This window comes from Desertibacillus haloalkaliphilus (assembly GCF_019039105.1).
GTDB classification, from domain to species: Bacteria; Bacillota; Bacilli; order Bacillales; family KJ1-10-99; genus Desertibacillus; species Desertibacillus haloalkaliphilus.
The window spans coordinates 1-48,367 of record NZ_JAHPIV010000010.1 but is presented as its reverse complement, the minus strand read 5'-3'; the positions used below and the strand labels follow the sequence as shown (position 1 = coordinate 48,367).

Below are 48,367 nucleotides of genomic sequence, written 5' to 3'. Positions count from 1 at the left end.
TCATACTTCAATCTAAAGGCGGTGCGAGTAAGCCTACTCCACTTACTTGCATCTCTGTTGGCGCACTCCGTCCCCTTTTCCAACAAAAAAGAACTAGTCAATGACTAGTCCATCCTAACTACGACATCACACCATAACCGATGTCTTCACTTTCTTCCTTTAGCTTAGGATTTGGAAAACTGGTGAATCACTTTCATTAATTCCTCAATCGCTTCGTCACCATCTCCCGATTTAATCGCACTGGCTACACAGCCATGGGTATGTTGTTCTAGTAGTGAGAAACCTACCTTTTTCAGAGCTGCATTTGCTGCTGACAATTGGACCAGAACATCGACACAATAACGATCATTTTCTATCATTTTTTGTATTCCTCGAACCTGTCCTTCCACTCGCTTTAATCGTTTTATAAGCTGTTCCTTTTCTTCCATATCCTTTTTGGTTATAGGTGTACGCTCTGGTTGAAGCTCAATGGGGAGTTGTTTATCATTAGTCACTGCTACCTTCACCTCACAACTACCATACCCCTGGATCGTATTGATTGTCAACTACGTCGTCTCCTTTTCGGACAAAATCCGTAAACCAATCACCTATAAAAAAACACCCCAACATCGGAGGTGCTTGTCCATTCGTATTATTTTGTTTGTTGTTTCTGCATTGCTTTCATCATTTGATTGATCTTCTTTTGTGATGGGTTTTGTCCCATTTGCATCATCATTACACGTAACATTTGTTCATTAATTGGTGGGTTTTTCTTTAAATATGACATCATCGTTTTGCGCGCAACAAAAAAACCGATTAAAAGTCCCGCAATGAGTGATAGTAACCCCACTAGGATATACATCCACATAAAAGCTTTTCCTCCTCCATGTTGTTTACCGTAAAAAATTACGACTTCAATTGTAAGATATTCGTTGTAAAAGAATCCAATTTATTATACCGTATTCAAAGGCGGTTTAAAAGGCAAAATCATAAATCCTTTAAATCAACTTCACTTGCTTAATCGGATTTAACCATCCATATCGAAAATTTTTAACATCGATAGCCATAAAATAAGGATCAAACTTCCTTAATACTTCAAAAAAAATCGTTTCCGCATCAAAATTCCCTTCGGCCTCTAACGTAATCTTTGTTTCAAAAAGATTGACTTCTGCAATACTCAACGAAGGCTGCAACGATAGACAATGAGTATCTTTATATGAGTAATAATCTATTCGGTGCTTTAACGACTGTTTTAGCAATTGTTGGAGTTGTAATGCCGGAATTGGCCGAGTAATATAGTTCACCTGTTTTTCTATAATCGAACGAGTGGTATCGCTCGCTCTTTCTTTCTCAAGAAATAAGTGAAACAATTTTGACTCTTGTCCAAAATAGTGACGAGCAACTTCCTCTTCCATTAAATAAATCTCATACCGCCTCATCACAAGCTCCCCTCCAGACGCTCATTTTGTACTCAGTATAATATACGAGCTCAAAAATCATTGTCTTTTACTGGAGCAATCAAGCACTACTTTTGTCGAAACAATGCCAATTCCAAATGAATACCTATTCTAGGGGATACATAGAAAAGGAGACTGTCCACCTAAGTGAGGTAGCGTCACCTCAGGTACAACAAACGAGGTAAGCAGTCACTTATAGGACAGTCCCGCGACAGACAAAATGTAATTAAAACATTGCTTTTACTTTTGATACAACATTTTCTACAGTAAATCCATACTCTGCAATAATTTTATCCCCAGGTGCAGATGCGCCGAACTGATCAATAGCCAATACATCCCCTTGGTCACCAACATACTTGCTCCAACCTAATGAAGCACCCATCTCGATTCCCAAACGTGCTTTAACGTTGCTAGGAATAACACTCTCTTTATATTCAGTTGATTGTTTTTCAAAACGATCCCAGCTAGGCATACTTACAACATTCACATGGATTCCTTCTTTTTCAAGTGCTTGTTGTGCCTCAACTGCCAAATTCACTTCTGAACCAGATGCTAACAATAGTGCGGTAGGTTTTTGAGCTGCCTCTGACACGACATAAGCACCTTTTTTAACGCCTTCATACGCCTTTTCAGCCGTACCATCCATCGTCATTAAGTTTTGACGTGTAAATACAAGTGCGTGTGGGACATCTTGACTTTCTAGTGCGATCTTCCACGCTGCTACTGTTTCATTACCATCAGCAGGACGGATGATCGATAACCCAGGCATCGCACGTAAAGATGCTAATTGTTCAACTGGCTCATGTGTCGGTCCGTCTTCACCAACAGCAATACTGTCATGGGTGAACACAAACGTTGAAGGAATTTGCATTAAAGCAGCTAAACGAATCGCTGGACGTAAATAATCAGAAAAGACAAAGAATGTTGCCCCATATGGTTTTACACCACCATGAAGAGCCATTCCATTTACAGCTGCTCCCATTGCGAATTCACGAACACCAAACCAGACGTTACGTCCACTATAGTCTTCATGAGTAAAATTACTTTCATCTTTTAGTAATGTTTTATTTGAAGAAGCTAAATCTGCTGAACCACCAAACACTTGTGGAACATTTTTAGCAAAGGCATTAAGCGCTTCTCCAGAAGATGCACGAGTCGCAACGTTATCTTTGCCCGCTTCATAAACAGGGGCATCAGCATCCCATCCTTCTGGTAATTCACCCTTCATCGCTAAAGATAATTGTTCGGCTAATTCTGGATGATCTTCTTTATATTTTGCAAACATTTGATTCCAAGCTTCTTCTTTTTCTTGTCCCTGAGCTTTTAGGTTTGCAAAAAATTCAGCAACCTCGTCTGGGACGTGGAATTCGCTTTCAAAATCCCATTTGTAAGCTTCTTTTGTTAATTTTCTTTCATCATCACCTAATGGTGCACCGTGTGATGCTGATTTCCCACCTTTGTTTGGAGATCCAAAGCCGATTGTCGTTTTTACTTCAATCATCGTTGGGCGTTCATCTGCTTTTGCAGCCGCAATCGCTTCATTAATCTCTTGAAGATCAGTCCCGTCTTCTACGCGAATGACTTGCCAACCGTAAGACTTATAACGGTCTTCGATGCTCTCAGAAAATGACATCTGTAAGTCACCATCAAGTGAAATATCGTTTGAATCATAAAGCACAATTAAACGACCAAGCTTTAAGTGACCTGCTAATGAAGCCGCTTCAGCTGAAACGCCCTCCATTAAATCACCATCTCCACAAATCGTGTACGTATAATGGTCGATCATTGGATAATTTTCGCGATTATATGTATCTGCTAAATGTCTTTCTGCCATTGCCATACCTACAGCCATCGCCACACCTTGACCTAATGGTCCAGTTGTAGCTTCAACCCCTGGTGTATGTCCAAATTCAGGGTGACCTGGAGTTCTGCTCCCCCATTGGCGGAAGTTTTTCAAATCATCGAGAGTCACATCATATCCTGATAAATGCAATAAACTATATAAAAGCATTGAACCATGACCTGCTGATAACACAAAACGATCTCGGTTAAACCAATCTGGATTGCTAGGGTTGTGATTCATAAATTTAGTCCATAAACTAAATGCCATTGGCGCAGCCCCCATTGGCATCCCCGGATGTCCTGAATTGGCTTTTTCAATGCTATCAATTGATAACGTTCGAATGGTATTTACTGCTAACTGTTCGACACTTGACGTCATCTATCGTCATCCTTTCCTTGTTCACATGATAAGTATACGCTTCTCATCATATACTTTCTCTCCTATTTGCACAAGCATCCATGCAAAATTTATCGATATTTCTATTTTCTGCATTTTTCGCAATTCTACTCATCAATTGTTTATTTTATTCAATCACTTATTCACTCGTAAACGCCGTGTCTACCGGACAAATAGCATCCAACTTATATAAGTTCGTCCACCTAAAAAAACTGTCCCGAAATCAAGTAATAGCGACCTTCGCACAATATGCAGCACTTCATTTGAAATGGTACCGTATTGTTTAACGAGGTATACAATCACTTGTAGGACAGCCATTGAGTCAGTTAATTAATGTTGAAATCCATTTTGATGACGATTCTTTTTACTTGCTTTTAATTTTGAAGGCGTAACATCGTTGCCTTTTTCATCAACCACTTTAACAGAATGAAGTTGGTTTTCAAATGAGCCACGAAATGCTTTTATATATTCTTGGCGAAGCTTTTGTTGTTCTTTTGTTTCTTCTTTTGTTAATCCAGTTGTTTTCGAACGCTTCGCTAATTCATTAATTCGTGCAAGTTTTTCTTTCGATAACATCCTATTAAACCTCCTATGGGGTACTCTACTCTCTTTCCAAATAACCTTTTATCACTTTACATGATCACTTCTACTCTTTCAACTATTATCACTCTTATTTTCGATATATTCTAGGTACCTACGATGAACCGTAGCCTTTGACACTGGATACCCAAACCCACGTAGCGTTGCCGCAATGTCATGAAATGTTAGCTGACGTTCACGAAGACGAACGATCTCTTCAATCGGAACTTGTTTACGTTCCCTCCCACCAAGATTGATATTTTTTAAATTTTTCTCAGGCTTATACCCTTTTTCTACTGCCTTTCTCATTCCTCGTCTAATCTTTAAATTATGCAACTTACGTTGATAGTCCTCAACAACTGCTAGAATATCTAACACCATCGAATCAGTTTCAGATAATTGTAATTGGCCATGATCATTGATCGTATACACTTTTATCCCTAATTTTTGCAATTGATGGAGTAGGGCAATTTTTGTATTCCCTCTGCCTAACCTTGTATCATCTTGAATTAATAACACATCTGCTCTACGTTCATGACAATCAGCAAGAACTTCGAGTATACCCTCACGCTCAATATCATATCCACTCTGTTTTTCTTCAATCACGTTAACAACATGAAAGTTATACTGTTTAGCTAGCTCCTGCAACTCTTGTTTTTGTCTTTCCAAGGAAGTTTGTTGAACCTCCTTATCGGTACTAACACGGCAATAAATGATCGCATTCATACGCTCAGTCCTTTTTCGTTTGATCAATTCTTTACACGGATTGGTATTTCAATGATTTGTCCCGGAATCAGGTAGGTTCCTTCCTTCCCTATGTTATTCACTCTTTCAGTTACATGAATAAATTGTTCACGAGATAAGTTATGTTTGCTTTTGTACTGGTCCGCAATCGTCCAAAGCGTATCACCTTCTTGGACAACATAATCTAATGTACCAATAATCTCAGGCTCACTTGCAGATACAACTACAGAAGAAATCATTAATAAAACCGTTAATACAAATAAAATGATGATAAATACCTCTTGCCCACTCCATCTTCTCTTTGTTTTCATATTATCCTCACCTCAAAACCAGAATACTTGTTCTTATACTCAGTATATGAGGATCATACGTTCTCGTCAATAGGAGATTTAGAACTTATGTTTGCATTAGTAATTAACGCATGGTATAATTTTTATAACAAAATTCGGTAAAGTGAGGTGTCGTAGATGACAAAACTCTCAAAGCGTCAACAGGAAATCTTAGATTATATCAAACATGAAGTCCGATCAAAAGGATACCCACCATCTGTACGCGAAATTGGTGAAGCCGTTGGTTTAGCTTCAAGTTCAACCGTACATGGGCATTTATCACGTCTAGAAAAGAAAGGTCTTATTCGTCGCGATCCAACTAAACCTCGAGCAATCGAAGTACTCGATCCAGATTCCATGAATGAAGCAACAGAAATCTCAGAAGCGAACACCGCATATGTCCCTGTTGTCGGTAAGGTAACCGCTGGACAACCCATCACTGCAATTGAAAACGTAGAAGAATATTTACCTCTACCTGAACGACTCGTCTCTGATGACAACGTATTTATCCTAATCATTCAAGGAGATAGTATGATAGAGGCAGGCATCTATGATGGTGACATGGTTATCGTCCGCCAACAACAAACAGCTTCAAATGGCGACATCATTGTCGCAATGACTGAAGAGGATGAAGCAACTGTAAAACGTTTTTTTAAAGAAAAAGATTACATCCGCCTACAACCTGAAAACACTACAATGGAACCGATTATTTTGAAAGACTGTAAAGTATTAGGAAAAGTCATCGGGGTATTTCGTACCATCCACTAACATTATAGAAAAGATACTAGATTCAGGAACTCTAGTATCTTTTTGTCCTTCCTCAACTAAACCTATCAATACTCACCCGCTTATTCTTTGAACGACAGTAACACCAAGTGCCTAATCCATTCCTGTTTAAGCACAAAACAACTCTACAAATGAATACTGTGCTAATGGGGGTGATGATATTGTTAAAAGGATTAATTGCTTATTTTGGAGTAGCCCTACTCGCCTATATTTCATCTCGTTTTCGACAACCGTTAGGGGAATACCGACCACCTAAAGAGGACAAAAATTTAAAAGAGAAGCCCGTCGACCAGCAAGAAGATCACGATGAATCCGAACATTAATAAGAAAATGTTATGAATTGTTTTAGAGCACCCTTTTTCTTCTAATCAATACAAGAGCTCTACTACAATGAAGAGTAGAAAAAACCCTCAACACATTGTGCCGAGGGCTTAATATCCATATTAATACGTTTGCATATACTGTTCGCGCTCCCAAGGGTGAACTTGCGTACGGAACATATCCCATTCAATTTCTTTCGCCTCTGCAAAGTGCTCGATTGCATGTTCGCCAAGAGCCTTAATAAGAACCTCGTCTTTTAAAAGAGTATCTAGAGCTTCTTTCAATGTTGCTGGAAGGTCTTTAATTCCTTCTTCCTCACGCTCTTCTCTACTCATCACATAAATATTGCGATCAGTCGCACTTGGAGGTGTTGCTTTTTTCTTAATCCCATCAAGACCAGCTGCTAGCATTGCTGCCATCGCTAAGTAAGGGTTAGCCGCTGGATCCGGGCTTCGCACCTCAACACGTGTACTTAAACCACGAGAGTTCGGGATACGTACAAGTGGACTACGGTTACGTAATGACCACGCTACATATACTGGTGCCTCATATCCAGGAACAAGGCGCTTATAAGAGTTAACAATTGGATTTGTGATCGCCGTAAACGCTTGGGCATGCTCTAGAATACCTGATAAAAACTGCATCGCAGTTTCACTTAATTGCGTTTCTGTTGACTCATCATAGAAAACATTTTCTTTACCTTTAAATAATGACATATTACAGTGCATCCCTGAACCATTAACACCGAATAATGGCTTAGGCATGAATGTTGCGTGAAGACCATGCTTACGTGCAATTGTCTTTACAACCAGCTTAAACGTTTGGATATCATCACAGCTTGAAATCGCATCCGCATATTTGAAATCAATTTCATGTTGGCCCGGAGCAACCTCATGGTGAGAAGCTTCGATTTCAAAACCCATATCTTCAAGCTCAAGAACGATATCACGTCGGCAGTTTTCACCCAAATCAGTTGGCGCTAAGTCAAAGTAGCCACCTTTATCGTTAAGTTCAAGCGTCGGCTCACCTTTTTCATCATTTTTAAATAAGAAAAACTCAGGCTCTGGTCCAATATTAAAATCAGTAAATCCTAATTCTTCTGCCTCTTTTAAAACACGTTTTAAAATACCACGAGGATCACCTTCAAATGGGGTAGGTTCCTCACCTGGACTACCTGGCTGATAGATATCACAAATGAGTCGCGCTACTTTCCCTTTTTCAGGCGTCCAAGGGAAGATCACCCAAGTATTTAAATCAGGATATAAATACATATCTGATTCTTCAATTCGAACGAAACCTTCAATTGAAGAACCATCAAACATCATTTGATTATCGAGTGCTTTTTGTAATTGATCAACCGGGATTTCTACGTTTTTGATTGTCCCTAACAAATCAGTAAATTGCAGACGAATAAAGCGTACATTTTCCTCTTCCGCCATCCGGGTAATGTCTTCTCGTGTATACTTACTCATATTATGTATTCCCCTTTCAAAACTTTGAATTTAATATTTAAAAAGAATTGATAACTTAGTGAAAGAATCGTGAGAGCTGGCCTTGAATAATAGATGCCTTCCCATGTCTCCCTGCCATCACCAATTCGTTTTTCAAATGTTTTCTCAGCTCTTTGTTTGACATGTCTCGATGCTGGACTTTTGCAGCTATAGCTTCAGAACTCGGTTCATTTTTCATTTCAAAGATTTGCTTTATCCCTGATATGTTAATGCCTTGCTCAAGCAATGACTTAATTTCCAGGAGCTTATCGACATCATTAAAAGAAAAAAGCCGTTGGTTTCCTTCTGTTCGAGCTGGGCATATTAAGTTATGCTCTTCATAATAACGAATTTGTCGTGCTGATAATTCAGTTAATTTCTTAACGATTCCAATTGAAAAAAGTGGCATGTTACGTCTCATTTCGTCCCTCATAACAATACCTCCTTCTCTTAAACTAGTTTTAGTATATCTAGTGTGACCTTAATTGTCAACTATATGTAAGGTTTTCTAACACCATAATTTTTTAACTTTCTGTCTACTTCGACAAAAAGCAAGGCGGACATACCGCCGGTTTTTAAGTCACCTCTAAACGAATGTCTTTTGTTTGTAAAAGATGATCAATCGCAGAAATGACCGCAAGTTTGACATGCGCGTATGTTAGTCCACCTTGAACATAGGCCACATACGGAGAACGTAGCGGTCCATCCGCTGTCAACTCAATACTCGCTCCTTGAATAAACGTTCCAGCAGCCATAATGACATGATCTTCATATCCAGGCATCGGACTTGGCTGTGGTGTTACATGAGAGTTAATTGGTGAGGCGGCTTGAATCGCCTGACAGAACGCGACCATGCGATCCTTTTCGCCAAATTGAACCGCTTGGATTAGATCGGTCCGTTTCTCCTTCCAACTCGGCGTTGTGTCCATACCTAACTTTTCTAGAAATGCTGCCGTAAAAACCGCCCCTTTTAATGCTTGTCCGACTACATGTGGAGCAAGAAAAAGCCCTTGGTACATTTCTAGCAAACTATATAAAGATGCTCCCCCTTCACTACCAATGCCCGGTGCGGCTAATCGATATGACGACATCTCAACTAACTCTTGCTTTCCAACTAAATAGCCACCTGTCTTGACAATGCCACCTCCTGGATTTTTGATTAGTGACCCAGCAATAATGTCTGCACCGACATGACACGGCTCTTTCGTCTCGACAAACTCTCCGTAACAGTTATCGACAAACACAATAACATCCGGCTTAATCGCTTTCACATACTGAATCATCTCTTTTATTTCTTCAATTGTGAATGATGGGCGATTTGCATAACCTTTCGAACGCTGGATTCCAATCATCTTTGTACGATCATGAATGGCTGCTTTAACTTGTGGATAATCGATCGTTCCATCCTCTTTTAAAGGGATCGCCCGATAGGAAATATCGTAATCATTCAACGAACCATTGCCATTCCCGCGCACACCGACTACTTCTTCTAATGTGTCGTACGGTGCGCCTGTCATATATAACAACTCATCTTGCGGACGAAGAATACCAAAAAGAGCTGTTGCGATCGCATGTGTTCCGGAAATGATTTGCGGACGTACCAAAGCTGCCTCAGCTCCAAATACTTCCGCATAGATCGCTTCAAGCGTGTCTCGCCCCGCGTCATCATATCCATACCCTGTTGAAGGTGTAAAATGAAAGTCAGATACTTGATGGTGACGAAAGGCTTGCATCAGTCGATATTGATTATTTTCAACATTCTGATCTACTCGTCGATGAACATCAGCGATCTGAGCTTCAACGTCTTCTATAATATTCGTTAATTGGTTTCCAAATTGAAATTGTTCGTACATCTATTTCTCCTTCTTAATGGCACTCATCGGTTTATTTGTTAATTCATTTGCAATCGCCAGCGAGGGATGAACATAACCACTGTACTCGTAAGCATCCAACTCCTCATGCCAGACTTGCTGCTGTAACAGCGTTTCTGACTTACAGCGCGAAAGTAATTGCCCTTCACTTATAGGAATAAACGCGCGATAAAACATCATTTGTTGCTTTAAAACCTGTTCAATACGTTCACTTAAACGCTGTAAGTCCTGTTGATCATATGCAGATAGTAAGATCGAATCGTCACCGACTGTCGGTATAAAATCTTGACTGATTTGGTCCCTCTTATTATAAACCGTTACAATCGGCACACTTGAGACCTCTAGTTCTTCTAATAAATCAAGGACCGTCCTTTCATGTTCAAAATGATTTTCGTTAGAAGCATCAACGACATGTAAAATCAAATCCGCCTCGCGAACTTCCTCAAGCGTCGAACTGAACGCCGCAATGAGTGTTGTTGGTAAGTCTTGAATAAATCCAACGGTATCGGTTAGTAGCGTTGTTAGTCCATTCGGGAGCTTTAATTTCCTAGTCGTTGGGTCAAGCGTTGCAAATAATTGGTTCTCTTCGAGGGTTTCAGCTCTTGTTAGTCGATTCAATATCGTTGATTTTCCCGCATTCGTATACCCGACAAGGGCGATTTGAAGCATGTTGTTTCGCTTCCTTCGATCTCGGTATCGTTTCCGGTGCTTAACGACTGACTGTAATTGTGCTCGGATTTCATCCATACGTTTACGAATATGACGTCGATCGGTCTCAAGTTTAGTTTCCCCAGGACCTCTCGTACCAATTCCCCCACCTAAACGAGAAAGCGCGGTCCCTTTTCCCATTAAACGGGGTAAGAGGTAGTTCAATTGCGCTAACTCCACTTGGAGCTTCCCTTCTTTTGAGAAGGCACGTTTTGAAAAGATATCTAATATGAGTTGGGTACGATCAATAATTCTTACCTCTAAGAAACTCGATAAGTTACGTACTTGACTCGCTGTTAACTCATCATTGAAAATGACCACATCTATTTCCTTCTCAGAAACGATTGTAGCTATTTCTTCAACTTTTCCCTTCCCGATATACGTGGCAGGATCAATTTTTTTCCGTTTTTGGACAACCTCGCTTACAGGGATTCCTTCAGCTGTTATTGTTAGTGACTTTAACTCTTCCATCGAATAGCTAAAGTGCTCCTCAGTATGCTCGTCGGTATGGCAACCAACTAAAAGCACACGCTCTTCATTTGTTCGGACTTGTTCATGCAATGGAAATCATCACTACCTTTTCTACAAATTTCATCACGTTTATTGTATACGTCATCCTTCCCTCATACAACACCTATCATTCCCTTACATTCACAATTCATAAGTATATCGACAGATGGGGTTGCCTTCAAAGGTTCTTTCTTCCCTTCAGGACAACCCCCTCAAATCATGGTTCAACATGGCCATTTTCAAAATCAAAATCGTCAGCACAAAGTGTTGTCAACATATCACGATTATATTGATCTTCAGCTAAAAGGCGAACCGCTTGCGCTCGAATCGCTTGCTCGATTAAATTTCGAATAAACCGGCCATTACTAAATGCACGCTTATGTTCCGCTTTCACTCTTTTTAAATAATCACGGACCTTCCACTCTCCATCTTTTGTCAAGCGGTACTCTCTCTCGTCTAACAATCGCCTGCCAATTTCCATTAATTCATCGGTTGTATAGTCAGGAAAATCAATATTTACAGGGAATCTTGATGGCAAACCAGGGTTTAGGGAAAGAAAATAGTCCATCTCTGCAGAATAGCCAGCCAGGATCAACACAAAATCATGCTGTTGATCCTCCATCGATTTCACTAGCGTATCAATCGCTTCTTTTCCAAAATCCTTTTCGCCTCCACGTGCAAGTGAATACGCTTCATCAATAAACAAAACGCCACCTTGAGCCTTTTTAATCATATCACGCGTTTTTTGCGCTGTATGACCGATATATTCGCCTACTAGATCGGCTCTCTCAACTTCAATTAAATGACCTTTTGACAGCACATTCATCTCATAAAAAAACTTAGCAATAAGGCGGGCGACAGTTGTTTTCCCCGTACCCGGATTCCCCTTAAAGATCATATGAAGAGATTGTTTCGTCACTTTTAACCCTTGCTCTTTTCGACATTTATTAATATAAAGCCATGCGTATACTTCTTTAAGAAATCGTCGTACATCCGTTAGTCCGACAAGCGATTCTAATTCTTTTTCAACGCGCTCTAGCACGTAATGCTTTTCACGTTCTTCTGAAGATAAAAATTGTTGTTGTTGACGAGATCTCCTTGATTTCTCTTGATGATTTAACACAACATTTATTTGTCCTCTCGAACTAATTATCGGGTTTTGCATCAATCATCACCCCTTAATTTCACTATCCCTTACTCTACTATACGCAATTGTTTGTTTTTTGTGACAAATGCCTATATAGATTTGCTATACTTAAAGGTAATAATCCTTTTCGTATAGGTGCTGAGTAAAATGCTTTCAATGGATGGCGTTTATAGCGATTAAATCAAGTCACTTAGACATCACTAAAGCATAAAAGTTTTACCTTTCAAACGTAAACACAGGAGGTGCGACGATGGATGATCTTTTTGAAAACACACTGCCCCAGTTCGCTCTTGAATACTTAGAATCCTTACAACAAAAAGGCAGGCAACCTTCTACCATAAAACGTTACACATATGATTTACAAGATTTTTTTCGTTGGTTATACGCTGAAAAGAATACGACAGATTTTATAACGTGGCAATCGTTAACAACCGTTGAAATTGAGCAGTTTTTGGCGATTTTGCAGTATAAGCGCCATTATAAAAGTCGTACGATGAAACGTATCATAACTGTCCTAAAACAACTGTATCGTTATCATCAACGTTTGGGCTCTTGCAAGGTCAATCCCGTCGAATGTGTGATAACACCAGGACTAAATGGTACAGAAATGAAGAGTGAGGACTTTATCTCGGAACTTGAACAAAAGCGACTCCTTCGCATTATGGATAGTGACGACGGGTTAAGCGAAAATCAACAAAAAGCGAGAACCTATTTGACCGCACGAAATAAAAGCATCATCTATCTTTTTCTATACTATGGGTTAACCTTAAAAGAGACTGCAAATTTAAAAATGAAAGATATTTACTTCGAACGAAATGAACTTTATATTGAATCGACAACAGGTGTATCAAGAATGATCGCAATTGCCGCAGGTCACAAAAAATTATTGTATTCCTATTATGTAACGATCCCTGAGCCTGTAAGGCCACGTTATCACAGTCACGATCCATTCTTTGTCGCCTTCGATTTCCAACGAAATACATACCGATGGATGTATGAAGTTGACCAGCCAAAGGCGTTAACGGAGATCGCAATTCAAAAAATGATTCGTGAAGAGATTAAACGTGCTGGTTTGCGAAAAGGAATTTCTGCACAGCACTTTCGTCATACTTATGCGTTAGAGACACTAAAGGCAAACGTCGACCCAGAATTTGTATTAAAACAACTCGGACTCAAAACACCTATTGCACTACAACGATATTTTGACTATATCGATAAAGAACAACACCTTTCCAAAAAGTAAAAACTGTCCCAAAAGGTGGTTCACCCTTTGGGACAGCCTTTAAACAGTGTGTGAAGGCGCCACTGTCGTCGTTAATTTTACTCCGAATCTAGGTTCACTTGAACATTACGTTGCGGTGCGAATGTTGAAATGGCATGTTTATAAACCAATTGTTGCTTCCCTTCCGTATCTAAAATAATTGTAAAATTATCGAACGCTTTCACAAAACCACGCAGCTGGAACCCATTTAATAAAAATACAGTTACCGGAATATTTTCTTTACGAAGTTGATTTAAAAATTGGTCTTGAATATTTACTGATTGTTTCATGTTAACAGTCCCCCTATTTTCGCACTATTTTTATAGTTCGCGTTTTAAAACAGCTTTCCTTCTACAAAATTTTTAATTTCTGCAATCTTTTCGTAAGTGTCCCCATCGGTCAGATCAAACCAGGTAACGTCGGCCTTATTTCGAAACCAAGTAAGCTGCCGTTTCGCATACCGCCTTGAATTACGCTTTAACAATTCAATCGCTTCTTGTTTGCTAACCTTTCCTTCTATGTATTCATATATTTCTTTGTAGCCAATCGCTTGTACGGATTGACAATCACGAACACCTTGGGCATATAAGCGCTCTGCTTCCTCGATCAAACCTTGTTTAATCATCAAGTCAACACGCAAGTTTATTCGCTCATATAATACCTTACGATCCATTGTTAAGCCGATCATCACTAAATCGTAAGGTGATTCATCAGGCTGTTTTTCTTGAAAGTCACCAATGGTCCGCTTTGTGAGATGATAGACCTCAAGTGCTCGAATGACTCGTCGGTAATTATTTGGATGAATCGTTTCGTAACTTAGTGGGTCCACCTCTTTTAACTGCTTATGTAATTCCTCAACACCATGCACCTCAACAAAAGCCTCTAATTCTTCTCGATAACGAGGATCTGAAGGCGCTTTCGCAAACTGATAATCATGTGTAACTGCCTTTATGTATAGACCTGTCCCACCGACAATAAAAGGAATATGACCTCGTTCATTAATCGATGTAATGAGCGGCTTTACACGACTTTGAAAAGATGCAACGGAAAATGATTCAATTGGGTCACAAATATCTATTAAATGATGAGGTACGCCTTCCATTTCCTCTCGTTTAATCTTTGCCGTTCCGATATCCATACCACGGTATACTTGCATGGAATCACCACTAATGACCTCTCCATGCAACGCTTTCGCAAGCTCTATACTAGTTTTCGTTTTGCCGACCGCTGTCGGCCCAACGATCACGACTAACTTTTCTTTCATGTTTCTCTCCCTTTTTTTCAATATCAATGAATCCATAATGGAACGTAGCTGATGGACGCTTAATCACTGTAAAGCCAAGCTCTTCAAACCTTTTACTTTTCCAATGATCCTTAAGGACAATACGATGACGCGCAACTCGAGTTGCCTCAGCTATGACATTATCAGTCAATGGCGAATACGAGGCAAATACTTTCAATGGTTTAATGCCATTCGAGACATCAACCGTTTCTTCAAACATCGGATCAAAGTAGACAATATCAAAGCTATCATCAGGTAACGTATGTAAGTAATGCCGATGATCATCTTGCACAATTTCGATTGCTTTCATTGCTTTATCCATTTCCTTTTGTCCACTTTCCCAACGCTTTAGGCCCTCTGAGACAAGAAAACCAACGTAAGAGTTTGCCTCAATACCAACAACCCTGCCACGAGGACCAACCGCAACACTTGCGAGGATCGCATCAGCTCCCAATCCTAACGTGCAATCCAAAAACGACATCCCTTCCTTTAGCTGGGAAGTTAACAGTAACGGATCAGTTTCACCTCTTACAAACCTCCTTACACGAAACATCGCTGAATTCGGATGGAAAAAGATAGGCTCATCTGAACCAAAACGGTAAATCATCATTTTTGCTTCACCAACAACGAGAACGTCTTGATGATAGATGGTTTGCATTACCGCAATCGATTGATCATCACGAGGATAAAAAGGGATATTCAATTCACTAGCCATACGCTGTGCTTTTTTATCCAAACGCTGAGTTGTTCGCGACGGCGTTGTAACAATCATTTGCAATCACCCACTTCTGCACCGATAGCTAACGCACGTGTAGCTATCACGCTTTGATTATATGCTCTTTTACGGTGTAGTGCAAATGAGACTGGCTTCAATCAGAGGCCTACTCCATCCATTCATTTCCACTTTTTCAATACTTTATAATCACTTTCTTTGTTTAAGGCTGTGTTAAAGTTTAGTATTGACGCTCGTTGATATTGGGCTCATTTCGTGCGAAACCTTAGTTTCGCACGCCTTTCAGGTACTGAAAGGTTGGAAGGTATGAATGAAATCATGGAGAAAATTTTATTTTCTCATAGGATTTCATTCATACCTCCCATAAAATGAGCCCAATATCAACATTCAACGATAACAGAGCCTTGTTTAAATAAAACTGTCACAAACCTCTCAAAAGTTCCCGCTATTTTCATAGACTTGAATATGTTTTACCTCAGAAAATAATGATAAAATAAATGTAACTGAACATAAAATAACGCTTTATTATAAATAGGGGGAAACATATGGACTTAGAAGTTTTTATCATTGGGGTTATCATTTTCATCGTAAACGCATTTTTTCTGCTCTTCTCGCTAATAAAAAAGAAAAAACTAACCTTCCCGTTTACAGGCATGGCCATCGGCGTCGTATTATGCTTTATCGGCTTATTGTTGGCAGCACCACATTCATATGTACCTGTCGAAGAAAGAGAACAAATTATACATGGGTACGATGAAGACGAGCAGGAATAATACTTTGGCTACGATAGATGAATTAATCAAATTGGATTAATTCGTCTTCTTTTATCCATTAAATAACATAACTAATGTTTCAATTATATTTATGGTGATAACTAGTTAAAGAAAGACCAACACCCCAGTTATAGGATGAGTTGGTTCTCAACATAAGCCAATGTTACTGACTATTTGAATATTTATAGAGCCCTACTGCCATCCCAAGCGCTCCGAAGATAATGATAAATGTAAAACTTAATGCTACGATAATTCCCCCTACAGTCGTCATCAATCATTCCCCCTATAAATAAAGTTATCTCTTTCTCACCCTTATTTTACCAGAGAATCTCCAACAAAAGATGTAAGAATGTTACAAACAATAGAAAGATTTGTTAACAATAGTTGAACAATCTTATCTTAGCCGGTCCAGCCCTTCTTTTCGCTCATTCAAAGCACCTATATAAAGGTGCAATTTGAACCTTTATATAGGTCTGTCTCGCTCTTTTCTAATAGAAAAAAGCGAGACCCTGTTTCATCAACAAGAGCCTCGCATTGATCTACATAATCCGTTTAAACATTTTTTCCATTTCATATGTTGTTAGATGCACAATAATTGGCCGTCCATGCGGGCACGTAAACGGATCACTGCTTTTTCTTAAAGATTCTAATAACGTAAATATTTCATCATGACGCAAATGACGATTTGCTTTAATCGCAGCCTTACATGACATTAAGATTGCAGCCTCTTCGCGAAGCTTTTTAATGTCTATTTTCTTTCGTTCGATGACTTGGTCAATGATTTCCTTTAATGTCTCTGCTTCTAGACCTTTTGGAAACCAAGTGGGATGCGAGCGTACAATGTATGCTTGTGAACCAAAAGATTCGAGAAACACCCCTACTTGTGCAAGTTTTTGTAAATGCTCTTCAATAATCACTGTTTCAGCTTGTGTGTATTCTAATGTCATCGGAACGAGCAATTCTTGGGCTTCTGGTGTCGGTTCAGCAACTTTTTCACGAAAGTATTCGTATTTAATTCTCTCCTGAGCGGCATGCTGATCGACAATGTAAAGACCTTCATCATTTTGAGCTAATATATATGTCCCGTGCATCTGACCAATTGGGTATAGGACAGGAACACGGTTTTCCGCCTCTACTGAGGTTATCTGTTCATTGAAAGTAGGCTCTGAAACAGCAATAGACTCCTCAGGTGTAAAGACTTCTTCGTCATCCCCCTCATCCTCAACTTCTACAATGGCCTGGGCTGTTTTGACTGGTTCCTCGGTGATAGGCTCATTGAGGTTTGGTCGTACCTCTTCTTTAGGAAATGTAGACGCAACTTCACGTACAGTTTCAGGTTCACGCTTTTCACGGTGATCTTGCTCAAAGGTTGAGAGATCTAATTTTACTTGCTCTGATTGAACACGCTGAGGTGCTGACCGCTTAACCTCAGGTATCAATTGAACCGTTTGAAACGTGTCCTTAATACCTGATGAAACAAGTTCCATTAATTCCTGCTCTTTACTTAACCGAACTTCTAATTTAGAAGGATGGACGTTCACATCAATTAATAACGGATCCATCTGAATTGTTAAAACAACAATCGGATGACGGCCAATCGGTAATAATGTGTGATAACCTTCATGAATGGCTCGTGACAGTGGGTAATTTTTCACGAAGCGGCCATTCATAAATGTTGACATATATTGTCTTGATGCTCTCGTTACTTCCGGTTTTGCAATATAACCTTTAACCGTAAAGTCAAGCGACTCAAAAGAAACAGGAAGCATTTGCTTCGCGACGGAACGTCCATAAATGGCGGCAATCACTTGTAATAATTCACCATTCCCGTTTGTACGCAAAATATCCTTCCCATTATGAGTGAGATGAAATGACAGCTCAGGATGCGCCATCGCTAAACGGTTAACAATATCAGTAATGTTTCCTAGCTCAGTATGAATGGTTTTCATATACTTTAATCGAGCTGGCGTATTATAAAAAAGATTCGTCACCGTAATCTCAGTCCCCTTACGGCTACTCGTTGATTTCTCCTCAACAACCTTACCGCCTTCAAGGATGAGGTGAGTCCCTGGGCCTTCACCAATACTTGTTTTCATTTCGAGATGAGAGACCGAGGCAATACTCGGTAATGCTTCGCCACGAAATCCTAGTGTCACGATCCGAAAAAGATCGTGATCGGTTTTTATTTTACTCGTAGCATGACGAAAAAAAGCGGTATGGCAATCACCGTTCTCAATTCCATCACCATTATCTAACACACGAATTTTCGAGAGTCCACCTTCTTCTACCTCAATTGTAACCCTAGTACTATTTGCATCAATTGCATTTTCAACAAGCTCTTTTACAATCGATGCTGGTCGTTCAACAACCTCTCCAGCTGCAATTTTATTCGATAAATGTTCGTCTAATTGTACGATCTTACCCATGTTTTATCACCTCACTTCTCCAAACGTTCGTTTATCGTAATTTCTTTTGTAGCTCATTTAATTGTTGAATCGCTTCAATAGGGGACATGTTTAATACATCTAACTTTTTCATCTTTTTAATGACTGATTGTTCAACGGGGGTCAGCGCTTGTTCGCCCTTTTGTTCCTCAGGTTGTTCGGTTTCAAATAACGGCAATTGAACTGGCTGTTCAGCCTCAGTTGCTATCGCTACTGGCTTTTCCTGCACCACCTTTGGTTCACGTGCCGGTACCGTTTCTATATTCGAATTCTGCGTTTCTAAGTGGGATAGAATTTCTTGCGCACGTGTAATCACTTGATGTGGCAAGTCTGCCAGTTCAGCAACATAAATGCCATAGCTGCGGTCAGCTTGTCCATCAATGACTTTGTGCAAGAAGACAACCTTCCCATTTTCTTCAACGGCAGAGACATGAACATTTTGTAGACGTAACAATTCGGCTTCTAATGCCGTTAGCTCATGGTAATGCGTAGAGAATAACGTTTTGGCCCCAACTTCATCATGAATGTACTCGATAATCGACTGCGCCAAAGCCATACCATCATATGTCGATGTACCGCGCCCTATTTCATCTAGTAAGATCAGACTATCTTGTGTCGCTTTCGCAAGCGCATGCTTCGTTTCTAACATTTCTACCATAAACGTACTCTGCCCACTTGCTAAATCGTCCGCTGCTCCGATTCTTGTAAACACTTGATCAAAAATTGGTAACGTCGCTTCTGTTGCAGGTACGTAACAGCCAACTTGTGCCATGGTTGCAATTAAAGCGAGTTGACGCATGTACGTACTCTTCCCGGCCATATTCGGTCCTGTAATTAACAAAATCTCTCGATCACGACTCAAGCGAACATCGTTGGCAACGTAATCACCATGATCAATCATTTTCTCAACAACCGGATGGCGTCCATCGATGACGTTCACTTCACGGTTTTCTGAAAACGTCGGCTTCACATAATGCTGTTGCTCACTTACCGTTGCAAACCCTTGAAGAACATCGATTTCACTCATACATTTAGCTAGTTGCTGTAACGGTGAAATATACTGCTTAACCTGCTCACGAATCTCTAAAAACAAGTCATACTCTAGCTGTTCAATTTTTTCTTCCGCCTCTAGAATTAACGTTTCTTTTTCTTTGAGTTCCGGTGTAATATAACGCTCTGCGTTGGACAACGTTTGTTTTCGTTCATACCGACCTTCTGGTAAGTATTGAATGTTTGCCTTCGTCACCTCAATGTAGTAGCCAAAAACTTTGTTGTACCCAATTTTCAGCGTCTTAATACCTGTTTCTTCACGCTCTCGTTGCTCGAGTTGAGCAATCCATGTTTTCCCGTTCACACTAGCATCACGGTATTTGTCCAATTCAAGGTGGAAACCTTCCTTGATCATTCCACCTTCTTTAATTGATAGCGGAGGGTTTTCTCGTAGGCTTGTCTCTAATAATTCTAGCAACCCTTCGCAACGATCCACATTCCGTACAAGCTCTAACCCATGAGGGTTACCTAACTGTTCGATCATAGCTATAATCAGCGGTACTTGTTCGAGAGACTTCTTGAGCTGAAGTAATTCACGGGCATTAACATTCCCATAGGCAACCTTTCCGGCTAATCGCTCTAAGTCATAAACCTCTTTTAATTGGTCACGAAGTTCTTCCCGCTCAAAGAAATGATTTAGCAAAGACTCAACCATACTTAACCGGCTTGTAATCGTATGTGTAGAAACGAGTGGACGCTCGACCCACCGCTTTAACATTCGTCCTCCCATGGCTGTGACCGTTTCGTCTAACAACCATAGCAAAGACCCTTTTTTTCGTTTTTCACGTAAAGTCTCAACTAATTCAAGGTTTCTCATCGAATGAAGATCAATTTTCATATGATCATTTGTTGTATAATATTGGACAGGCTGCAAGTGATCAAGCGTACGCTTTTGAGTGCGCGCCAAATAATGAGTTAATCTCGCAAAGGTTGAGATTAACTTCTTTTGCTCAAGATGTTTAACTAATGGTTCAAACGATGGGAGTACCGTTTCCTCGTCTTCATAGGACAACGTTAACGTCAGAACGTCGTTTACCCGCTTTGTGTATTCTTCAGCAAATGAAGTTGATACAATCAATTCTTTCGCTTTGATTGTTCCAAGCTCTTGGAGTACTTCATCAAAATCACCAGTAATCAACGTTACTAGATTCTCTCCTGTCGTTAAATCCGTACGCGCTAACCCAAAACTGCCGTCCTCAAAATCAGTTATTGCTATGAGATAATTGTTTTCTTTTTCATGGATCGTTTTCCCTTCCATGACCGTACCAGGGGTGATCAACTGAACAACTTCCCTTTTTACTACACCTTTTGCCTGTCTTGGATCCTCAACCTGCTCACAAATCGCAATTTTATATCCTTTTTCAATCAATTGAGAAATATAATCATCAGCCGAATGATGAGGTACCCCACACATCGGGATCTTATCATCACCCGTACCGCGCCCAGTTAATGTAATTTCCAATTCCTGCGATGCCTTTTTTGCATCCTCAAAGAACAACTCATAAAAGTCGCCTAATCGAAAAAATAAAAAGGCATCCTTATACTGTGCCTTAATCTGTAAATATTGCTGTATCATCGGCGTATGCTGTGCCATCGTATTCCTCCAACGTTCATCATTATACGATTCTATTATAGCATGTTCGCCCATTTTCATCACCCTTACGATCGGTGGCACCACACCCATAAATCGACTCCCCAAGTAGTCTTTCACCCTCTCAACCCATCAATTCAACAATGTTAGATGACTCGTTGGAGGATCCCTTTTCACTACTCTGAACGACTTCTTATACCTCAGTTCAGTACCATCATCCTTCTATCAAATCCCTTATCGACAACAAAAAAAACTAGGAAGTAGTAACCCCCTCCCTAGTTTTATTTGTCTCTCTTTATTCTTCTAAATCCCCCATTAAAAAGTTCGGATCTAAATCCTCAAACTCTTCATCATCTACAACTTCTTCAGCGATTGCCTCATCATCAAAGTCATCCATCACACCATCCGGATTCACATAAACACAAACTTTTGTCTCTCCGATGCATTCAACAACGAACTCCCGCTCTACTTGCACAACAACCGTTGAGCCATTTGGTGAAATTGTCGCTTCTAATGTATTCGGTTGTTGAACAGCACGCGCGATCACTTCAAGGTCATCACTCAGTACATTTTTATCTCGACTCGATAACGGCACAACATCTGTATACGTGACTGTCTCAGTCGCCACTTCGGTTTTTGTATTATTGTTATAAGAAAACCAAATGTTAATGTCATACCGTCCTTGAACCTCTACCGAATCTCCTTTCTTTTCAGCTTCATACCGATGATTGATGATCCAACAACCTAAAATACTTGATGGTTTATGGGAAGGACCGATCGTATGGCTTGCTTGTGAAAATTTCCTCCCTTTTCCACAAACAGCTTTTGTAATGATCTCCCGATAATTCAAGTCTCTTTCTGTCTGTGACATATGTTTACCCTCCTCAATCAATATCAGTAATAAGTGCCCGTGACGAAGCCTTTCATAAACTGCTTCATGCAATTAATCATGGTAGGAAGATTTGCATAATAAGATAGAAAGTGCTCCTCATCGTATCTCTTCACTTTCATCCTATGCAGGGCGAATGACTAATGTTCCTAAAAAATTACTTCACACAAAAAAATTGTGATAGAAAATAAAACATAAATGCATGATCTTTTACACTTTATGCACCACTCAACCATTTCATGATAGGTTTTTTGGTAACTTTTTAATAGAAATCATTTCACTACGATTTTCCCTGTTGAGTTAAGCAGGGGCTGTAATCACCCTCTGATTTTTCTTAACCAAAGCAGCCCGATCCCCTTATTCAACCATCGATAGGATCCCTATGCTCGCTATCAATACAGAAATGTGTAAGGCCCCGCTTATCTTGGAGCCGATGGCGACTGATGAAGCTAGACAAAGAAAAAGACCACTGCATATGCAGTAGTCTTAACGCTTCTTATTAGCAACCGCCTTTTAAGGGGTTTTTCGTTGTTGTACCTTGGAGAAGGTCGCCATCCATTGACTCAATAATTTCATTTGTCACTTGATTTGAAATTGTTGATGAAACTAATTGTAACAAGCCGTTAACATCCATTTGACTTTGCTTAAATTCTTTAACAAGAGGAATTTGATCAATTTCATCATTTAATTCATCAATTTTTTTCTCAACTTCTTTTAACGCTTCATGTTTCTCGTAATGCTGTAAGTTTACAGCTTCTTTTTGTTGCTTTTTAATTTGTCCGATTAATTCTTGCACCCGGACATTCTCATTGATTTGCTTCTCTGCTCGTTTAAAGAAATCAACTTCCTCTGTTTCAGCAATCATCTTTGCTAGCTCTCTAGCTTTATCAATGATTTCATCTTTTGAATATGTTTTCCCCATTAGTTTTTCACCTCAGCTACTTCGACCATTTCTCCATCCAATGACCATGTTTTAACTTCCGTCACCTTCACATATACAATTTCACCAATTGCCGATTTTGGCCCGACGAAATTAACAAGACGGTTTGTGCGTGTACGTCCTGCTAGTACATCAGGATTCTTTTTACTTTCACCTTCGACGAGAACTTCAACCACTTTATCTTGATACTCTTCGTTTTTCTTCGCAGAAATTTCATTCACTAACGCGTTTAACCGTGCTAAGCGTTCCTTCTTTACTTCCATAGGAACATTATCCTCCATTTTTGCAGCCGGTGTTCCTTCACGTGGAGAGTAAATATACGTATAGGCACTATCAAACTCTACCTCACGCACCAATGATAACATATCTTCAAATTGCTCTTCTGTTTCATTAGGGAAACCAACAATTAAATCCGTTGTAAATGAAGCATTTGGAATCGCTGTTTTTATTTTTCTAGCTAATTCTAAATACTGCTCGCGCGTATATTTTCTAGCCATGAGCTTCAAAATTTCTGAATTTCCATGCTGTACGGGCAAGTGAATGTGTTCAACCATGTTTCCACCTTTAGCCAATACTTCGATTAAATGATCATCAAAATCACGTGGGTGACTCGTCGTAAAACGAACACGCGGAATATCAATCTTATGGATTTCATCCATAAGATCACCTAGGCCATACTCAATGTCTTCAAGATCTTTCCCGTATGCATTAACATTTTGACCAAGTAAGGTAATTTCTTTGTACCCCTGTCGTGCTAAATCACGAACTTCTGCAATAATGTCCTCTGGTCGTCGACTTCTTTCTTTACCACGTGTGTATGGTACGATACAGTACGTGCAGAACTTATCGCACCCGTACATAATGTTCACCCATGCTTGCGTCTTCCCTTGCCGAGCACGAGGCATGTCCTCAACGATATCGCCTTCTTTTGACCACACTTCAACGACCATCTCTTTACCAAAGATTGCCTCTTGTAACAAGTTTGGCAAACGATGTATGTTGTGTGTACCAAAGATTAAGTCGATATGTTGATGTTTTTCTAGAATACGATTAACCACTGATTCTTCTTGGGACATACAGCCACAAACACCCAGTATTAATTCAGGGCGCTCTTTTTTTAATGGCTTTAAGTGTCCGATTTCACCAAAAACTTTGTTTTCAGCGTTCTCACGAATCGCACAGGTATTGAGCAAAATAACATCAGCATCATCGGTTTCTTCTGTTGCTTCAAACCCCATCTCAAGCAGGATTCCAGCCATATTCTCAGAATCATGCGTGTTCATTTGGCAACCATACGTACGGATTAAGAATTTCTTTCCTTTACCAATGGTTTTCATTGCCTCAGGAATCTCAAAATTGTAATGTACTTTAACGTCCTCTTTTCCACGCTTTTTCGCATCTTTTAAACTAGGAGGTTGAAAGTACTTATCGTAATCCTGATCGGTTTTTAGGACCGATGAATTACTAAGGTTATTTTTGTTTTCTGTCGTCATAGGTCAAACTCCTTTCAAGTTTAGCTATTCGGATTGTGCCAGGGGGATAAAATCACAAAAATGTATCACCCTAGTAGTATAAGCGTTCATCTTTTGCAAAACAATATTTTAACGTGAATTTCACTATTTTGCAATACTTCTAGAGTCGATCTGCATTTGGTATCCCTTTACCTATCACAGTCTAAACTAATAAAGACATATATAAACTAGAAAACGACAACCTATAAAAAATATTAAAATAAATATTGTATATTTTCTAAAAATTCTTTATACTTATGACTATGCCCGTTTTAAAAAAGCTTCTTTAGCTACGAAAAGAGAAAAGGTGCTCACATCTGTGAACACCTCTTAGGAGTACTTACATGAACTCTGCCATTAACTTATTAAATTTCTCTTCATTTAATGTTAAATCTTCATGAGCTAATGGACCTTCTGCATAGCCTTGAACAAGATCTTGGTAAGAAGGTTTTTCAGTGTCTTGATAAATTAAACCAGTAACAAGACCGTTATACTCCATTAATGTCTGCATTGCACTTAAGCGACTATTTGGATCATGACCCTCAACAGTTTCAAGCTTTGTAATGTTTTCTTTAAACCAATCGTACGTATTTACTTTGTTAAACGTTACGCATGGACTGAAGACATTAATTAATGAGAACCCTTTATGGTTAATCCCTTGCTCGATAAGAGATGTTAATTCCTTCAGGTCACTAGAGAAACTTTGTGCTACAAAAGTACCACCTGCTGTTAATGCAGTTTCCATCACATTTAATGGAGATTCAATCGAACCAGCTGGTGTACTCTTCGTTTGAAAGCCCATTTCACTTCGTGGTGACGTTTGTCCTTTTGTTAATCCATAAATTTGGTTATCCATAACGATATATGTCATATCAATGTTACGGCGGATCGCATGAAGTGTATGACCTAAACCGATTGCAAAACCATCACCATCTCCACCAGATGCGATAACTGTTAAATCACGGTTTGCCATTTTTACACCTTGGGCAATTGGAAGTGAACGACCATGAATTCCATGAAGCCCGTATGAATTAATATAACCTGAAATTCGACCAGAACAACCAATACCAGAAACGACCGCAAGATCATCCGGTTCAACACCAACATTTGCTGCAGCACGTTGGATAGACGCTTGTACTGAGAAGTCTCCACAACCTGGGCACCAGTTAGGCTTTACTTTATTACGGAAGTCTTTAAATGTTGCCATTTAGACCAACTCCTTGCATTGTTTATAAATTTCTGATGGTAGGAATGGGTTCCCATCATATTTTAAGATACTTTGGATCTTTTCTCCGTCAACGTTCATCTTAATGATGCTCGCAAGTTGTGCAGTTGCGTTATTCTCAATGACGACAACTTTCTTCGCACGGTCCATTAATGGTTTAAGCTCTTCAGTTGGGAACGGATGCAATAAACGGATTTGAGCATGGTTCACCTTAATTCCGTCTTCTTCTAGACGAGGCATAGCTTCGTTAATCGTCCCACGTGTTGAATTAATACCGATAATGAGTAGGTCAGCTTCTTCATGTTTATCATTAATGAAGACTGGCGTGTTAAACTTCTCAGGGAAGTTATTTAACTTGCGTAAACGCTTATCCATTTGAGCGACACGGTTTTGCGGGCTCTCAGATGGTTTCCCAGTTTCATCATGTTCTACACCAGTGACATGGTGAATACCATTTTTCATTCCTGGAATAACACGAGGAGAAACTCCATCTTCTGTTACCTCATAACGCTTGTAGTAAGCGCCATTTTCACGTTCTGGTAGTTCTTGATTGATATCAAGCTTACCACGACGAATTTCTACGCGGTTATAGTCTAATGGTTCAACGGTTTGCTTACCGAGTGATAATGCTAAGTCAGTAACAAGGATGACAGGGCATTGATACTCTTCAGCGATGTTAAATGCTTCAGCTGCATCATAGAATGCCTCTTCAACTGTACTTGGACAGATCACAACTTTTGGAATATCACCATGAGAGTTGTAAAGCATCGCTAGTAAATCAGACTGTTCTTGTTTTGTTGGTAGCCCTGTACTTGGACCACCACGTTGTGTGTCAACAATGACAACTGGTGTTTCAGTCATTCCTGATAGACCGATAGATTCAGCCATTAAAGAAAGACCAGGACCTGCTGATGCTGTTAATGAACGAACGCCTGCGTAGTTTGCACCGATCGCCATTGTACATGCAGCAATTTCGTCCTCTGTTTGGATCACTGTACCACCGAATTCCGGTAATTTTTTAATTAAGTATTCCATGACCTCTGATGCTGGTGTAATCGGGTAAGCTGGCATAAAACGAGCGCCACCTGCAACCGCTCCCATTGCAATCGCATCATTACCAATCATAAACATACGCTTTTTGCCATCTGCTTTTTCAAGGTTTAATGATTCAATTTGACCACCAGCTTGCTCGTTAAAGAACTCAGCACCTTTTTTAATCGCTTCCATGTTCTTTTCTACGACTGATGCACCTTTTTTCGAGAAGATTTCTTCTACGACTTCGCGGTACGTTTCTACTTCGAGTCCAAGGATCGCACTAGATGCGCCTACAGCAACCATGTTCTTCATTAACGAAGTGCCAAGGTCATTTGCAATCTCTGTAAATGGAACCGCATACAATGTCGCTTTTGAGTCCTCGGGAATTGTCGGATTGAACTTGGCATCCCCAACGACAATCCCACCTTCACGTAATTCATGAATATTGACATCAATTGTTTCTTGGTCAAATGCTACTAAAATGTCTAAGTCGTCTGAAACAGCATTAAGAGGTGCTGTACTTACGCGAATTTTATTATTCGTGTGTCCCCCTTTAATACGAGACGAAAAATGGCGATAACCATATAAATAATATCCTAATCGATTTAATGCAATTGCAAAGATCTCACCGGTACTTTCAATACCTTCCCCTTGCTGTCCGCCAACTTTCCATGAAAGTTGATTGATCATATTCTCCACCCCTTTGGCGTATTAAAATCCAATGACCTTACTAATACCATTTTATCACTATTTCGAGTTAATCACTAGAAATTCTAGTAAACTCATAAGTCATTGCATTTTTGTATTGGTTATGTACTAAACGATTACAATAATAGACCCTTCCTATACAAAAAGCAAGACTTATCAGTAATTTATTACGAAATCGTGAATAAATAATTAAATTCTTAAAAACTATTGACAAACAACGAAAAATCATATTACGATATTAGGTTTCCTATAAAACTAGTCCAACAATGAAATGCCTATCTATCTAAAGTTTCCTCTATAAAATGATCCCCCTTGTTTTATACAAAAATCTCCTCTCGATCTTGCCGATCTTTTATTATCGTTCAAGATCTTGTCATAATTTTAACAAAAAGAGAGTATAAACTTCAAAGGTTTTCGCGATTTATTTTCGGTAATTTTAAAATAATCACTTTTACCTTTATTTTTATTATACTACAAAAACTTCAACGGCACTTAAGTTTATCCAGACTACTCAAAATATTTCGCTTTAGAGCAAAAAGAAAAGCCTACTGCATCTGCAAATAGGCTCCATTCTCTTATACTAGGACTAACGTGGCTCAACGATTAATTTAATTGCTGTACGCTCCTCACCATCAATTTGAATATCAGTAAATGCTGGAATACAAACTAGATCAATTCCGCTAGGCGCAACAAAACCACGCGCAATCGCAATAGCTTTAATCGATTGATTTAGAGCACCGGCACCAATTGCTTGGATTTCTGCTGCTCCTCGTTCTCGTATAACCCCTGCAAGTGCTCCAGCGACAGAATTAGGTGTAGATTTTGCTGAAACTTTTAATATTTCCATTATTTAGAACCTCCTTAATGATGAATGATGCCACTTCTTTACTATATTCACGACTTCAATCGATATTCCTGCAAGGATATTTAAATTTTTTAAATATTCAATTCTTTGTTATTTAATCTTCAGTATATGGGTGATCCTCATTGATTAAAATCCGCTTTATTGATTTTGCTTGTCCAGTCTTTGCATCAACATCAACCAATACGCCATTCAGTTGCTCTCTACCTTTCGTGACTTCAAACCGTACAGGAAGGCTCGTTAAAAACTTATAAAGTACAGCCTCTCTTTCTACACCTAATATACCATCATAGGGTCCAGTCATCCCAACATCGGTAATATAGGCCGTACCACTTGGCAGGATCCGTTCATCAGCCGTCTGTGTATGCGTATGTGTGCCGACAACTGCTGAAACCTTCCCATCTAAATACCAGCCCATCGCTTGTTTTTCACTTGTTGCCTCCGCATGAAAATCAACGAAAATAAATGGCGTTCGCTTTTTCAACTGACTGATTAATTCATCCGCCTTTTTAAAAGGGCAATCAATAGGGGGTAAAAATGTCCGGCCTTGTAAGTTAATGATTCCTACTTCAAGGTCATTCACTTTCACAATCATTGAGCCGTTGCCAGGCGTTTTTTCAGGGAAATTTGCAGGTCTGATCATCGCTTGTGCATCATCAATAAAGTCAAATATCTCACGATTATCCCACGCATGATTCCCAAGCGTCACTGCTTGTGCACCCGCATCTAAAAAACTTTTATAAATCTTTTGTGTAATTCCTTTACCACCAGCAGCATTTTCGCCGTTAACAATCGTTACCGTTGGTCGATACTTTTTCTTTAGACGTGGAAGATACTCGTTAATCATTTTACGTCCGGGGGAGCCGACAACATCACCAATAAATAAAATTTTCATCTCCAAACTCCTTTTTTATGTTTTTGATTATTTTCCCTAGCGTCACTCATTTTTATTAGAATGAGTGAATAGGATTGAATATGTAAATAAAAAGAAATAAAGCGGGTACCCCACTAAAAGGGGCCCCGACTTTATTTCGCATATTCGACTGCCCTTGTTTCCCGAATGACAGTGACTCGGATGTGTCCAGGATAGTCGAGTTCATCTTCAATTCTTTTTGTAATGTTACGCGCTAGCTGATAGGCGAGAGCATCATCAACAATATCAGGCTTAACCATGATACGAACTTCTCGTCCAGCTTGAATCGCATATGTCTTTTCAACACCTTCAAAGGACTCAGAAATTTCTTCTAGTTTCTCAAGTCTCTTAATGTAGGTTTCAAGTGTTTCACGTCTTGCCCCAGGTCTTGCTGCCGACAGAGCATCCGCTGCTGCAACAAGAGTCGCAATTACAGATGTAGCTTCTGTATCTCCATGGTGGGAAGCAATACTGTTAATCACTACAGGATGTTCCTTATATTTTGTCGCAAGCTCCACACCAATCTCCACATGACTTCCCTCTACTTCATGGTCAATAGCTTTACCGATATCATGAAGCAATCCTGCACGTCTGGCAAGTTGAACATCTTCTCCTAATTCCGCTGCCATTAATCCAGCTAGATATGCTACTTCCATTGAATGCTTTAACACATTTTGTCCATAACTTGTTCTAAATTTAAGGCGGCCTAAGATCTTAATTAAATCAGGATGTAATCCATGAATACCCATTTCAAAGGTTGTTTGTTCCCCATATTCACGAATGTTCTCGTCCACTTCACGGCGAGATTTATCAACCATTTCTTCAATCCGAGCTGGATGAATACGTCCATCTTGAACAAGTTTTTCAAGAGCTGTACGAGCAATCTCACGACGAATTGGATCAAATCCAGAAAGAATGACAGCTTCTGGCGTATCATCAATGATAAGATCGATTCCCGTTAACGTCTCTAACGCACGGATATTTCGACCTTCACGACCAATAATGCGGCCTTTCATTTCATCATTTGGTAAACTAACAACAGACACTGTTGTTTCGGTTACATGTTCAGCCGAACAACGCTGAATGGCTAATGAAAGAATCTCTTTTGCTTTCTTATCAGCCTCTTCCTTCGCTTGACTAACAATGTCTTTGACCATAATCGCTGTATCATGTGATACTTCTTGCTCTACCTCTCGTCTAATCACTTCTTTAGCTTCTTCACGAGAAAATCCAGAAATTCGTTCAAGCTCAGCCTGCTGTTTGTTCAAGATTTCCTCCACTTTGCTATCCATCTCTTCAATTTGTCGTTGTTTTTTGGTGAGAGACTCCTCTCTCTTATCTAATGATTCCTCTTTCTTATCTAAGGTTTCACTTTTACGGTCAAGGATCTCTTCTTTCTGAACCAAACGATTCTCTTGTTTTTGAATCTCATTTCTTCTGTCACGAACCTCACGCTCGGCATCTGTGCGAATTTTATGGATTTCATCTTTCGCTTCAAGAATGGCTTCCTTCTTACTCGCATCCGCCTCACGCTTTGCTTCTTCAATCATCTGTTGTGCTGCATGTTCCGCACTGGAAATTTTCGCTTCTGCAATGGATTTTCGAACAAGATATCCAACAACTGCACCTACGGCTGCAGAGACAAGCAAAATGGAGATGAGGACGACCAAATTATCCATACCCTTTCACCTCCTCTTGCTATCTAATTGTTGGTTCCATAAATAAATATTGTCATACTCGTTTTGTCATATATTGTGCACCCAAACTAGATGCACGTATTTAAAATGAATAGTAAATATGACATGTAAAAACATTATTCTTTTTAATTGTATAGCCCGATAATTTCATTGTCAAGCATTGTCAATAAACATTCGACCATTAAATGACAAGCTTGCACGACTTTGGCACGCGTACATACCACTTTTTCATATGTATATGTGTAGAAATAAGCACCTTTAGGAGGTGCCTATTTCTACTTGTTTTATTTTAAATCTAACGGTAAATCTTCTTCAGCTTCGTCAACTTGAACTTCCGCTTCCCCATTTAGCCCGTAATGATCTCGAATTTGGGATTCGATCTCTGCAGCAATCTCTGTATTTTCTTTTAAAAATTGCTTTGCATTTTCTCGTCCTTGCCCTAGACGTTCATCATTAAATGAATACCAGGCACCACTCTTTTGGACGATGTCGAGATCAGCTCCAATATCTACAATCGAACCTTCTCGAGAAATCCCTTCGCCATACATAATATCAACTTCCGCTTGCTTAAATGGTGGTGCCACCTTGTTTTTTACAACTTTAATTTTTGTTTTATTTCCGACCATATCATTGCCTTGCTTTAGGGTTTCAGCACGACGCACCTCTAAACGAACAGAAGAATAGAACTTCAACGCACGTCCACCTGGTGTTGTTTCTGGATTTCCAAACATCACACCGACTTTTTCACGAATTTGGTTAATGAATACAGCGATTGTTTTCGATTTATTAATCGCCCCTGAAAGCTTACGTAACGCTTGTGACATTAAACGTGCTTGCAAGCCGACATGACTATCTCCCATTTCACCTTCAATTTCCGCTTTCGGAACAAGCGCAGCGACAGAGTCGACCACGATAATATCAACGGCGCCACTTCGTACTAATGCTTCAGCAATTTCTAATGCTTGCTCCCCAGTATCAGGTTGAGAAAGTAATAACTCATCAATATTAACACCTAACTTCTGCGCATAAACAGGATCTAAGGCGTGCTCCGCATCGATAAACGCCGCTTGTCCACCATTACGCTGCACCTCAGCAATAGAATGGAGCGCAACCGTTGTTTTACCCGATGATTCCGGTCCATACACCTCAATGATCCGCCCTCGTGGATAACCACCCACACCAAGGGCAATATCTAGCGCCAATGCACCACTTGAGACGGTCGATACACGATTTTCCGTTTGTTCCCCTAATTTCATAATCGACCCTTTACCAAATTGTTTTTCAATTTGTCTTAAAGCCATATCAAGAGCAGCCTTGCGATCACTCATAAAAAATCTCTCCTTTATATAAAATATATCGTTCGATCTTCAATAATAAAACGAATCATCATCTATAAATCTACTTTCTATCTCTTCTCTTATCATAACTTGTTTTTTGAGATTTGCCAATAGTTTTCACGAACATTTATTCGCTTCTTTTTTATGGAATTATTATGGGAGAGTAGGGAGGGAAAAAATACACCTAAGCCGCCTTCATCAGGCTGGCTTAGATGATAAGTGGTTGTTATTTATTAAATGTCCGCTTTTCACGCTTCGGACGTGGTTTTGCTGGCTCGAGGTTTACTCTCGCACCATTAATGCGAGAATAACGTAACGCTTCATAAACAAAAGGAGCAACCTCTTCAGGTACTTCAACAAACGTAAATTTATCAAAGATATCAATACGGCCAATGGCTTTTCCAGGAATGCCAACGAGTTCAGAGATTTCATCAATTAAAATCTTAGGCGTCATGTTGACGTTACGCCCAACATTAATAAAGAATCGGACCATGCCTTTTGCTCCACCAGTTTCTCCAAAGTTATAGCCGTCATCTTCAAACGTACTATCTGATGAAAAAGTCATTTTCATCAGTGCCGCTACTACTTTTTCAGGTGGATAATCTGCTAAAATTTCTTTAACGAGTGGTTCAAATAACTGCATATCTTTTTCATCATTAATCGTATTAATGATTTGCTTCTTCCATGATTCCTGTTGTTTTTCAACAACTTCTTCAATCGTCGGTACATTTTGTGATGGGATCGCCATCTTAATTTCCGATTCAATCGAACGGAGATGCTTCATTTCTCGTGGTGTGACTAGCGTTAATGCCAACCCATGACGACCCGCACGTCCCGTACGTCCAATTCGATGGACATAACTTTCAGGATCTTGTGGAATGTCGTAATTTATAACATGACTAACATTGTCTACATCAATCCCACGCGCTGCAACATCAGTTGCGATCAAAAATTCAATCGTAGAATCTCGAAACTTCTTCATGACACTATCTCGTTGCATCTGAGTTAGGTCCCCATGAAGACCATCCGCCATATAACCGCGGGCTTGTAATGCTTCTGTTAACTCAGAAACTCCTTTTTTCGTACGGCAGAAGATAATACCTAATTCAATATCCTCACTGTCGATAATTCGGCAAAGAGACTCTAATTTATTACGTTCTAACACCTTATAATACATTTGGTTAATGGAAGGTGCTGTCACTTCACCACGGTTAATCGATACCGTTTTAGGTTGGTTCATATACTTGCGTGACAATTTTTTAATCGCAGGAGGCATCGTTGCTGAGAACAGTAATGTTTGTCGTTCAACATTCACTTGCCTTAGGATTGATTCAATATCGTCAACAAACCCCATATCAAGCATCTCATCAGCTTCATCTAGGACAACCGTATGAACACGGTCAAGCTTAAGGGTTTTACGACGCAAATGGTCCATAATACGACCTGGTGTTCCAATCACGACGTGCACGCCTTGTTTTAACGCACGAATTTGGTGTCCAATCGATTGACCACCGTAAATAGGTAGCGTTCGAACCTTTTTATACTTTGAGATCTTCTGAATCTCACCTGAGACTTGAATCGCCAACTCTCGTGTTGGAGTCAAAATAAGAGCTTGAACATGTGAAGCTTGGTTGACCTTATCAATTAAAGGAATCCCAAACGCTGCTGTTTTTCCAGTCCCCGTTTGCGCCTGTCCAATCACATCCCCTCCTTCTAAAATCACAGGGATCACTTTTTCCTGTATCGGAGAGGGCTCTTCAAAGCCCATATCTTTAATACCCTTTTTAATTTCATCTGAAACTTGAAAATCCTTAAAATAACTCATTATTTTTCCACCTTTTTCAATTCTTTCAATAAATAAAAACACCCATACATAACCGACCGTTTCCTAATTTGCTCACGGTTGCCACTTAAGTGAAGTGTGAAATCCTTTGCTGTATCGCCCGTACAAATGCCAACATATACAGTACCAACTTCTTTTCCCTCTTGTTTCTCAGGGCCTGCTACTCCGGTAAAGCTAATGCCGATGGATGCGTGAGTTAGGTTAGCAACATTTCTAGCGAGTAACTGAGCACATTCAGCACTAACAACGCCAACTTCATCAATCATTGTTTCTGGTATATGTAAGACTTGTTGCTTTACGTCATTTGTGTAACAGACCACGCTACCGGTAAACAAGCGAGAAGATCCTGGTACATCGGTTAATTTCTGACTAAAGAGCCCACCTGTCAAACTTTCGGCCGCCGCAATAGTGAGAGAGTTTTGACTTAATTGAGCACTTACCTGCTCAACGATTGTCGTTTCTCCGTAGCCGTAAAAATAGTCACCGACCCGAGATTGAATTTTTTGTTCAAGGTCATCTAATAGCTTCATGGCGTCTTCTTTATTGTTGTGCTTGACTGTTAAACGTAGTGTAACATCTTGATCACCTGCTAATGGGGCAAGTGTTGGGTTGGTTTGTTCGTCTATTAAATCTTCCAATTCCGTTTCAAGTTGAGATTCTCCTATTCCAAAATAGCGCAACACTCGAGAAAAGATTTGTGCTGAATCATTCGTCTGGTTGAAGAGAAACTGCCGGGCATCTGTACGGAACATTGGTTTTAATTCTTTAGGAGGGCCTGGTAACAATAGATATGTTACTTGTTCTTCTTTAAACGCCATTCCTGGAGCCATCCCATGATTATTGAGAAACACTGTCGAGCCAGCGATCACTTCTGCTTGCTTTTTATTATTCGGTGTCATCGCTCGGTTGTGTCGAGCAAAGTACGCTTCAATTCTCCTTAATGACTCGGTGTCAATCTCAATCGAACGGCCAACAACAGCTGCAACGGTTGCTTTGGTCAAATCATCTTTTGTCGGGCCTAAACCCCCGGTAAAAATGATAATATCCGCCCGCTTTTGTGCTTGTTCTATCGCATTGGTTAGACGTACTTGATTATCACCAACAACGGTGTGATAATACACATCTATTCCGATGGCTGCTAATTCTCTGGAAATGTATTGTGCATTCGTATTCGCTATTTGTCCTAATAACAACTCTGAACCGACTGCAATAATTTCTGCATTCATCCTAACACCCCGTTGACCTTACACCCTTTCATTCATCGTTCATGACTGCCCATACGAATGAGAAGTGCTGTTATTTAAGTTAATACATGCTTGTTTTTCACAAAATAATCAACACCAGATAAAATGGTTAATAGCGTTGCAATCCATATCATGATAGTCGCAAATGGAAACCCTACTGCTTCAAATGGTATGTTATGCAAAAGCAGTGCGGCTATTGCCACAACCTGAAATACCGTTTTTAATTTACCAAGATTACTTGCAGCAATCACCGAACCATCTGCCGCTGCCACTAAGCGAATACCAGTCACTGCAAATTCACGACTAATAATGACAATCGCCATCCATGCTGCAAGAAGTTGAACTTCAACTAACGCGATTAAGGCAGCAGTAATTAATAATTTATCCGCAAGAGGGTCTAAGAACTTCCCTAAATTCGTTACTAACTGATACCGGCGCGCATAATAGCCATCCAACCAATCAGTTCCTGCCGCTAAAATAAAGATAAACGCTGCAATTAGATCGGTTACCGGTATGCTCACTGAAAAAAGAATAACCTCCCCAAGGTTGATCGGAGCAAGGAAGAAAACCATAAAAATAGGGATTAACATAATCCTCGATAATGTAATTTTATTCGGTACGTTCACTGTCATCCTCCCTAACTACAAAAAATTTATTCCTTACATGTATGCTTATAAGGGAAGCTCTGACTAACACTTATCGCATATTCACAAATTGGACAGGGAAGTCAAAATCCTTTTCCTTTACGATTTGAATAACTGTTTGTAAATCATCAATACTTTTGGCCGTAACACGAATTTGTTCATTTTGGATTTGAGCTTTCACTTTTAACTTCGAATCACGTATTAACTTTGTTACCATTTTCGCACTGTCACTACTGATTCCCGAAACAAGTGTAACCACTTGTCGTACAGTCCCACCAGAAGCTTTTTCAATTTTACCAAACTCCATTACTTTTTGCGACAACTGTCGTTTAATAAATTTACCTTTAAGAATATCGATAACAGATTCTAACTTATACTCATCATCAGAAATAATGGTTATTTTATCATCTCCCGTTCGCTCGATCGAACTTTTCGATCCTTTAAAATCGTAACGGTTATTAATTTCTTTAACCGCTTGATGAATCGCATTATCAACCTCTTGTATATCGATTTCCGAAACGATATCAAACGAATGTTCTTTTGCCATCGTTATCATCCTTCCTATATCCATATTATATTTAAAACTTCCTACATTCTGTTTATTGTACCATATTATACATACGTTTAGGTAGCATCAACATGAAGTGACTAACACAAATGAAAAAGGAGTCACTCAAACGGTGAACTCCTTTAAAACCAAACATATTTAATCTACGTCAGGATTAAACGTAACCGTCACTTTCTGATGGACAGTATCTATTGGGAATTCTAAATGTTCTCCGTTCACACGTAACTCTACGAAAGGCGATGCACCAAAGTTAAATTCGATCTCTTCTTCTTCCGAGAAATCATATGACATCGTTTCGTCATTCTCAGTAGCATTCGCAGCATAAAACGTGTTTCCTTTCCCATTTGAAATCCCTACATAGCTCGTTCCTGTATAATTGATGTCCACTAAAAATTGGTCTGTTCCCACTAACTCATAGTAGCTGTGGTTCCCTTGTGTTTCTAAATGAGTTAACTGCTGCTCAGTGGTCACTTCAGCTACCTCTTCTTCATCACTAATGTCTTCTTCTTGATTGATATCTTGTTCAGGAGCTGGTTCCTCTTCCGTTCCATCTTCATTGTCGACAGGGGGCTCATCATTTAGGTCAACATTAATTTCTTCTTCAAACGGCTCTTCTTGATCACCACTTGGAACACCTTCTGCTCCTTCGTTATTATTCTGTAAATATACCCATATACCAAAAACAATCGCAACTAAACAAATACCAGCAACGAGCGCTGGAATGAGAGACCTAAACTTCGAGCGATTTGTCGTTACTTTTGCCTTTGATTTATCTTTTGTCCGTTCCGACCGTGATGGCAGGTCGGTCACTTCCTTTCGAGGGTTCGGAAGTTCATTTGAAAATTCATCAAAGAGTTGGTCTGGATTGATGTTTACGGCTTCGGCATAACTTTTTATAAATGCTCGCGCATAAAATTTACCTGGCAAGGCGTCAAATCGACCTTCTTCAATTGCTGCTAAATAGCGTTTTTGAATCTTTGTTAGCTCCTGTAGCTCTTCAAGACTAATACTTCTCTCTTCTCTTGCCTGCTTCAAACGTTGCCCTAATTCTGACAATGATAACACCTACCAACTTAACTAATATCGAATGATGAAAAACCAGATTCCACCACATCGTATGTAATTTCTTCAGAGTCATCGTTTCTTAACTCAATAATACAATCAAAGTCATCGAGTGAGTACTCTGTTTCACGAATAAATATATCGGGGTGCTCAACAACTTTTATTGCCGGAAGGCGCATAATGTCTCCAACAAGCATACGGTGCTTTTCTGTAGCACGCATCGTTGAGACGATCCCATCAATAATATAGATATGGTCACCATCTAATTCATCTTCTGCTAACTGACTTCTTACGGTTTGTCTGAGCAATGTTGATGAAATAAACGACCACCGTTTATTCGCACAAACACTAGCTGCAACGACGGACTCCGTTTTACCCACCCTAGGCATCCCGCGTATGCCGACGAGATAATGCCTATCTTTTTTAAAGAGTTCTGCCATAAAATCAACCAATAAGCCAAGTTCATCACGAACAAACCGGAATGTCTTCCGGTCATCGGCATCTCGCTCAATGTAACGACCATGGCGAATCGCTAATCGGTCACGTAACTTAGGTTCTCTTAATTTCGTTACCGTGATGTTCTCAATCGTATTCAAGATTGCTCGGAAACGCTCAATTTGATCGTCGCTTTTACTTCTAATGAGCATGCCACGTCGCATATCTTCGACACCATTAATGGTGACAATATTAATTGATAACATCCCTAATAGAGAAGAAATATCCCCTAACAATCCTGGACGATTCCTATGAATTTGATATTCCAAGTACCATTCTTTTGTCTCCATCATACATCCCCTCATTCACCAATAAACTACGTATAACTATATAAGATTCTAAAAAATTAAATACTATTACTACAGAATCGTATTACAGCCCAGAACCGTACAAATGGTTATAATTAAAATTGGCATATTATTATTATATATTCTATGTATTGACAAAATAACCTTTTTCTCTATAGTAAATGATTTTTTTTGCAAATGAAAGAACTTTCCTACAGAATTTAGAAAGTATGTTAACGGACCGTTTCGTTTAATAAAGGGTGTCGCGAAATGCAACACCCTTTGTTACCCATTATTGTGTTCCTTCATTTTTTACCAGTTTAACCATCATATGTGCAATGGCATGCTGCTCCTCTGGTGTCGCAACATTCCACATTTGAGCCAATACACGTTCTTGTTCATTTTTAGGCTCCACTTGCTGTGCTAAATATTCACCAACTTGATACGCAACATCTGAGATAACATTTTCATTCATACCCTCATTCTGAGCTTGATGAAGACGGTCTCCTAAAAAGTCCTTCCATTGTTCCCAATTATCTAATACAGACATGTTGTTTCCCTCCTTGAATGTAAACTTCATTATTATTTTTTCAAGAAGTAAACAAATTATACAGAAGACTTGAGAAACATAAAACCAAGCCCTTGTTTATTAGCAATGCCACGCACCGTTCACAGAAATCACTTGACCGTTAATGTACTCGGCTTGATTTGAATGTAAAAACGACACAAGGTTAGCTACCTCCTCAGGATGACCTAGTCGCCCCATCGGAATCTCCTCAGAAATTGCTTGCAGGTCTTCACCACTAAAGTGGTCAAGCATTGAGGTTGAAATTGCGCCTGGGGCAACAGCATTTACCTGAATACCGCTCGGTGCGACTTCCTTAGCCAATGCCTTTACAAATGAATTTAAACCACCTTTAACGGTTGAATAAACCACTTCACAAGACGCTCCTGCTAGACCCCAAATCGAGGATATGACAATAATTTTTCCGCTTCTAGCTTGAATCATTTGCGGTAACAGTTTTTTTGTAAGTTGAATAGGACTTGTAAGGTTCAGTTGAATCATTGTTTCAACCTCATCATCTCCCATATCTTGTAACAACCCTACATAACTGCTACCACTATTATGAATAATGCTTGCCACAGGGTGGCTAAGTTGCGTAATGAGGTAATCTGCCCCACATTGTGAACCTAAATCGGCTTGAACTAATTTGACATCTCGCTCTTCCGACTTCAACTCTTCTTTCAATTGTATCACTGATTGCCTGTTTTGGTTGTAATGGAGGAAAAGATGATAGCCTTGACTGGCCATCTGCCTGGCAACCGCGGCCCCAATCCCTCCGCTTGCTCCTGTTATTAACACATACTTATTCAACTCGGCTTACTCCTCAACAAACGATTCTGGCTTTACTTCACAGACCGTAAATCGGCTGAAATCAAAATGTTCATTGGCCACGTCTGTTAACGTTTCAATCGATAGCTGCTCTAATGTTGATACGACATCGAATAAATTCATATCATTAAATTGATAGCGCGTAAATTGGTTGGCAATAAACTCAGGTGAATTTAACGATTTCAAAAATGAACCTATTTTCTTTTTACGAGCACGTTCAACCGCTTCCTGATCAAGTGGTTCAGCTTTAAACGATTCGACCATCTCTTTTACTTTTGCTTGAAGAGCCTCTGGTTTTTTTGTATCTCCACCAATCGATGTAAATCCAAACCCGTATTCAGCCGAGTAGTCAAAAGAAAAGGATTCATCGATGAGCCCCTCGTCATATAGCTCCTGATAATTCTTTGAGCTTTGCCCGAACATTAAATCAAGGAGAATATTGATCGCTAATTCACGTTCTAATAATTCTTGCCCTTGGCGTGTCGGGTCCACTTCCTTAAAAGCCATAACACATTTCGGTGTTTGCACAGACATGTGAATGACTTGTTTTTCTTTAGCCACTTCATTTGGCTCATCATCAAAAAAGCGTTCAATCTCCTCAGGAGCCTTAAACTCCTTTTGTTGTTGATTCGCTTTCACTTGTTCAACCACCTGTTCGGGATCAACAGAACCGACAACAAATAGCACCATATTACTTGGATGGTAGAACGTCTCATAGCACGTATAAAGCAAGTCTTTTGTTATGTCTGATATCGATGGAATGGTCCCCGCAATATCAATTTTAACTGGGTGGTTCTGATACATGTTTTCAAGCGCACCAAAAAACACACGCCAATCCGGATTGTCGTCATACATATTAATCTCTTGACCGATGATACCTTTTTCCTTCTCGACACTCTCTTCTGTAAAATACGGGTGTTGAACAAAATCAATGAGCGTCTCTAAGTTTTCTGAGACATTGTCGGTACTTGAAAAAAGATAAGCGGTACGAGTGAATGTGGTAAAAGCATTCGCCGAGGCCCCTTGTTTACTAAATTCTTGGAATACATCTCCCTGCTCATCTTCAAACATTTTGTGCTCTAAAAAGTGTGCAATTCCATCAGGCACCTTGATCGCTTCTTCTTTTCCTAATGGTGTAAATTGATTATCAATCGAACCATACTTTGTCGTAAAGGTTGCGTAGGTTTTATTAAAATCCTTTTTAGGTAACACATACACATGTAATCCATTTTCCATTTGCTCGTGATATAAGGTCTCATTTAATTGTTCAAAATTGATTTTTTGTGCCATTCGTTACTCTCCCTCCTGACCCTTTAAGAAGTAAATGGTATCTAGTTGAATTTTATTAGCCATCCCAACGATATCTTCGCTTGTTACCGAATCAATTCCAGCTAACCAATCCTTTATTTCACGCTTTGTGCCGCTGACTTCGTTGTGATAAAGAAGTTCAACAAGACCTTTTGGCATATCAACCGTTTCTAAAATTTGATTTTTTATCACTGCTTTTGTTTGTGCGATTTCGCCATCCGTGAATGAGCCCTTCCGCATTTCATCTAATTGCTCCTTAATGATTGAAACTGCTTTTTCATAATTAGCAAATTCAATCCCTGACATCACCATTAAGATCCCTTTGTGACTTTCATAACGAGAGGCCGCATAGTAGGCTAGACTTTCTTTTTCCCGGACATTTATAAATAACTTAGAGTGAGAAAAACCACCGAATAGTCCATTAAACAATTGGAGTGCATAATAATCTTGATCAGCGAAGGTTGTATGCGTTCGAAAGCCAATGTTTAATTTCCCTTGTTTTACGTCCTGCTTTTCAAATACAACATGCTCTTCTTTGACATCACGGTGATTCATTTGGTGCTGTTGAGCCGCTAACTCCCTCGGCTTTGGAAAGTTAAATTGCTGTGAAACTTTATCTTTGATCTCTTTTTCATCCACATCTCCAACAATATAGAAATCAATCGCATCTTCGGTTAATAGCTGCTGATAATATTCATATAACCCACTAGCAGTAACCCCATCAACGGCTTGCTCATCTCCATATACTGATAAACCAAATGGCTCCTCTTTGCACATTTCTTCAGTCAAGCGTACGTTTGCATAACGCATTTTATCATCAACAACCGATTGAATCCGTTGTTTTAAAGAGCGCTTTTCACCTTCTACAATTTTAGATTCAAACCCTTCTCCTTCTACTTTCGGGTTAAGTAACACTTCCGCTAACAATGCCAATGCTTGCTCTGTTAACGGTGTAGAGTCATTTAGAAATTTCTCATTTGTTACATCCATGCGGAAGGCGATCACATGATGTTCACCTTTTTTATTGACATCAACGGTTAGTGTTGCGCCATACATTTCGTCTAAGCGATTTCGAATTTGTTGCCTTGAAGGAGACTTCTCCGTCCCGCTTTGTAATACGTGAGGGATTATTGCACGCTTCGTTACTGTATCTTTTGATAAGGGTGCTTTAAGTAACAATACGAGTGTATTTGTCTTGTATTTATCCGTTGGAACGATATGTACATTCATCCCGTTAATCGTTACGATATGTTCTTGGACTTCCTTCATGTCACCATTCAACTCCTTATAGCCTTTACTGCTAGCTACTTTCCCAAATTTTATTAAACAACTTACTTATACGTACTAGGTTATGCGTATAACCGATTCCTTACTACATGAAACATAAAAATTTTGTAAGTCTTCTTGACGCTCCTGAGGACTTTACCATTACCTCCATTGTCCTATTAGGATGAGGCTTCCTCTGTTGTCGGTTTGTCAACAAGGACTTCTCTAGGCTTACTCCCTTCATAAGGACCGACTATTCCCCTTGCCTCCATCTCGTCAATCAACCTAGCGGCTCTCGTATACCCAATACGGAAGCGACGCTGCAACATCGATACGGATGCCGTGTTCATTTCCATCACTAATTCAACGGCATCTGGGTATATTTCGTCACTTACTTCTTGTTCAGACTCTTTCACCTCTGTCGGTGTCATTTCTTCTTGGTATTGTGCTTTTTGTTGAGAAATTACAAAATCTACGACCCGTTCCACTTCTTCGTCTGATAAAAACGCGCCCTGGATCCTCGTCGGCTTTGACGCTCCTACTGGTAAATACAGCATATCACCGCGACCAAGCAACTTCTCAGCGCCACCTGTATCAAGAATCGTACGAGAATCTGTTTGTGATGAAACACCAAAAGCAATTCGTGATGGAATGTTGGCCTTAATTACACCTGTGATCACATCTACCGACGGGCGTTGTGTAGCAATGATCATATGAATACCAGCCGCACGAGCCATCTGCGCAAGCCGAGTAATTGAATCTTCGACATCTCCAGATGCAACCATCATTAAGTCGGCAAGCTCGTCAACAATGACAACAATGTAAGGCAATGTTGCTTGTTGTTCTTCATTTTCATTGTTTTGCCTTTTGATGAGCTCATTATAGCCTTCAATATTTCGTGTACCCGTATGAGAAAAGAGATCATAGCGCCTCTCCATTTCACTCACCACTTTTTTCAATGCCTGTGACGCTTTTTTTGGCTCCGTTACGACAGGCGTTAACAAATGTGGAACACCATTGTATACATTTAATTCAACCATTTTCGGGTCAATCATCATTAATTTGACTTCATGGGGCATCGCTTTCATTAAGATACTTGTAATAATGCCATTGATACAAACACTTTTTCCACTTCCAGTTGCACCCGCCACTAATAAGTGGGGCATTTTATTTAAAGAAGCTAAAATCGGCTCCCCTGAAATATCCCGTCCTAAAGCCACAGATAAGACCGACGAATTCTGCTTTTCACTTGTATCAAGCACCTCTTTCAAACTAACAAGTGCAACTTCTTGATTCGGTACTTCAATTCCAATCGCTGACTTTCCTGGTATTGGAGCTTCTATTCGAATATCCTTTGCCGCTAGTGCTAACGCCAGGTCATCTGATAAATTGACGATTTTACTGACCTTTACACCAATATTAGGGTGCACTTCATATTTCGTAACAGCGGGACCAAGATGAACTTGTGACACTCTTGCTTTTACTCCAAAGCTTTCTAATGTTCGTTCAAGCTTTCTTGCATTCGCCGAAACCTGCTGTCGTTCTTGCTGCTGGCCGTTCTTGTTCGGGAGGTGCAACAAGTCTGCCGGTGGTAGTTGATAATCAGCATTCGTAAATTCAGCGGTGATGAGTGGCGTAGACGTGTCCTGTTCACCGATCTCCTCTTCAACTGTTTGTCCCTTTATTTCTGATTGGTCTTCCCCGTCATTACTTGGGTCACCCTGTTGATCTTGGACCGGAGTAATCTCCTTTGCTCGTTCAATAGGAGGTGGTGTCCCATGAGAAGAAAAGTCATGAATAATCGGCTCAGACGGCTCGTCCACAGAGACATTTTGCGCCTCTTCGGAAGTTACAGGAGATTCTAATTTTTGCTTTTGTTTCTCTTGCCGTTTTCTTATTTCATTGGTCACGTTCGTTTTCCAATCCTGAAAATCACTTTTTAGCTTTTCTTGGGCATTTTTTATGATTGCAAGCATTTTAACGAAAAAGCTTCCTGTTAATTCACCAAGGGAACGTCCAGTAATTAAAATAACCGAAATAACAACTAGAACCCAAGCAACTAACCATGTTCCGAGTTCAGCAAACAAAAAGTAGCTAACCGCAAAACCGATTGCACCAACCATTCCCCCACCAAGTGTGTTTAACGTATTTTCCCCTGTAATGGAGAGCCAATATAGTTCCCACGTATTGCGAATGACTGAAGAGTCCTCAAAGCCCGTTTGACCGGCCAACTGTTCAAATAACGTAACATGACTCATCAGTACAAATGAGAGCAATAATAAATACATCCCTCCCAATCGCCTTGTCCAAAGGTTGGGGACCTTTCGTTTAATAATCAGGTACATTGAAATGAGAAAAATAGCAACCGTACACGCAATGTGCCAATCTCCAATAAAGAAACGAAATAAATAGACGAGTACATCGCCGACACTGCCTAATTGGGCAAAAGTAACAATGGATAGCACAAATAAACTTAAACCGAAGAGTTCAAATTTTAATTGTTTTTTCCATTCAATTTTTTGCTTTTTCTTTTTTCTTGCCATTACATTTCACCCTTTACTAAAAGAAAGCAGCCTGGATACGGCTGCTTTCATTGTAACATCATGGAATTATTATAGCACAAGTTGAAATGACTCTACATTAAGAAAGTTGAGGGCCAACATTAATGACATTTCCAGGACTATACTTTTGATTCATATATTGCGCGGGGTCAGAGCTAATTAAACGGACCACTTGGTATTCATTTGGGTTAACTTGCTCAACAACTAAGAGGCCACCCTCAACCTCAAGCGTTTTCTGTTTGTTGAAAGACTCATGATCATGTGGAAAGATTAACTCTTCTGGCATCATCGTATACAAGATCATTGCATCAAATCCTTTTGTGCTGGCTTATTATCACTGATTAATTGATTTAATTTCTGTAGAGCCGGTCCAATACCTCCAACCTCGTTAATTAACCCGTATGAAACGGCATCTGTACCAACAACATTCGTTCCAATATCACGAGTTAAATTGCCTTTTGATAACATTAACTCTTTGAATTTTTCTTCCTCAATGCCTGAGTTTTTGGTTACAAAACTAATCACACGTTCCTGCATTTTATCTAAGTATTCAAATGTTTGCGGGACACCAATGACTAACCCTGTTAAACGAACAGGATGAATTGTCATGGTTGCCGTTTCCGCGATATAGGAGTGATCAGCAGATACCGCTATCGGTACACCAATGGAGTGACCACCACCTAAAACAAGCGTTACCGTTGGCTTTGACATCGATGAAATCATCTCTGCAATCGCTAACCCCGCCTCAACGTCACCCCCAACAGTATTAAGGATTAATAAAAGTCCTTCAATTTTAGGGTTTTGTTCCGCTGCGACTAATTGCGGAATGATATGCTCGTATTTCGTTGTTTTATTTTGTGGAGGCAATTGTGTATGCCCCTCGATTTGACCTACGATCGTAATACAATGAATATTCGATTGGTCCATATCAGGTACATTTGTTTGACCTAACTCCTGAATTTTATTTAAAATCCCATTTTGCGGTTGCCCGCCTTGTGGTGGCTGCTGAGGTTGCGCAGGCTGTTGCGGCTGTTGCGGTTGATTGTCATTTTGCTCTGTCATGATACATCCTCCTTCATTCAATCTAAACATAGTATAAACGGGACCTTGCTGTTTCATTCTTTTTTGAATGATGCATAAATCCCATGAAGAGATACTGACGTTTCAGACCATACAACTGTTCAAAGCAAGTTGAAAGGGTAAACCAAATGCTCTATGAACAAGCCCTCATCCTTGCTACTCTCTCCATCTCCCTGTTCCATAACAAAAAACAGGTTTGAAATGACTATTCATCTCAAACCTGCTCTAAAATGTTATACTTCCATTATAATTGGTAAAATCATTGGTCTACGTTTTGTTTTCTCATATAAGAAACGACTTAATACTTCGCGAATATTGCTTTTTAAAGACGACCATTCACTCACGTTTTCACTTACACAGCGAACGAGTGTCTCGGTCACGATCCCATTTGCTTGGTCCAATAACCTTTCTGATTCTCGCACATAGACAAAACCTCGTGAAATAATATCAGGACCAGAAACAATCTCACCAGACTTTTTGTTTAACGTCACAACAACCACTAAAATACCATCTTTTGAAAGTAGGCGCCGGTCTCGCAACACGATATTGCCAACATCACCAACACCAATCCCATCAATCAAAACGTTTCCAGAAGGTATTTTCCCCGAACGCCTTGCTTGCCCATTCGCCATTTCAACGACTTCGCCTTTATCAATGACGAAAATATTTTGTGGGGCTATACCAACCGTTTGAGCTAACTGACTATGTGCATGCTGCATTCGATATTCACCATGAATCGGAACAAAGAATTTTGGTCTCATTAGATTTAACATCAGTTTTAACTCTTCTTGACTTCCGTGTCCAGAAGCATGGACGGCATTCTTTTGTCCGAAAACAACATTTGCGCCGATCCTGTATAAATAATCAATAATTTTAGATACCGATTTTTCGTTCCCTGGGATCGGTGTTGCAGAAATCACAACAGTGTCTTTCGGCTTAATGGTAATTTGTCGATGTGCGCCCTTAGCCATTCGTGTTAACGCTGACATCGGTTCACCTTGGCTTCCTGTGGTTAAAATCGCAATTTGATGATCCTTGTATTTGTTAACCTCTTCAATGTCAATAAATAACTGTTTTGGTGCTTTTAAATAGCCAAGCTTCATTGCAATTGAAATCACTTTCACCATACTTCTTCCTGTAACTACAACTTTTCGTCTCGCTTGAACGGCTGCATTGAGAACCTGTTGGATCCGATGCACGTTAGAAGCGAATGTCGTAACAATAATTCGACCTTGTGTTTGGTAAAACACTTCACTGATTCCTTGTCCAACCACAGTTTCTGACGTCGTTGTTCCAGGTCGTTCGGCATTTGTACTATCAGATAATAAACAAAGAACACCCTTTTCTCCAATCGCAGCCATCTTTCCCATATCTGCTTGCTTGCCATCGACTGGAGTTTGATCGAACTTAAAGTCACCTGTGTGTACAACAGAACCTTGTGACGTATGGATGCATACACCAACAGAGTCTGGAATGCTGTGATTAGTTCTAAAAAACGATACATTCACTGCTCCGATTCTCACTTTTGAATTGGAATGGATAAGCTGAAGCTTTGTAGACTTTCGTATCCCTGCTTCTTTTAACTTTTCCTCTACAAGTCCAAGCGTTAGTTTTGTTCCATATACAGGTACATTTAACTTCCGTAACACATAAGGGAGTCCGCCAATATGGTCCTCATGGCCATGTGTAACAATAATTCCTTTCACCCGTTCAATGTTCTCGACAAGATAAGAAATGTCTGGAATAACAATATCTACTCCAAGCATATCATCATCAGGGAACATTAAACCCGAATCAATAACGATAAGATCCTCGTTCACTTCTACAACGTACATGTTTTTGCCGATTTCGCCGACTCCGCCCAGGGCAAAAACACGCACTTTTTCTGTATTTTGCTTTGACAATGTTCCGCTCCTCCTACACTCTCATATAAAAAATAGTAACCCGAACTAATCACCTGTTTGTAGTATAACGTAATCTTCGAAGATAAAACAAGACTATTTATCCACAATTGGAAAATATTATTTCAGGTAAGCACAAAAAGAAGGAGCGAATCGCCAACCATCCGCACTCGTTAGAGTAGCAAACGATTCGTTAGAACAATCGAGTAGGAGGGGGTGACTAACCCCCGACCTCTCAGTCAAGTAGCCAATGGGAGTTTCACCCAAAGGCTCTCACAGAACCGTACGTGAACCTCTCGATTCA

Annotated in this window: 44 protein-coding genes; 4 read left to right on the top strand and 40 right to left on the bottom strand. The window is 39.8% G+C overall.

Features of this window, described 5'->3' with window-relative positions; all coding sequences use genetic code 11:
• Positions 1-164: 164 nt before the first annotated feature.
• From KH400_RS12305 to yneA, 7 genes are all read right to left on the bottom strand, one after another.
• The gene (locus KH400_RS12305; RefSeq protein WP_438821116.1) at positions 165-470 is read right to left on the bottom strand and encodes a metal-sensing transcriptional repressor; all 306 of its coding nucleotides are present in this window, start codon (positions 468-470) and stop codon (positions 165-167) included.
• 161 nt (positions 471-631) lie between these two features.
• Complete coding sequence (locus tag KH400_RS12300; protein ID WP_217224979.1) at positions 632-847, bottom strand: YneF family protein; 216 nt, start codon at positions 845-847, stop codon at positions 632-634.
• 130 nt (positions 848-977) lie between these two features.
• Positions 978-1,418 carry a sporulation inhibitor of replication protein SirA gene (gene sirA / locus KH400_RS12295; protein ID WP_217225172.1) on the bottom strand — a complete coding sequence of 147 codons (441 nt, stop codon included), beginning with the start codon at positions 1,416-1,418 and terminating at the stop codon, positions 978-980.
• Positions 1,419-1,662: 244 nt separating this feature from the next.
• Positions 1,663-3,657, bottom strand: a complete 1,995-nt coding sequence (gene tkt / locus KH400_RS12290) for a transketolase (RefSeq protein WP_217224978.1) — start codon at positions 3,655-3,657, stop codon at positions 1,663-1,665.
• Between the two features lie 348 nt (positions 3,658-4,005).
• Positions 4,006-4,251, bottom strand: a complete 246-nt coding sequence (locus KH400_RS12285; RefSeq protein WP_217224977.1) for a DUF896 domain-containing protein — start codon at positions 4,249-4,251, stop codon at positions 4,006-4,008.
• Between the two features lie 78 nt (positions 4,252-4,329).
• Positions 4,330-4,980, bottom strand: a complete 651-nt coding sequence (locus KH400_RS12280) for a YneB family resolvase-like protein (RefSeq protein WP_217224975.1) — start codon at positions 4,978-4,980, stop codon at positions 4,330-4,332.
• A 23-nt stretch (positions 4,981-5,003) separates the two neighbouring features.
• Positions 5,004-5,309 carry a cell division suppressor protein YneA gene (gene yneA, locus KH400_RS12275; protein ID WP_217224973.1) on the bottom strand — a complete coding sequence of 102 codons (306 nt, stop codon included), beginning with the start codon at positions 5,307-5,309 and terminating at the stop codon, positions 5,004-5,006.
• A gap of 156 nt (positions 5,310-5,465) precedes the next feature.
• Between yneA and lexA the strand changes: the two genes are divergently transcribed.
• Positions 5,466-6,095, top strand: a complete 630-nt coding sequence (lexA, locus tag KH400_RS12270; protein ID WP_217224971.1) for a transcriptional repressor LexA — start codon at positions 5,466-5,468, stop codon at positions 6,093-6,095.
• Between the two features lie 179 nt (positions 6,096-6,274).
• Positions 6,275-6,436 (top strand): hypothetical protein, encoded by a 162-nt coding sequence (locus KH400_RS12265; protein ID WP_217224969.1) that lies wholly within the window; start codon positions 6,275-6,277, stop codon positions 6,434-6,436.
• Between the two features lie 120 nt (positions 6,437-6,556).
• Here the strand turns inward: KH400_RS12265 and glnA are convergent, their stop codons facing one another.
• The 5 genes from glnA to spoVK all read right to left on the bottom strand — a co-directional run bounded on the left by glnA (position 6,557) and on the right by spoVK (position 12,178).
• Entirely contained in the window at positions 6,557-7,906 is a 1,350-nt protein-coding gene (gene glnA, locus KH400_RS12260) for a type I glutamate--ammonia ligase (protein ID WP_217224967.1), read from the bottom strand.
• A 55-nt stretch (positions 7,907-7,961) separates the two neighbouring features.
• A complete protein-coding gene (locus tag KH400_RS12255; RefSeq protein ID WP_217224966.1) occupies positions 7,962-8,357 on the bottom strand; it encodes a MerR family transcriptional regulator in 396 nt (131 codons plus the stop codon).
• A gap of 142 nt (positions 8,358-8,499) precedes the next feature.
• Positions 8,500-9,777 (bottom strand): methionine gamma-lyase family protein, encoded by a 1,278-nt coding sequence (locus tag KH400_RS12250; RefSeq protein ID WP_217224965.1) that lies wholly within the window; start codon positions 9,775-9,777, stop codon positions 8,500-8,502.
• Complete coding sequence (gene hflX / locus KH400_RS12245) at positions 9,778-11,064, bottom strand: GTPase HflX (protein WP_217224964.1); 1,287 nt, start codon at positions 11,062-11,064, stop codon at positions 9,778-9,780.
• A gap of 166 nt (positions 11,065-11,230) precedes the next feature.
• Positions 11,231-12,178: a stage V sporulation protein K gene (gene spoVK, locus KH400_RS12240; RefSeq protein ID WP_217224963.1), complete on the bottom strand. Its 948-nt coding sequence runs from the start codon at positions 12,176-12,178 to the stop codon at positions 11,231-11,233.
• 232 nt (positions 12,179-12,410) lie between these two features.
• Between spoVK and KH400_RS12235 the strand changes: the two genes are divergently transcribed.
• Entirely contained in the window at positions 12,411-13,403 is a 993-nt protein-coding gene (locus KH400_RS12235; RefSeq protein ID WP_217224962.1) for a tyrosine-type recombinase/integrase, read from the top strand.
• A gap of 77 nt (positions 13,404-13,480) precedes the next feature.
• On the opposite strand, the gene hfq is transcribed toward KH400_RS12235, so the two are convergent.
• From hfq to KH400_RS12220, 3 genes are read right to left on the bottom strand one after another with little or no spacing between them, the layout of a single operon-like run.
• Positions 13,481-13,711, bottom strand: coding sequence for an RNA chaperone Hfq (hfq, locus tag KH400_RS12230; RefSeq protein ID WP_217224960.1), 231 nt, complete (start codon positions 13,709-13,711; stop codon positions 13,481-13,483).
• A gap of 44 nt (positions 13,712-13,755) precedes the next feature.
• Positions 13,756-14,685 carry a tRNA (adenosine(37)-N6)-dimethylallyltransferase MiaA gene (miaA, locus tag KH400_RS12225; RefSeq protein WP_217224958.1) on the bottom strand — a complete coding sequence of 310 codons (930 nt, stop codon included), beginning with the start codon at positions 14,683-14,685 and terminating at the stop codon, positions 13,756-13,758.
• Positions 14,627-15,475: a class I SAM-dependent methyltransferase gene (locus KH400_RS12220; RefSeq protein WP_217224956.1), complete on the bottom strand. Its 849-nt coding sequence runs from the start codon at positions 15,473-15,475 to the stop codon at positions 14,627-14,629. The genes miaA and KH400_RS12220 overlap by 59 nt, the downstream gene beginning before the upstream one ends.
• A gap of 506 nt (positions 15,476-15,981) precedes the next feature.
• Between KH400_RS12220 and KH400_RS12215 the strand changes: the two genes are divergently transcribed.
• Positions 15,982-16,209 carry a hypothetical protein gene (locus KH400_RS12215; RefSeq protein ID WP_217224954.1) on the top strand — a complete coding sequence of 76 codons (228 nt, stop codon included), beginning with the start codon at positions 15,982-15,984 and terminating at the stop codon, positions 16,207-16,209.
• Positions 16,210-16,748: 539 nt separating this feature from the next.
• On the opposite strand, the gene mutL is transcribed toward KH400_RS12215, so the two are convergent.
• The 25 genes from mutL to KH400_RS12090 form a co-directional block, all read right to left on the bottom strand.
• Positions 16,749-18,635 (bottom strand): DNA mismatch repair endonuclease MutL, encoded by a 1,887-nt coding sequence (gene mutL, locus KH400_RS12210; protein WP_217224952.1) that lies wholly within the window; start codon positions 18,633-18,635, stop codon positions 16,749-16,751.
• 31 nt (positions 18,636-18,666) lie between these two features.
• Positions 18,667-21,297 (bottom strand): DNA mismatch repair protein MutS, encoded by a 2,631-nt coding sequence (mutS, locus tag KH400_RS12205; RefSeq protein ID WP_217225171.1) that lies wholly within the window; start codon positions 21,295-21,297, stop codon positions 18,667-18,669.
• Positions 21,298-21,589: 292 nt separating this feature from the next.
• Positions 21,590-22,165: an outer spore coat protein CotE gene (locus KH400_RS12200; RefSeq protein ID WP_217224951.1), complete on the bottom strand. Its 576-nt coding sequence runs from the start codon at positions 22,163-22,165 to the stop codon at positions 21,590-21,592.
• 517 nt (positions 22,166-22,682) lie between these two features.
• Positions 22,683-23,105, bottom strand: coding sequence for a YlbF/YmcA family competence regulator (locus KH400_RS12195; RefSeq protein WP_217224950.1), 423 nt, complete (start codon positions 23,103-23,105; stop codon positions 22,683-22,685).
• Complete coding sequence (gene miaB / locus KH400_RS12190; RefSeq protein WP_217224949.1) at positions 23,105-24,616, bottom strand: tRNA (N6-isopentenyl adenosine(37)-C2)-methylthiotransferase MiaB; 1,512 nt, start codon at positions 24,614-24,616, stop codon at positions 23,105-23,107. The genes KH400_RS12195 and miaB overlap by 1 nt, the downstream gene beginning before the upstream one ends.
• Positions 24,617-24,974: 358 nt before the next feature.
• Entirely contained in the window at positions 24,975-25,841 is an 867-nt protein-coding gene (locus tag KH400_RS12185; protein WP_217224948.1) for a 2-oxoacid:ferredoxin oxidoreductase subunit beta, read from the bottom strand.
• Positions 25,842-27,584 carry a 2-oxoacid:acceptor oxidoreductase subunit alpha gene (locus tag KH400_RS12180; protein ID WP_217224947.1) on the bottom strand — a complete coding sequence of 581 codons (1,743 nt, stop codon included), beginning with the start codon at positions 27,582-27,584 and terminating at the stop codon, positions 25,842-25,844. It lies immediately after the preceding gene.
• 604 nt (positions 27,585-28,188) lie between these two features.
• The gene (locus tag KH400_RS12175; RefSeq protein ID WP_217224945.1) at positions 28,189-28,449 is read right to left on the bottom strand and encodes a stage V sporulation protein S; all 261 of its coding nucleotides are present in this window, start codon (positions 28,447-28,449) and stop codon (positions 28,189-28,191) included.
• 112 nt (positions 28,450-28,561) lie between these two features.
• On the bottom strand, positions 28,562-29,359 hold the full coding sequence (locus tag KH400_RS12170) for a TIGR00282 family metallophosphoesterase (protein ID WP_217224944.1): 798 nt from the start codon (positions 29,357-29,359) through the stop codon (positions 28,562-28,564).
• Positions 29,360-29,490: 131 nt separating this feature from the next.
• Positions 29,491-31,056, bottom strand: coding sequence for a ribonuclease Y (gene rny / locus KH400_RS12165; RefSeq protein ID WP_217224943.1), 1,566 nt, complete (start codon positions 31,054-31,056; stop codon positions 29,491-29,493).
• A gap of 302 nt (positions 31,057-31,358) precedes the next feature.
• Positions 31,359-32,402: a recombinase RecA gene (gene recA, locus KH400_RS12160; RefSeq protein ID WP_217224942.1), complete on the bottom strand. Its 1,044-nt coding sequence runs from the start codon at positions 32,400-32,402 to the stop codon at positions 31,359-31,361.
• 235 nt (positions 32,403-32,637) lie between these two features.
• Complete coding sequence (locus tag KH400_RS12155) at positions 32,638-34,236, bottom strand: DEAD/DEAH box helicase (RefSeq protein WP_217224941.1); 1,599 nt, start codon at positions 34,234-34,236, stop codon at positions 32,638-32,640.
• Positions 34,236-35,480 (bottom strand): competence/damage-inducible protein A, encoded by a 1,245-nt coding sequence (locus KH400_RS12150; protein WP_217224940.1) that lies wholly within the window; start codon positions 35,478-35,480, stop codon positions 34,236-34,238. The genes KH400_RS12155 and KH400_RS12150 overlap by 1 nt, the downstream gene beginning before the upstream one ends.
• Before the next feature lie 74 nt (positions 35,481-35,554).
• Positions 35,555-36,124: a CDP-diacylglycerol--glycerol-3-phosphate 3-phosphatidyltransferase gene (pgsA, locus tag KH400_RS12145; RefSeq protein WP_217224939.1), complete on the bottom strand. Its 570-nt coding sequence runs from the start codon at positions 36,122-36,124 to the stop codon at positions 35,555-35,557.
• A gap of 70 nt (positions 36,125-36,194) precedes the next feature.
• Complete coding sequence (locus KH400_RS12140) at positions 36,195-36,689, bottom strand: YajQ family cyclic di-GMP-binding protein (protein WP_217224938.1); 495 nt, start codon at positions 36,687-36,689, stop codon at positions 36,195-36,197.
• A 159-nt stretch (positions 36,690-36,848) separates the two neighbouring features.
• Positions 36,849-37,766: a helix-turn-helix domain-containing protein gene (locus tag KH400_RS12135; protein ID WP_246589539.1), complete on the bottom strand. Its 918-nt coding sequence runs from the start codon at positions 37,764-37,766 to the stop codon at positions 36,849-36,851.
• Positions 37,767-37,783: 17 nt separating this feature from the next.
• A complete protein-coding gene (locus KH400_RS12130; RefSeq protein ID WP_217225168.1) occupies positions 37,784-38,557 on the bottom strand; it encodes a DUF3388 domain-containing protein in 774 nt (257 codons plus the stop codon).
• Positions 38,558-38,846: 289 nt separating this feature from the next.
• Positions 38,847-39,104 carry a DUF3243 domain-containing protein gene (locus tag KH400_RS12125; RefSeq protein ID WP_217224936.1) on the bottom strand — a complete coding sequence of 86 codons (258 nt, stop codon included), beginning with the start codon at positions 39,102-39,104 and terminating at the stop codon, positions 38,847-38,849.
• A gap of 99 nt (positions 39,105-39,203) precedes the next feature.
• Positions 39,204-39,929 carry an elongation factor P 5-aminopentanone reductase gene (ymfI, locus tag KH400_RS12120; RefSeq protein WP_217224934.1) on the bottom strand — a complete coding sequence of 242 codons (726 nt, stop codon included), beginning with the start codon at positions 39,927-39,929 and terminating at the stop codon, positions 39,204-39,206.
• A 6-nt stretch (positions 39,930-39,935) separates the two neighbouring features.
• Positions 39,936-41,237, bottom strand: coding sequence for an EF-P 5-aminopentanol modification-associated protein YfmH (yfmH, locus tag KH400_RS12115; protein ID WP_217224932.1), 1,302 nt, complete (start codon positions 41,235-41,237; stop codon positions 39,936-39,938).
• A 3-nt stretch (positions 41,238-41,240) separates the two neighbouring features.
• Positions 41,241-42,524, bottom strand: coding sequence for an EF-P 5-aminopentanol modification-associated protein YfmF (yfmF, locus tag KH400_RS12110; protein WP_217224930.1), 1,284 nt, complete (start codon positions 42,522-42,524; stop codon positions 41,241-41,243).
• A 176-nt stretch (positions 42,525-42,700) separates the two neighbouring features.
• Positions 42,701-45,064: an FtsK/SpoIIIE family DNA translocase gene (locus KH400_RS12105; RefSeq protein WP_217224928.1), complete on the bottom strand. Its 2,364-nt coding sequence runs from the start codon at positions 45,062-45,064 to the stop codon at positions 42,701-42,703.
• A gap of 97 nt (positions 45,065-45,161) precedes the next feature.
• Positions 45,162-45,386 carry a YlzJ-like family protein gene (locus tag KH400_RS12100; RefSeq protein ID WP_217224926.1) on the bottom strand — a complete coding sequence of 75 codons (225 nt, stop codon included), beginning with the start codon at positions 45,384-45,386 and terminating at the stop codon, positions 45,162-45,164.
• Entirely contained in the window at positions 45,383-46,144 is a 762-nt protein-coding gene (locus KH400_RS12095) for a ClpP family protease (protein ID WP_217224925.1), read from the bottom strand. Before KH400_RS12095 ends, KH400_RS12100 begins: the two co-directional genes overlap by 4 nt.
• Before the next feature lie 251 nt (positions 46,145-46,395).
• Positions 46,396-48,066, bottom strand: coding sequence for a ribonuclease J (locus tag KH400_RS12090; RefSeq protein ID WP_217224924.1), 1,671 nt, complete (start codon positions 48,064-48,066; stop codon positions 46,396-46,398).
• Positions 48,067-48,367 lie beyond the last annotated feature (301 nt).

Coding starts and splice junctions, on each gene's coding strand:
- KH400_RS12300 (WP_217224979.1), bottom strand. CDS start 847: ATGTGGATGTATATCCTAGTGGGGTTACTATCACTCATTGCGGGACTT.
- sirA (WP_217225172.1), bottom strand. CDS start 1,418: ATGAGGCGGTATGAGATTTATTTAATGGAAGAGGAAGTTGCTCGTCAC.
- tkt (WP_217224978.1), bottom strand. CDS start 3,657: ATGACGTCAAGTGTCGAACAGTTAGCAGTAAATACCATTCGAACGTTA.
- KH400_RS12285 (WP_217224977.1), bottom strand. CDS start 4,251: ATGTTATCGAAAGAAAAACTTGCACGAATTAATGAATTAGCGAAGCGT.
- KH400_RS12280 (WP_217224975.1), bottom strand. CDS start 4,980: ATGAATGCGATCATTTATTGCCGTGTTAGTACCGATAAGGAGGTTCAA.
- yneA (WP_217224973.1), bottom strand. CDS start 5,309: ATGAAAACAAAGAGAAGATGGAGTGGGCAAGAGGTATTTATCATCATT.
- lexA (WP_217224971.1), top strand. CDS start 5,466: ATGACAAAACTCTCAAAGCGTCAACAGGAAATCTTAGATTATATCAAA.
- glnA (WP_217224967.1), bottom strand. CDS start 7,906: ATGAGTAAGTATACACGAGAAGACATTACCCGGATGGCGGAAGAGGAA.
- KH400_RS12255 (WP_217224966.1), bottom strand. CDS start 8,357: ATGAGGGACGAAATGAGACGTAACATGCCACTTTTTTCAATTGGAATC.
- KH400_RS12250 (WP_217224965.1), bottom strand. CDS start 9,777: ATGTACGAACAATTTCAATTTGGAAACCAATTAACGAATATTATAGAA.
- spoVK (WP_217224963.1), bottom strand. CDS start 12,178: ATGCAAAACCCGATAATTAGTTCGAGAGGACAAATAAATGTTGTGTTA.
- KH400_RS12235 (WP_217224962.1), top strand. CDS start 12,411: ATGGATGATCTTTTTGAAAACACACTGCCCCAGTTCGCTCTTGAATAC.
- hfq (WP_217224960.1), bottom strand. CDS start 13,711: ATGAAACAATCAGTAAATATTCAAGACCAATTTTTAAATCAACTTCGT.
- miaA (WP_217224958.1), bottom strand. CDS start 14,685: ATGAAAGAAAAGTTAGTCGTGATCGTTGGGCCGACAGCGGTCGGCAAA.
- KH400_RS12220 (WP_217224956.1), bottom strand. CDS start 15,475: ATGATTGTTACAACGCCGTCGCGAACAACTCAGCGTTTGGATAAAAAA.
- KH400_RS12215 (WP_217224954.1), top strand. CDS start 15,982: ATGGACTTAGAAGTTTTTATCATTGGGGTTATCATTTTCATCGTAAAC.
- mutL (WP_217224952.1), bottom strand. CDS start 18,635: ATGGGTAAGATCGTACAATTAGACGAACATTTATCGAATAAAATTGCA.
- mutS (WP_217225171.1), bottom strand. CDS start 21,297: ATGGCACAGCATACGCCGATGATACAGCAATATTTACAGATTAAGGCA.
- KH400_RS12200 (WP_217224951.1), bottom strand. CDS start 22,165: ATGTCACAGACAGAAAGAGACTTGAATTATCGGGAGATCATTACAAAA.
- KH400_RS12195 (WP_217224950.1), bottom strand. CDS start 23,105: ATGGGGAAAACATATTCAAAAGATGAAATCATTGATAAAGCTAGAGAG.
- miaB (WP_217224949.1), bottom strand. CDS start 24,616: ATGACGACAGAAAACAAAAATAACCTTAGTAATTCATCGGTCCTAAAA.
- KH400_RS12185 (WP_217224948.1), bottom strand. CDS start 25,841: ATGGCAACATTTAAAGACTTCCGTAATAAAGTAAAGCCTAACTGGTGC.
- KH400_RS12180 (WP_217224947.1), bottom strand. CDS start 27,584: ATGATCAATCAACTTTCATGGAAAGTTGGCGGACAGCAAGGGGAAGGT.
- KH400_RS12175 (WP_217224945.1), bottom strand. CDS start 28,449: ATGGAAATATTAAAAGTTTCAGCAAAATCTACACCTAATTCTGTCGCT.
- KH400_RS12170 (WP_217224944.1), bottom strand. CDS start 29,359: ATGAAAATTTTATTTATTGGTGATGTTGTCGGCTCCCCCGGACGTAAA.
- rny (WP_217224943.1), bottom strand. CDS start 31,056: ATGGATAATTTGGTCGTCCTCATCTCCATTTTGCTTGTCTCTGCAGCC.
- recA (WP_217224942.1), bottom strand. CDS start 32,402: ATGAGTGATCGCAAGGCTGCTCTTGATATGGCTTTAAGACAAATTGAA.
- KH400_RS12155 (WP_217224941.1), bottom strand. CDS start 34,236: ATGAGTTATTTTAAGGATTTTCAAGTTTCAGATGAAATTAAAAAGGGT.
- KH400_RS12150 (WP_217224940.1), bottom strand. CDS start 35,480: ATGAATGCAGAAATTATTGCAGTCGGTTCAGAGTTGTTATTAGGACAA.
- KH400_RS12140 (WP_217224938.1), bottom strand. CDS start 36,689: ATGGCAAAAGAACATTCGTTTGATATCGTTTCGGAAATCGATATACAA.
- KH400_RS12130 (WP_217225168.1), bottom strand. CDS start 38,557: ATGGAGACAAAAGAATGGTACTTGGAATATCAAATTCATAGGAATCGT.
- KH400_RS12125 (WP_217224936.1), bottom strand. CDS start 39,104: ATGTCTGTATTAGATAATTGGGAACAATGGAAGGACTTTTTAGGAGAC.
- yfmH (WP_217224932.1), bottom strand. CDS start 41,237: ATGGCACAAAAAATCAATTTTGAACAATTAAATGAGACCTTATATCAC.
- yfmF (WP_217224930.1), bottom strand. CDS start 42,524: ATGAAGGAAGTCCAAGAACATATCGTAACGATTAACGGGATGAATGTA.
- KH400_RS12105 (WP_217224928.1), bottom strand. CDS start 45,064: ATGGCAAGAAAAAAGAAAAAGCAAAAAATTGAATGGAAAAAACAATTA.
- KH400_RS12100 (WP_217224926.1), bottom strand. CDS start 45,386: ATGATCTTGTATACGATGATGCCAGAAGAGTTAATCTTTCCACATGAT.
- KH400_RS12095 (WP_217224925.1), bottom strand. CDS start 46,144: ATGACAGAGCAAAATGACAATCAACCGCAACAGCCGCAACAGCCTGCG.